Raw genomic sequence first — 57,671 nt, 5'->3', positions numbered from 1 at the left:
TTAATCCCACCGCGGTGGGTCATGCAGGTCAGGGCCTCAATGGCCGTTTGCAAAAGGGTATGACTGGGCTCGCCCTGCATATGGGCTATCAGGCCGAAACCGCAGTTATCCTTGAATTCATCTGGTTGGTACAGACCTGCTTTCATAGACACTTTCTCACCAGGCTGCCTCTTTTCGAGGCAAATTTCTTTTCAATTCAACCACTTGCGATCCGCGCCGAACGTACGCCGGCTTAGCGGGGGCAAAAGGGTGGTCATTGTACACAGCGACACAGAGGCTCACAAATTTGACGACGAACTGTCGCAAATTAATGTCGCATTTGTGAAAGGTTTAAAGCGATCTGCTGTGCTAGTCAAAACTTTTTTAATTTTGACTGCAACGACTCAAAGACTACTGTGACGCAGACACCACAAGGCACGCGACCTCTGAAGGCGGCGCGCACTCGTAGAAATTTTGAGGTGCTTGGAGAGGCGGCCTGGGTAAGGCCGCCGAATCTTCAGCGAGTTGTTGCCAGTTCCTGTTGGACGCTGGCGACAGTGCGAGGCCAAGGTTTACCAGCCTGAACCTTCGCTGGCAAGGCCTTGATGGCAGAAACAGCCGCATCACGATTGGCAAAGTTGCCGTAGGTGATCACGTAAAGAGGCTTGCCGTTGAGGACTTTCTTGAAATAACGGTACTCGCCGCCCTGCTCCTTGACGAAGCTTTGCGCGGCCGTCTCGGAGCTGGTGCCGAGGATCTGCACCACGTAGTTGCTCGTCGGCTGCCCGGCGTACCAGCTGCCACCGGCGGCTTTGGCCACGGTAACCGGCTTCTCGGCGGGTTTGGCGGCGGCAACTGGTTTGGCTGGCGCTGGAACAGGTTTGGCCGCTGGCGCTACCGGAGCAGGCTTGGCGGTGGCGATTTGTGTCGGGGCAGGCGCCGGTTTGGCGGCTGGCACTGGAGCCGGGGTGGGTGCCGGACCGGCCGGAACGCCCGCAGGAGGCGCTGAAGTGGTCACGGTCGGCGGCGTGTCGCTGGAGCCTTCCAGTGGCACACCGTCGTCGCCTTCGGTGATACCGCCAGCAGCTTCGGCCAGCGGGCCGCGCATGACCGGTTGCGAGTTGCCAACCAGCGGCAACGGCATCGGCTGCGTATTACCGGCAAATTCGACGTTCGGCGCGCCGCCATTGGCTGCGCCCTGGCCCAATGGCAGTTGTGCCTGTTCGTTGGCGGGTGCGCCGGTGGTTGGCGCCTTGTTGCGACCCGGCATCAGCCAGGCGGCGGCGACCGCGACCACAACGACGGCGGAAATCGCCAATACGTGTTTCTTCGGCATGTTGAACCCCATACTTGGACGCTTGACCGCAGAGCGGCTGGCAATCATGACTTCGATCAGTGCATCGCGAGCGACCTGGTTGATGTTGCCAGGCCAACCCTCGGAGCTTTCGTGAATATCAGAGATCTGATCCGCGGTGAAAAGTTCGACACCCCGGCCCGCACCTTCGAGCCGTTGGTCGAGATACTCGCGCGTCTCTTCTTCGGTGTAAGGCTGCAATTCGATGACGTGGAAGCGCTCTTCTTCGAGATGCAAAGCCTCAAGCTGAGCGATCAGCGACGACTCACCGAACAGGAACACATGCGGGCGACCTTCCGGCGCGCCGGCACCCAGCGCCATCAGCGCTTCGAGGGCGGATTCGTCGAGCTGCTCGGCATCATCCACCAGCAAATAGACTTCCTGGCCGGTCAGTGCCAACTGCACCACCTGATCCAGAATCGCGCCGACTTCGGCCTGAGCCACGTTCAGCGCCTGCGCCACCTGACGCAGTACGCCAGCGGCATCGCCGGCACCCCGCGCGGAAACCACAACGCTCTGTACCGATTGCTTGTTGGTGCTGGCGACCAGCGCCTGGCGCAGCAAAGTCTTGCCACTGCCCTGCGGGCCAGTGACCACCAGCAGCAACTGGCTGTAACGCGCCAGGTGATGCAGTTGGCCGAGCACCGGTTTGCGCTGGGCCGGAAAGAATTTGAAGCCCGGTACGCGCGGCGCGAAGGGGTCGTGGCTTAACTGGAAATGGCCGAGGAACGCCTCGTCGGCATGCAAACTAGTCATCGGAATCTTATTAACCTTTAAGCTGAGCCAGGGCGCGGTAATCCGCTCCCAGCGTGGCCTGTAGAACCTCTTTCGGATAATCGTCGGTCACTACCGCTTCGCCCATCCGGCGCAGCAGCACCAGGCGCAGACGACCGTCGATCACTTTTTTGTCGATTGCCATGTGTTCAAGAAAATCGGCTTCGCTCATTTCAGAAGGCGGAATCACCGGCAGGCCGGCCCGCTGAAACAGACGAATGCCGCGATCGCGCTCCTGTTCGCTGATCCAGCCCAGACGCGCTGACATCTCCAGCGCCATCACGGTGCCAGCCGCCACCGCCTCACCATGCAACCAGACACCATAGCCCATGTGGGTCTCGATGGCGTGGCCGAAAGTGTGGCCGAGATTGAGCGTGGCGCGTACGCCGGTTTCCTTCTCATCGGCGCCGACCACCGCAGCCTTGGCTGCGCAGGAGCGCTCGATGGCGTAAGTCAGGGCTGTTTGATCCAGCGCGCGCAAGGCGTCGACGTTGTCTTCGAGCCAGCCGAGGAACGGCTCGTCGCAGATCAGACCGTACTTGATGACCTCAGCCAGACCCGCCGACAGCTCGCGCGGTGGCAGGGTTTTCAGGGACGCCGTATCGATCAGCACGACATTCGGCTGATAGAACGCGCCGACCATGTTCTTGCCCAGCGGATGGTTGATCCCGGTTTTGCCGCCCACCGACGAATCGACCTGAGACAGCAACGTGGTGGGGATCTGGATGAAGTCGACGCCGCGTTGATAGCAGGCAGCGGCAAAACCGGCCATGTCGCCGATCACACCGCCGCCGAGGGCGATAACAGTAGTGCGGCGATCATGACGGGCGGTTAGCAGACCGTCGAAGATCAGTTGCAGGGTTTCCCAGTTCTTGAAGGCTTCGCCGTCCGGCAACACCACGGAAATAACCGAGAACTGCGCCAGGCTGCGCGTCAGACGTTCGAGATAGAGCGGCGCAACGGTCTCATTGGAGATGATTGCCACCTGGCGCCCGTGGATATGCGGAGCCAGCAACTCGGGCTGATCCAACAAACCTTCGCCAATATGAATCGGGTAGCTGCGCTCGCCTAGATCGACCTTGAGTGTCTGCATGTGTCCCCACAGTGAAGATGGAAGCAGGCGTCCTGCCCTGAGTTATTGGTTACTGCGGCCTATAGCGGGTATGACGCCGCCGGCACGCCATCCGCCACAACCTTGGCGGGCTGTGACAGGACGCCGAGGATAGCGCATTTCGGGCGATGCTTTAACGGGGAGGAAGCTGCGCCAGACGGTCGAGAATGTCGAGCACTACCATACGCGGCGGCCGTTCGTCGGTTTCCACCACCAGATCGGCAATTTCCCGATAGAGCGGATCACGGATGGCGAGCAAGTCACGCAGGGTTTTCGCCGGATCGGCGGTGCGCAGCAACGGTCGATTGCGATCGCGGGAAGTGCGGCCGACCTGCTGTTCGACGGACGCGTGCAGATACACCACGCGCCCGCCCTCATGCAGGGCCTTGCGATTGGCATCGCGCATGACCGCGCCACCGCCGGTCGCCAACACCACGCCGTCGAACTCGCACAGCTCGGCGATCATCGCCTGCTCACGGTCGCGAAAGCCCGGCTCGCCTTCCTTGTCGAAGATCCACGGGATATTGGCGCCCGTGCGCAGTTCAATTTCCTTGTCGGAATCTTTGAACGGCAGGCGCAGCTCTTTGGCCAGTAATCGGCCGATGGTGCTTTTGCCAGCACCCATCGGACCTACAAGAATCAAATTTCGCACAGAATCAACGACTCACAGCAATCGCCTGGTTATTCATGATACGCGGAGTGAGAAATACCAGCAGCTCGGATTTTTTCTCCGAAACCACATCACGCCGGAAAAGGCGGCCAAGATACGGCACATCGCCAAGAAATGGCACCTTATCTACGACCTTGCTCTGAGTATTTGAGAAAACACCGCCAATCACGATGGTTTCGCCATCATTGACCAGCACTTTGGCGTTGACCTCGTTCTTTTTGATCGGCGGTACATCCTGCACTTTGTTCAGGTAATCCGGTTCGTCCTTGGTGACCTTGACCTCCATGATGATGCGGTTATCCGGGGTGATCTGCGGGGTCACTTCCAGCGACAGCGAAGCCTCCTTGAACGACACCGACGTGGCGCCGCTGGAGCTGGCTTCCTGGTAAGGAATCTCGGTGCCTTTGAGGATCTTCGCGGTCTCTTTGTCGGAGGTGACCACTTTGGGCTGCGAAACGATTTCACCGTTGCCGGTCTTCTCCATGGCCGTCAGCTCCAGATCGAGCAAAACGTTGTCGGTAATGAACGCGATACCGATCCCGGAAGTATTGCCGACGGTCCCCATGTCGACGAACGGCGAGTTGGTACTGGTGCTGCCCGGCGTGCCGATGGTGGTCGATGAACCGTTGACCCCGGAAGCATTCCAGTTGCCCTTGTTCTGGATCGAGCCGCCCCAGCGCACCCCCAGACTCTTGTCGTAATCGACGTTGGCCTCGACGATGCGCGCCTCGATCATCACCTGACGCACTGGAATATCCAGTTGCGCCACGATCCGCCGCAGCTCGTCGAGACGATCCTGAGTCTGGTAGGCAATGATGTTGTTGGTCCGTTCGTCGACAGTGATTGATCCACGCTCGTCGATCTTGGCCTCGGCGCTGGTCACCGACTGGAACAACTTGGCGATGTCCGCAGCCTTGGCATAGTTCACCTGCAACAGCTCACGACGCAGCGGCGCCAGTTCGGCGATCTGCTTCTGCGACTCCAGCTCCTGACGTTCGCGCGCAGCAATTTCATCAGCCGGGGCCACCAGCAGCACATTACCGATTTTGCGTTTATCCAGGCCTTTGGTCTTCAGCACCAGATCCAGCGCCTGATCCCACGGCACGTTTTGCAAACGCAGGGTGATGCCGCCCTGCACCGTGTCGCTCGCCACCAGATTGAGGTTGGTGAAGTCGGCGATCAGTTGCAGCACCGAGCGCACGTCAATGTCCTGGAAATTCAGCGAGAGCTTTTCACCGACATAGGCCTGACGATCGGCGTTGCGTTTTTGCAGGTCGTCGACGGTCATCGGACGGATGCTGACGGTCAGTTTGTTATCGGTCTGGAACGTGGAATAGTCAAAGGTGCCGCTGGGCTCGACGGTAATGACCGTGCGATCACCGGTTACGCCGGCGTTGACGAATTGCACTGGCGTGGCGAAATCCTTCACGTCGAGACGCACCCGCAGCTTTTCCGGCAATTGCGTACGGGCGAAGCTGAGGATGATCTTGCCGTCATGCTCCTGGATATCCGGGGCGATGGTCGGGTCGGACAGGTCGATGACGACATTGCCCTCGCCCGCAGTACCGCGCTGAAAATCCACACCGCGAATGGCGCGGGGTTTCGCCACGAACGCCTTGGCGGGCGCAGCAGGAGTCGCCGCGCTTGATGCCGCCACTGCCGGTCGCGGCGCCCTGGCCGGCGCGCCCTGACCAACCACCACGAACAGATAGTTGCCCTCAACCCGTGTGTCGTAAGGCGCCAATTGCGTGAGACTGACAATCAGCCGCGTGCGGTCCTTGGCTTCAACCACCGTGGCCGTGCGCGCATTGCCACTGCCCAGATCGAGATTTTTGCTCGCCAACTGACTGGCCACACCGGGCAAGTCCAGCGCAATTCGCGCCGGTGATTCGGTGGTGTAACCCTTGGGCTGCGGCGGCGGGCCGTCGAACGACAGCTTCAGTTCTACGCGATCACCCGGCAACGCTGCCACATCCAGCGCCTTCAAATTGGCCGCCTGTACCATCGGTGACAACAGCGCTATCCATAGCGAAAAACCGAGGGTGGAGAAAATCCTGTTCATTATTCGACTTCCACTATGAATGCTCTTTCAAAGGAATGGTGCGCGGACGTTCCAGCCAGGCGCCTTCACCGTCGGGCACAATTTCGACCACATCGACCTGGGTCGCATTGATGGCAACGATGCGCCCATCGTTGCGCCCCAGGTAATCGCCGACCTTCAGGCGATGCACCCCGCCGGCGCCACGCAATAGCGCGAAGGAACCGGAAGCATTGGCAATCGTGCCGACCATCTCGAACTGCTCGATGTTGAAACCTTCGAGGTATTGCTTGACCCGACCAGGGTCGGGCTTGACGTTGCGCGAACCACGCCTCTGCCCGGCCAGATCGACGCGCACCTGACGCGAGAACGGACTGCGCAGGTTGGCAGCGCTGTAACTGAATGCTGGGTAAGACCGGAATGTGGGTGTTGGTTCAATCTTGCCTGCCGGACGCAAGCGCACTTCATTCATGTAGGCGTCGAGGTCGCTGAAGTCATTGCTGGCACCACAGCCGCTCAATGCCAGCAGTGCCATCAACCCGGCGTAACAACGTATTGGGGTCATTTTTGCAGCCCCTTGTCGTTGTAGCGGTAGGTCTTGGCGAGGATGCTCATGCGCAACTTCGACCCACCTTCTTTGCTGGCAGGGGCCAGTTCGAAGTCATGCAGGGTCACGATGCGAGGCAACCCGGCCACACCACTGACGAATGTGGCGAGGTCGTGATAGGCACCCGTGACGGTAATCTGGATCGGTAGCTCGATGTAAAACGGCTGGGTAACCTCCGGCAGCAGTTTGATTTCCTCGAACTCAAGACCACTGCCCAAACCCGTTCGCGTGATGTCTTCCAGCAAGCCCGGCACTTCGGTGTCACTGGGCAACTGACGCAGCAGCACGCCGAAGGAGTTTTCCATCTCCTTCATCTGCTGGGTGTACAGATCCAGGTTGGCGGATATGCGCGCTTTGCTGGCGAACTGCTCCTTCAGCGTGGCCTCTTCTTCGCGCTTGAGCTGCAGCTGGTTTTGCGTGTCACTGATGAAAAAGTTATAGCCAAACGCCAATACCAGCACCATCAACAGCGCTCCGGCGATGGCTTTGACCGCGCCCGGCCACGACCCGATGTTGCTGGTGTCCAGATCGTTGAAGTCGATGTTGCGCAGACTCTCCAGCCATTCGGAAGGCTTCATTGCTCGCCCTCCACAATCTTTGGCTGGGTCTGACGAACGGTCAGCTGAAAGACGTTGGTTTGCTCCACCTGATCGGCACTGGTCGCTTTGACTTCAGTGAGGCTCGCCGCATCAAACCAGTCGGACGCATCCAGATTGCGCATCAGCTCGGAGACGCGGTTGTTCGACTCCGCCGCACCGCTGATCGACAAGGTTTTACCGACCATCTTCACGTCAGTGAAATACACACCGTCGGGCAATGTGCGCGCCAGTTGATCGAAGATTCGTCCGCTGACCTGCCGGTTGCCCTGCAAGTCCTGAATGATGCGCATGCGCTCGACCAGCTGCTGGCGATGGGCCTTGAGTTCGCTGATCTGCTTGATGCGTTCGTCGACCACGGCAATCTGCTTGCCGATGTAGTCGTTGCGCGCCGCTTGCCGGGCGATGGCCGCGCTGATGATCTGATCGGCAATGAACACCGCGCCGATCGAACCGACCACCACGCCGGTCAGCGCCAGCAGGAAGCGTTTGCGCCGCTCTTCGCGGCGCTCCTCGCGCCAGGGTAAAAGGTTGATCCGCGCCATCAGTCGAAACTCCTGAGCGCGAGCCCGCAGGCGATCATCAAGGCCGGCGCGTCACTGGCCAGCGCCCCGGCGTTGACCTTGCTGCTCAGGGCCATATTGGCAAACGGATTGGCCACTTGGGTCGGAGTATCCAGGCGCTGTTCGATCAGCCGATCCAGCCCCGGCACCGACGCCGTGCCGCCAGCGAGCAGAATATGGTCGACCGCGTTGTACTGGCCGGAAGCGAAGAAAAACTGCAACGAACGCGATACCTGCTGCACCAGCGCCTCGCGAAACGGCTGCAACACCTCGCTGACGTAATCGTCGGGCAGACCGCCCTGCTTCTTTGCCAGCCCCGCCTGCTCGACGGTCAGGCCATAGCGACGCTGGATCTCCTCGGTCAGTTGCCGGCCGCCGAACAACTGCTCACGGGTGTAGATGATCTTGCCGTTGTGCAGGACGCTGAGGGTGGTCATGGTGGCGCCGATGTCGACCACAGCCACGGTCAAGCGCTCTTGAGAAGCCGCCAGCTGCGTGGCGAGCAAGCCGAACGAACGCTCCAGCGCGTACGCTTCGACGTCCACCACGCGCGCGGTCAGCCCGGCCAGCGCCAGTGCCGCTTCACGGACTTCGACGTTTTCCTTGCGACAGGCAGCCAGCAACACGTTGACCCGCTCGGGGTTGCGCGGCGACACGCCCTGAACCTCGAAGTCGATGGCGACTTCGTCCAGCGGATAGGGAATGTATTGGTCGGCTTCAATCTTGAGCTGGTTTTCCAGTTCGTCGTCGGAAAGCCCGGCGTCCATCTCGATGATCTTGGTAATCACCGCTGAACCGGCCACCGCCACCGCCACGCTTCTCAGCCCGGTGCGTGCCTTGCCCAGCACCCGGGTCAAGGCCTGGCCCACACCCTCGAGCTCGGCGATGTTTTTCTCGACCACGGCGTTCGGTGGCAGCGGCTCCACCGCATAAGCCTCGACCCGGTAGCGATCACCCTGACGACTAAGTTCCAGCAGCTTCACGGACGTGGAGCTGATGTCGATCCCCAGTAACGCATTGGTCTTTTTATTGAAGAGTCCCAGCACTACCAATTCCCTATGACTTTCCGTGAGTTACGGACTCTGTAATACACATTGCGTTCCTTCACCCCGTCTTGACAGAAGCGCAAATGACGCCCCCAGCAGAAAAGTGCTTATAATGCCCAGCGATTTTTTCCGCTTTTTACTGCCTGCGCGGACAGTTCTGTGTGTAGCCGGAACCCCGTCGCCAAATTCATTTTTTGCTCTGGATATCCAAAAGCCTTGATTCGTCTGCTGAAATTTTTCGGTTGGTCCATCGTCGCCGTTTTCTGCGGACTGCTTTTAGGTCTCAGCGGCGCTTATCTTTACCTTAGTCCGGGTTTGCCGTCTGTGGAGGCTCTGCGAAGCATTCAGTTGCAGATTCCCCTGCGGGTCTACAGCAGCGACGACAAGTTGATCGCAGAGTTTGGCGAAATGCGCCGTACTCCGATCCGTTTCGCCGACATTCCCCCCAATTTCATTAATGCGTTACTAAGTGCTGAAGACGACAACTTCGCCAACCACTACGGCGTCGATCCGAGCAGCCTGATGCGTGCCGCGACCCAACTGGTCAAGAGCGGTCACATTCAGTCCGGCGGCAGCACCATCACCATGCAGGTGGCGAAGAACTTCTTCCTCTCCAGCGAACGCAGCTTCTCGCGCAAAGCCACTGAAATTCTTCTGGCCTTGCAGATCGAACGGCAACTGACCAAGGACGAGATCCTTGAGCTGTACGTGAACAAGATCTATCTGGGCAACCGCGCCTACGGCATCGAGGCGGCGGCGCAGGTGTATTACGGCAAGTCGATCCGCGACGTCAGCCTGGCGCAGATGGCGATGATCGCCGGCCTGCCGAAAGCCCCTTCACGCTTCAATCCGCTGGCCAACCCGGCGCGCAGTAAAGAGCGTCGCGACTGGATCCTGGGGCGCATGTACAAGCTCGGCAAGATTACCGAGCCTGAGTACACAGCGGCGATCAACGAGCCTCTGAACGCCAGCTATCACGTGCCCACCCCGGAAGTGAACGCACCGTACATTGCCGAAATGGCCCGTGCCGAAATGGTCGGCCGCTATGGCAGCGACGCCTACACCGAGGGTTTTCGGGTCACCACCACGGTGCCGAGCAACCTGCAGGAAATGGCCAACACCGCGCTGCATGAAGGCTTGATGACCTACGATCAGCGTCACGGCTACCGTGGCCCCGAATCGCGCCTGCCGGGCAAGACCCGCGAAGCATGGGCCACCGAGCTGACCAAACAACGCACCATCAGCAGCCTTGAGCCGGCCATCGTCACTCAGGTCGACAAGAATGGCCTGCAAGTGCTGACCCGCACTGGCGAAGAACATGTCGCGTGGGACACCATGAAATGGGCGCGGCCGTTCCTTAATACCAACAGCATGGGCGCCAACCCGCGCCAACCGTCGGACGTTGCACAGATCGGTGATCTGGTTCGCGTGCAGCGCCAGAAAGACAATTCGCTGAAGTTCAGCCAGCTTCCCCAGGCGCAAGGCGCGCTGGTGTCGCTGGATCCACAGAACGGCGCGATCCGCTCGCTGGTCGGCGGTTTTGCTTTCGAGCAGAGCAATTACAACCGCGCCATGCAGGCCAAGCGTCAGCCGGGCTCGAGCTTCAAGCCGTTCGTCTACAGCGCTGCGCTGGACAACGGTTACACCGCCGCCACGCTGGTCAACGACGCCCCCATCGTGTTCGTCGACGAGTACCTGGACAAGGTCTGGCGCCCGAAGAACGACACCAACACCTTCCTCGGGCCGATCCGCTTGCGCGAAGCGCTGTACAAGTCGCGTAACCTGGTTTCGATCCGCCTGCTGCAAGCAATGGGCGTAGGCAAGACCATCGACTACATCACCCGCTTCGGCTTCAACAAGCAGGACCTGCCGCCGAACCTGTCGCTGGCGCTGGGTACCGCAACGCTGACGCCGATGGAGATCGCCACCGGTTGGGCCACGTTCGCCAACGGCGGCTACAAGATCACGCCGTTCATCATCGACAAGATCGAAAGCCGCAATGGCGACACGCTGTTCGTCGCCAATCCGCCGACCGTTCCGCAGGGCACCTCGGCCACTGATGGCCTCGCGGCGCCGGCCACTGAATCGTTTACCGTCAACGCCGCGCCGGTGCCGGGCGAAGCACCGGGCACCGCTGCCGCGCCGCAAACGCCGGCAGTCGCTGAGCGCATCGTCGACGCTCGCACGACATACATCCTCAACAGCATGCTGCAGGACGTCATCAAGCGCGGCACGGGGCGTCGTGCGCTAGCCTTGGGCCGCAGCGACATCGCCGGTAAAACCGGTACGACCAACGAATCGAAAGATGCGTGGTTCTCCGGCTACAACGCCGACTACGTGACCACGGTCTGGACCGGTTTCGATCAGCCGGAAAGCCTCGGTCGCCGCGAATTCGGCGGCACTGTGTCACTGCCGATCTGGATGAACTATATGGCGGCCGCCCTCAAGGACAAACCGCCCCACGTGCAGCCGGAGCCGGAAGGTCTGCTGAGCCTGCGGGTGGACCCGGCCAGTGGTCGCGCGGCGACGCCGAGCACGCCGGGTGCTTACTTCGAGCTGTTCAAGGCAGAAGACACGCCGCCATCGGTGAATGAGCTGGGGAATGGCTCAGTGCCGGGCAGTCCGCTGCCAGCGGATGAGCAGGCGCCGATCGATCTGTTCTGATCCCGGTGCACATTGAAAAGCCCCGCCTTCGTCAGAAGTGCGGGGCTTTTTTATACTTGCTGGCTGGACATTGGGGCGCTACAGAAATCCACCCCCTCACCCCAGCCCTCTCCCGGAGGTAGAGGGAGCCGACCGAAGTGTCTGGCTTCATACATCAACCTGAACGACCGAGTCGATTATGGATTCAACACAGTACTTCGAGGTCGGCGTAGCTTTCAAAAATCCCACGGTCGGTCCCCTCTACCTCTGGGAGAGGGCTGCTCCAGATATGGAACACAAAACCCCCAGCCACAAAAAAGCCCCGACTCATAACGAACCGGGGCTTTTGCTTGAAGCGCTACAACAGCTTAGCCGTTGAACACGTCATCCACGCTTTTCAGCGGGTAGTTCTTCGGATACGGCAGGGTTGCCACACCGGTCTCGATTGCGGCTTTGGCCACAGCGTCGGAGATCAAGGTGATCAGGCGCTTGTCCATTGGCTTCGGAATGATGTACTCACGACCGAATGCCAGCGGAGCACCACCGTAGGCATCGCACACGTCCTGAGGCACTGGCAGTTTGGCCAGTTCGCGCAGGGCGTTGGCGGCAGCCACTTTCATTTCTTCGTTGATGCGCTTGGCGCGAACGTCCAGGGCACCACGGAAGATGAACGGAAAGCCCAGAACGTTGTTGACCTGGTTCGGGTAGTCCGAACGGCCGGTCGCCATGATCACGTCGCTACGGGTGGCGTGAGCCAGTTCCGGGGAGATTTCCGGATCCGGGTTCGAGCACGCGAACACGATCGGGTTTGCCGCCATCGACAGCAGGCCTTCAGCGCTCAGCAGGTTCGGGCCGGACAAACCGACGAATACGTCAGCGCCTTGCAGCGCGTCAGCCAGGCTGCGCTTGTCAGTAGCGTGGGCGAACACGGCTTTGTACTGGTTCAGGTCATCACGGCCGGAGTGGATCACGCCGGTACGGTCAACCATGAAGATGTTTTCGATGCTTGCGCCCATGCTCACCAGCAACTTCATGCAGGAGATGGCGGCAGCGCCGGCGCCCAGGCAGACGATCTTCGCTTCCGGCAGGGTTTTGCCAGCAATTTCCAGGGCGTTGATCATGCCCGCAGCGGTCACGATCGCGGTGCCGTGCTGGTCATCGTGGAATACCGGGATGTCGCACTGCTCGATCAGAGCACGTTCGATCTCAAAGCACTCAGGGGCCTTGATGTCTTCCAGGTTGATGCCACCGAAGGTGATGGAGATACGCTTGACGGTGTCGATGAAGGCTTGCGGGCTTTCGGAGTCGACTTCGATGTCGAAAACGTCGATGCCGGCGAAGCGCTTGAACAGCACGCCTTTACCTTCCATGACGGGCTTGGAAGCCAATGGGCCGAGGTTACCCAGGCCGAGAATCGCGGTGCCATCGGAAATGACTGCAACCAGGTTGCCCTTGCCGGTGTACTTGTAGGCCAGTTCAGGATCGCGAGCGATCTCGCGCACTGGTTCAGCTACGCCGGGGCTGTAGGCCAGCGACAGGTCGCGGGCGGTAGCAGTGGCCTTGGTGAGCTCGACACTCAGCTTCCCTGGACGAGGATGAGCATGGTATTCGAGAGCGGCAGTTTTCAGATCAGACATTTTGGCATTCCGCTTTTTTACTGTTGGACAGACTGGTCAGCGAGGATACGCGCCTCGCAAAGTCCCCACAAGACTGAGCGGTCACCCCTGTCAAGCGCCCTGCCCTACGACTTTGGGTCAAGAGCCACGGCGCACAAGGGCTTGACTGTTCACAATCGACAGAAAAAATGTCTACAATTTTTATTCAGCGTGCGCTCTGCAGCATGGCAGGATCGGTCATTGGCAGCAGCCAACGCGGCTGACCCGGTTTCAACCCACCGCGCCGCGAACGATCGACCACCCAGCCACGCGCCTCGATTTGCTTGCCCTTCAACGCTTGCAAGCGGGTATTGTCGAATTGTCCGACCAGATTGGGTGCAACACGCAATACAAGCGAGTCCTGCAACTCGATCCAGATTCCACCGCGATTGCGCTGCACTTTGCTCACACGGCCACTGACCACGGCGAAACCCGAGCGCTGGATCTGCTCTGCTTTCAGTACAGGTGATTGCCGCCAGAGGCCTCGACCCGCCTGTCGCGCTTCGCGTTCAGCCGCTTGCTGACAGGCAACAAGATCGACATTCGGCGCCACCGCGACCTGGAAACCCAGGCCATCGGCGAGCATTTGCGCTTCGAGGTTGGCGCCGCTGGCACTGTAGAGGTGGGCCAGCGTACGGCCGTAATGGTCTTTTGACTCTTTGCCGGGAAGCACGCCGACGCGCCCGCCGCTGTCAGCCACCAGCGCTTCCAGGCGTTTACGCGCAGCAATGGCGAATGGCTCGTCGCTGCGACCCTGCTTGCCGAGTTCAGGCGTATTGAGGCCGATCATCCGTACGCTGCGGCCGTCGCTCAGGCGCAAGGTGTCGCCATCGACCACGCGCTGCACGGCGACTTGCGTCAGTCCGGAGGGTGTCGGGCAGTACGCAAGCGCGGTGGAAAGCCAAATCGCAGGCATAAAAAAGGCGCCCGCGAGGGACGCCTTTTTCAGCAGCGAGGAAAAGCCCACCGGGCTCTTCAACCTTACTCTGCAGCAGCAGGTTTCTTGCCGAAAGCACCGAAACGGTCTGCGAAGCGCTGAACGCGGCCGCCAGTGTCCAGAGTCTTTTGCTTACCGGTGTAGAACGGGTGGCATTCGTTGCACACGTCGATTGGCAGAGCTTTGCCGAAGGTCGAACGGGTTTCAAACTTGTTGCCACAGCTGCAGGTAACAGCGATGACTGGGTAATTCGGGTGGATATCAGCTTTCATGGTGTCTTCCTCAGCTAGCGTGCCGCCATCCAACACTATTGTTGAATACCGCACGTAATTAGGCCGCGGATTCTACCAGACCTTTGCAATCACGCAAGCTGTCCCGGGTGCCCTCCATCAGAAAAGCTGTTCAATGCTGACGGCGGCCGTTGACATCATGCTGCGTTACCGCTCGTCAGCATTGAACGCTTTCCTGATGGAGGACACAGAACCGACCGTCTGCTAGGCTCCCGACCCATTGCCCTGTCCCTGTGGGAGCGAGCCTGCTCGCGAAGACGATCTATCAGCCAGCATTTTCGTCGCCTGACACACCGCTTCCGCGAGCAGGCTCGCTCCCACAGGTTATGGAACCAGTCCTTTTAATCGTCTGCTGATCGAGATCCCCCCGCGTGCCCGACGCCATTCTGCGCCTCGCCCTGCCTTCGCCTTTGCGCCGCCTGTTCGACTATCGGGCGCCGGCCGGCGTACTGCGCGCGCAGTTGCAACCGGGCATGCGCCTGCGGGTGCCGTTTGGCCGACGCGAGATGATCGGGATTCTGGTGGAGGTGACCGACACCAGCGAAGTGCCGGTGGAGAAACTCAAGCCGGCACTGGCCCTGCTCGACGCCACCCCGCCACTGCCGCCAGCGCTGTTCAAGCTGTGCCTTTGGACATCCCAGTATTATCAGCACAGCCTCGGCGACACCTTGAGCTGGGCGCTGCCGGTGCTATTGCGTCAGGGTGAACTGGCCGAAGCCCGGCAGGAGCGCTTCTGGTCGGTAATGCCGGGCGCCAGCGTCGATGATCCGCGCATCGCCCGTGCGCCGCGTCAGCGTGAAGCGTTGACCACGCTGGCCCAACACCCTCACGGCGTCGCCCATCAGTTGCTGAGCAAACTGATGCTGAGCAAGGACAGCCTCGATCTGCTGCTGGCGAAAAATCTGGTGCAAGTCGAGATCCGCCGCCATGCACCCGGCGCACGCCATGAACATTGGCTGGCGCAACCGGAGCTGCCGCTCAACCCCGAGCAGCGCGCCGCGTATGAGGCGATTCGCGCAGGCTTCGACAGCTATCACGCGTTTCTGTTGGCCGGCGTCACGGGCAGCGGCAAGACCGAAGTCTATTTGCAACTCATCCGCGAAACCCTCGAGGCCGGCAAACAGGCGCTGGTGCTGATCCCGGAGATCAACCTCGGTCCGCAGACGCTGGCGCGCTTCGAACAACGTTTCAACGCGCGGATCGCCCTGATCCACTCGGCCGTCAATGATCGCGAGCGCCTCGAAGCCTGGCTCGCCGCCCGCGACGGCGAGGCCGACATTATTATCGGCACCCGCTCGGCGCTGTTCACCCCGATGAAGAATCCGGGGCTGATCATCATCGACGAAGAGCACGACGGCTCCTATAAGCAGCAGGAAGGCTTGCGCTACCACGCCCGTGATCTGGCGCTGGTGCGCGCGCGGCAGGAAAACATCCCGATTGTCCTCGGCTCCGCCACGCCTTCGCTGGAAAGCCTGCACAACGCCTACACCGGCCGTTATGGCCTGCTACGCCTGAACGAACGCGCCGGCGGTGCCAAGCAACCGCGCTTCCTGCGCCTGGATGTGAAAAGCCGCCCACTGGACAGCGGGATTTCCGGGCCGATGCAGCAAGCCATTGGCCAGACCCTGGCAAATGGGCAACAGGTGCTGGTATTCCTCAACCGTCGCGGTTTTGCACCAACGCTGCTTTGTCACGATTGCGGCTGGATGTCCGAATGTTCACGCTGCGATGCGCGGATGACGGTGCACCAGCGCCACGGCGAATTGCGCTGCCACCATTGCGGCTACGTCGAGCGCACGCCGCGCCAATGCCCGAAGTGCAACAAGGTCGATCTGCGCCCGGTCGGCGCCGGTACCGAGCGTGCAGAGGAACGCCTGGCGATTCTGTTTCCGGATTACCCGGTGCTGCGGGTCGACCGCGACAGCACGTCGCGCAAGGACGCGATGAATCAGCTGTTCGCGACGATCCAGAAGGGCCAGCCCTGCATTCTGGTCGGCACGCAGATGTTGGCCAAGGGGCACCATTTTCCGCGGGTGACGCTGGTGTCGATTCTCGATGCCGACGGTGGTTTGTTCTCCGGCGACTTCCGCGCCAGCGAGCGCATGGCGCAGCTGATCGTGCAGGTCGCTGGACGGGCCGGCCGGGCGGAAGAGCCTGGCAAGGTGATCATTCAGACCCACCTCGCCGACCATCCTTTATTGGTGCAACTGACCGAACAGGGCTATTTCGCCTTTGCCGAACAGGCCTTGAGCGAGCGCCGCGCCGCCGGCCTGCCGCCGTTCGCGCATTTGGCGCTGCTGCGTGCCGAAGCGCACAAGCCGGGGCAGGCCGAAGGTTTTCTCGATGAGGCGTGCAGCGAGGCGGAGCGTTTACTGGTCGAGCAGGGGCTGAACGGGATTGAACTGCTTGGGCCGGTGCCGGCGCCGATGGAGCGGCGTGCCGGGCGTTATCGCGCGCAGTTGCTGCTGCAGGCGACAGCACGGGCACCGCTGCATCGACTGCTGGCCAGTTGGTTGCTGGTCCTGGAGCAGATGCCGAGCGGGCGGGCGGTGCGTTGGTCTTTAGATGTCGATCCGGTCGATTTGTATTGACCTGAAGATCGCCTTCGCGAGCAGGCTCGCTCCTACAAGGGATTGATGCCAGACACATAATGTATGAACGCCGCAGATCCAATGTGGAGCGAGCCTGCTCGCGAAAGCGGTCTATTTGTCACCACATATCCATAAGCTGCCTGCTAAGGTTGGCAAGCCCGTCTTCGCAACGGATAATGCCCAGTTTTTCCACCCGCGCATCGATGCGCCGCCGCGCTTGCGGTCGAAAGAGAAGACCATGAAAGACACCATTCGCCAGCTGATCCAACAAGCCCTCACCCAACTCGTCAACGAAGGTGTGTTGCCTGAAGGCCTGACGCCGGCGATTCAGGTGGAGAACGCGCGTGACAAGACTCACGGCGACTTCGCCAGCAACATCGCGATGATGCTGGCCAAGCCTGCAGGCATGAAGCCGCGCGATCTGGCGGAAAAAATCATCGCTGCGCTGCCGGCCGACGAGAACGTTACCAAGGCCGAAATCGCCGGCCCGGGCTTCATCAACTTCTTCCAGAACACTCAGGCGCTGGCTTCGCGACTCGACGCTGCCCTGGCCGACGCCCATGTCGGCGTGCGCAAGGCAGGTCCTGCGCAGCGCACCGTGGTCGACCTGTCTGCGCCCAACCTGGCCAAAGAGATGCACGTCGGCCACTTGCGCTCGACCATCATTGGCGATGGCGTGGCGCGCGTACTTGAATTCCTCGGCGACGAAGTGATCCGTCAGAACCACGTTGGCGACTGGGGCACCCAGTTCGGCATGCTGATGGCCTATCTGCAAGAGAACCCGATCACCAGTGACGAGCTGTCGGACCTGGAAAACTTCTACCGCGCCGCCAAGCAGCGTTTCGACGAGTCCGCCGAATTCGCCGACCGCGCCCGTGGCCTGGTGGTCAAGTTGCAGGCCGGCGACGCCGAGTGCCTGGCGCTGTGGACCAAGTTCAAGGACATCTCGCTCTCGCACTGCCAGAAGATCTACGAACTGCTCAACGTCAAACTGACCATGGCCGACGTGATGGGCGAAAGCGCCTACAACGACGACCTGATCAATGTGGTCAACGACCTGAAAGCGGCCGGCATGCTGGTCGAGAGCAACGGCGCCCAGTGCGTGTTCCTCGACGAGTTCAAGAACGCCGACGGCGACCCGCTGCCGGTGATCATCGTCAAGGCTGACGGCGGCTACCTGTACGCCACTACTGACCTGGCAGCCGTGCGCTATCGCAGCGGCAAACTGAAAGCCGACCGCGCGCTGTACTTCGTCGATCAGCGTCAGGCGCTGCACTTCCAGCAAGTGTTTGCCGTGGCACGCAAGGCCGGTTTCGTGACCCATCCGATGGAAATGGAGCACATGGGCTTCGGCACCATGAACGGCGCCGATGGCCGTCCGTTCAAGACCCGTGACGGCGGCACCGTGAAGCTGATCGATCTGCTGACCGAAGCTCAGGACCGCGCCTACAACCTGGTGAAGGAGAAGAACCCGGAGCTTGCCGAAGACGAGCTGCGCAACATCGCCAAGGTCGTCGGCATCGGTGCGGTGAAATACGCCGACCTGTCCAAACACCGCACCAGCGACTACAGCTTCAACTTCGATTTGATGCTCAACTTCGAAGGCAACACCGCGCCGTATCTGCTGTACGCCTACACCCGTGTGGCCGGTGTATTCCGCAAACTGGGCAAGGATTTCAGCGAAGTCGACGGCCAGATCGTCCTCGAAGCGGCACATGAACATGAGCTCGCAGCCAAGCTGGCGCAGTTCGGCGAAGTGCTGAACAACGTGTCCGATAAAGGCACGCCGCACATTCTTTGCACCTACCTGTACGACGTCGCCGGCCTGTTCTCGAGCTTCTACGAGAACTGCCCGATCCTCACCGCCGAAACCCCGGCCCAGATGCAGAGCCGTCTGCGTCTGGCCGCGTTGACCGGTCGCACCCTCAAGCAAGGCCTGGAGCTGTTGGGTCTGGAAACTCTGGAGCGTATGTAAGTTGGCTGCCAAGAAAAAACCTGCACCCAAACGTGGCGCCAGCCGTTACCAGGCGCCTGCGAAGCAGCCGATCCCGGGTTGGCTGTGGATGGCCATCGGCCTGACGGTCGGTGCGTTCATCGTGTTCCTGATGAAGCTGGAGCCTGGCAAAGGCAGCGACACGGTCAAGCGCGAGAAGGTCGAGCAACAGCAGAAAGCGAAAATCGCCGAAGCCAACAAGACCCCGCCGAGCCCGACGCAACCGGTGAAGCCGAAGTACGACTTCTACACCCTGCTGCCGGAATCGGAAGTGATCGTGCCGGCGGACGCCGTACCGGAGAAAACCCTGCCGACGCCGCAAGTGCCGACAGCACCGGTCACCCCGGCGGAAGCCGCAAAAATCGATACTGCGCGGGCTCAGGCAGCACTGGCGGGCATTACCCCGCCGCCGGCACCTCCGGTGAAAGCCGCGCCAGTGACCAAATTCTTCCTCCAGGCCGGTTCGTTCCGCAAAGAGGCGGATGCGGACAAGGTTCGGGCGCAGATCATTTTGCTCGGCCAGGCGGTGGCGGTTGAGTCGGGTACGGTGAAAGATGAGACCTGGTATCGCGTACTGGTCGGCCCGTTCAGCAACCGTGAGCAGCTGACCACGGCGCAAAAACAACTGGCCGGCAGCGGCTTCAGCAACCTGTTGTTACAACAACGCCAGAGCCGCTGATTTCGCCAGTAGCACCGCGTCATCGTTCTTCGCGAGCAGGCTCGCTCCCACAGGGCCAGGATAAATCCTGTGGGAGCGAGCCTGTTCGCGAAGGCGCACCGACAAACACTAAAGCCTGCAACAGGCACACCACCGCTTGTCCCCTCTCCCGCCCCGCAGTTGAAATCCTCCGCGCCACCCCCATATGAATGGGCATAGGCATTTTCGCCCCGCTGCGTGGAGACTCTTCCCTTGACCACCATCGTTTCAGTCCGCCGCCACGGCAAAGTCGTCATGGGCGGCGACGGCCAGGTTTCTCTCGGCAACACCGTGATGAAAGGCAACGCAAAGAAAGTTCGTCGCCTGTACCACGGCCAGGTCATCGCGGGCTTTGCCGGTGCCACCGCCGACGCCTTCACCTTGTTTGAACGCTTCGAAGGCCAGCTCGAGAAACATCAGGGCCACCTGATCCGCGCCGCTGTCGAACTCGCCAAAGAATGGCGCACCGACCGTTCCCTCAGCCGCCTCGAAGCCATGCTCGCGGTCGCCAACAAGGATGCATCCCTGATCATCACCGGCAACGGTGACGTGGTCGAACCGGAAAACGGCCTGATCGCCATGGGCTCCGGTGGCGGTTACGCCCAGGCTGCGGCCAGCGCGCTGCTGAAAAAGACCGATCTGTCGGCTCGCGAAATCGTCGAAACCGCACTTGGTATCGCCGCCGACATCTGTGTATTTACCAACCACACTCAGACCATTGAGGAGCAGGATCTCGCTGAAGAAGCCTGACTCGGCCTTGCGCCACGGCTTTTTTCTGCTTGAGGACCGCCAAAAATTATGTCCATGACTCCCCGCGAAATCGTCCACGAACTCAACCGCCACATCATCGGCCAGGACGATGCCAAGCGCGCCGTCGCGATTGCCCTGCGCAACCGCTGGCGCCGCATGCAGCTGCCTGAAGAGCTGCGCGTTGAAGTGACCCCGAAGAACATCCTGATGATCGGCCCGACCGGTGTCGGTAAAACCGAGATCGCCCGTCGTCTGGCGAAACTGGCCAACGCGCCGTTCATCAAGGTCGAAGCGACCAAGTTCACCGAAGTCGGCTATGTCGGCCGTGACGTCGAGTCGATCATCCGTGATCTGGCCGATGCTGCGATCAAGATGCTGCGCGAACAGGAAATGTCCCGCGTTCGCCATCGCGCCGAGGACGCCGCCGAAGATCGCATCCTCGACGCACTGCTGCCGCCGGCCCGCATGGGCTTCAACAGCGATGAGTCGACGAGTCAGGATTCCAACACGCGTCAGCTGTTCCGCAAGCGTCTGCGCGAAGGTCAGCTGGACGACAAGGAAATCGAGATCGAAGTCGCCGAAGTGGCCGGCATCGAGATCGCCACGCCCCCGGGCATGGAAGAGATGACCAACCAGTTGCAAAGCCTGTTTGCCAACATGGGCAAGGGCAAGAAGAAGTCGCGCAAGCTCAAGGTCAAAGAAGCGTTGAAACTGGTGCGCGACGAAGAAGCCGGGCGTCTGGTCAACGAAGAAGAGTTGAAGGCCAAGGCCCTCGAAGCAGTCGAGCAGCACGGTATCGTGTTCATCGACGAGATCGACAAAGTGGCCAAGCGCGGTAATTCCGGCGGCGTCGACGTGTCCCGCGAGGGTGTGCAGCGCGACCTGCTGCCACTGATTGAAGGCTGCACCGTCAACACCAAACTGGGCATGGTCAAGACTGACCACATCCTGTTCATCGCGTCTGGCGCATTCCACCTGAGCAAGCCGAGCGATCTGGTACCGGAGCTGCAAGGCCGCCTGCCGATCCGCGTCGAACTCAAGGCCCTGAGCCCGGAAGACTTCGAACGCATCCTCAGCGAACCGCATGCCTCGCTCACCGAGCAATATTGCGCGCTGCTGAAAACCGAAGGCCTGAACATCGAGTTCCAGCCCGAAGGCATCAAGCGCATCGCCGAGATCGCCTGGCAGGTTAACGAGAAGACCGAGAACATCGGTGCTCGTCGTCTGCACACGCTGCTCGAGCGCCTGCTGGAAGAGGTGTCGTTCAGCGCCGGCGATCTGGCCAGCAGTCACGATGACAAGGTGATCCTGATCGACGCTGAATACGTCAACAGCCACCTCGGCGAATTGGCGCAGAACGAAGATCTGTCCCGCTACATTCTGTAGAGCTGCAAGCTACAAGCCGCGAGCGGCAAGCTGAGTTAAGCTTGCCGCTTGTAGCTCGCAGCTGAAGGCTTTTCCTATGATTCCTAGCGACATCAAACTTCACAAAGCCTCGAAAACCCTGACGCTCACCTACGCGTCCGGCGAGGAGTTCACCCTGCCCGCGGAATTTCTGCGTGTGCATTCCCCCTCCGCCGAGGTCCAGGGCCACGGCAAACCGATCCTGCAATTCGGCAAGCTCAACGTCGGTCTGAGCAAGCTGGAACCGGCCGGTCACTACGCACTGAAACTGACCTTCGATGACGGCCACGACAGTGGCTTGTTCACTTGGGAATATCTCTATGAGCTGGGGCGACGTCATGACGCACTCTGGGCCGATTATCTGGCCGAGCTCAAAGCCGCTGGTAAAACCCGTGATCCGGACGAGTCAATCGTCAAGCTGATGCTCTAGTCCGAGGGTCCTGCTCTTTAGAGGGCATTTTCTAACTTCATCTGTTTGAATGCTCCGCTGTGGCGTCGAGGATCGGCCCGCTTGCGAAAAAAATTAAACTCGGGTAACCAATGGAGCTGGCAAGTTCCCTGCAGTGCTCTACGACTGTAAAGCAGCTATGCAGAATTAACGGTCACCCGAGCAGTAGTACCTGGCAATCGCTGTGGAACTGCACAGCAGATAGCCGGGTACTCGTCTCAGGACAATGGAGCGTCGTAGATGAGTAACAAGAATAACGATGACCTGAAGTATCAAGCCTCGGAAAACACCTTGGGGCTTAATCCCGTCGTTGGGCTGCGCGGAAAGGATCTGCTGGCCTCTGCTCGTATGGTGCTCAAACAGGCCATCAAACAACCGATCCATAGCGTCAGGCACGTCACCCATTTCGGCCTCGAACTGAAAAACGTGCTGTTTGGTAAATCCGAACTGCAACCGGCAGGCGATGACCGTCGCTTCGCTGATCCTGCGTGGAGCCAGAACCCGCTCTACAAACGTTATCTGCAAACCTATCTGGCGTGGCGCAAGGAACTCCATGCCTGGATCGACGACAGCAGCCTGTCGCCCAAAGACATCGCGCGCGGCCACTTCGTCATCAACCTGATGACCGAGGCCATGGCCCCGACCAACACCGCAGCCAACCCTGCAGCGGTCAAACGCTTCTTCGAAACCGGTGGCAAAAGCCTGCTCGACGGCCTCTCCCATCTGGCCAAGGATCTGGTGCACAACGGCGGCATGCCGAGCCAGGTCAACATGGGCGCGTTCGAGGTCGGCAAAAGCCTGGGCGTGACTGAAGGCGCCGTGGTGTTTCGCAACGACGTGCTGGAGCTGATCCAGTACCGGCCGATCACCGAGCAAGTCCACGAGCGCCCACTGTTGGTGGTGCCGCCACAGATCAACAAGTTTTACGTATTCGACCTGAGCCCGGACAAGAGCCTGGCGCGCTTCTGCCTGCGCAACAACGTGCAGACTTTCATTGTCAGCTGGCGTAACCCGACCAAGGCGCAGCGCGAGTGGGGCCTGTCGACGTACATCGATGCGCTGAAAGAGGCGGTCGACGTGGTCACCGCGATCACCGGCAGCAAAGACATCAACATGCTCGGCGCCTGCTCCGGCGGCATCACCTGCACCGCCCTGCTCGGCCACTATGCGGCGCTCGGCCAGAACAAGGTCAATGCCCTGACCCTGCTGGTCAGCGTGCTCGACACCACGCTGGACAGCGACGTCGCCCTGTTCGTCGACGAACAGACCCTGGAGACCGCCAAGCGCCTCTCGTATCAGGCCGGGGTGCTTGAGGGCAAAGACATGGCCAAGGTCTTCGCGTGGATGCGCCCCAACGACCTGATCTGGAACTACTGGGTCAATAACTATCTGCTCGGCAACGAGCCGCCGGTGTTCGACATCCTGTTCTGGAACAACGACACCACACGGTTGCCGGCAGCGTTCCACGGCGACCTGATCGAGATGTTCAAAAACAATCCACTGATTCGTGCCAATGCACTGGAAGTGTGCGGCACACCGATCGACCTTAAGCAGGTCACCGCCGATATCTATTCGCTGGCCGGCACCAATGACCACATCACCCCGTGGAAGTCTTGCTACAAGTCGGCGCAATTGTTTGGTGGCAAAGTGGAGTTCGTGTTGTCGAGCAGCGGCCATATCCAAAGCATTCTGAACCCGCCGGGCAACCCGAAGTCCCGATACATGACCGGCGAAGAGATGGCCGCGAATGCCGAAGACTGGCAAGAGAACTCGACCAAGCACACGGATTCCTGGTGGCTGCATTGGCAGGCGTGGCAGGCCGAGCGGGCGGGCAACCTGAAAAAGGCCCCGACCAAACTGGGCAACAAGGCTTACCCGGCGGGCGAAGCATCGCCGGGCACTTACGTACATGAAAGATAGCGGCAAGCCACAGGCTACAAGCCGCAAGCTGAGCAAGTTCTGCTTGAAGCTTGCGGCTTGTAGCTGCTCCACTCTAACCCGAAGGGCCTGACGCATGCCGCAACCGTTCATATTCCGTACCGTCGAGCTGGATGGCCAGACCCTCCGCACGGCGGTACGCCCCGGCAAGCCTCACTTGACGCCCTTGCTGATTTTCAACGGCATCGGCGCCAACCTGGAGCTGGTGTTTCCATTTGTCGCGGCGCTGGACCCGGATCTGGAAGTGATCGCCTTCGACGTGCCCGGTGTCGGCGGCTCCTCGACGCCCAATCGGCCATACCGTTTTCCTGGCCTGGCCAAACTGACGTCGCGGATGCTCGATTACCTCGACTACGGTCAGGTCAATGTGATCGGCGTGTCGTGGGGCGGCGCGCTCGCGCAGCAATTCGCCTACGACTACCCCGAGCGCTGCAAGAAGCTGGTGCTCGCGGCGACCGCTGCAGGTGCCGTGATGGTGCCGGGCAAACCGAAGGTGCTGTGGATGATGGCCAGCCCCAGGCGCTACATCCAGCCGTCGCATGTGATCCGCATCGCGCCGATGATCTACGGCGGCTCGTTTCGCCGCGACCCAACGCTGGCTGCCAGCCATGCCGCGAAAGTGCGTTCGGCGGGCAAGCTCGGTTACTACTGGCAACTGTTCGCCGGCCTTGGCTGGACCAGCATTCACTGGCTGCACAAGATCAATCAACCAACGCTGGTGCTGGCCGGCGACGACGATCCACTGATCCCGTTGGTCAATATGCGCATGCTCGCCTGGCGAATTCCCAACGCCCAGTTGCACATCATCGATGACGGCCATCTGTTCCTGATTACCCGTGCCGAAGCTGTGGCACCGATCATCATGAAATTCCTCCAGGAGGAACGTCAGCGAGCGGTGATGCACCCGCACCCGTCACCGTTGGGCGGCTGATCGCTGCGGCAGGCTTTATGCAGGGCTTTACACAGAGTGCGCAGCAGGACGCCGCGCAGGCAGCAATCCATAACAGCGTCTATGGTGTTCTGGTTCGGTGAGTTTGTTTTTGGCCTGAAGACGAAGGAGTGTTGAGTCATGCGCGACAAACCAGCGACGGGCGTAGTGCCAAGCCCGGCCGTGTTCATCAACGCACAAAGTGCGATCACCGGTTTGCGCGGTCGGGATCTGATCTCGACGCTGCGCAGCGTCGCCGCCCATGGTCTGCGCAACCCGGTCCACAGCGCCAGGCACGCCCTGAAACTGGGTGGCCAACTCGGTCGCGTGCTGCTCGGCGAGACCCTGCATCCCACCAATCCGCATGACAGCCGTTTTGCCGATCCGGCGTGGAGCCTCAATCCGTTTTATCGACGCAGTCTGCAGGCGTATCTGGCCTGGCAGAAGCAGGTCAAGAGCTGGATCGACGACAGCAACATGAACCCGGAGGACCGCGCCCGCGCCCACTTCGCCTTCACCCTGCTCAACGACGCCGTGGCGCCGTCCAACACCCTGCTCAACCCGCTGGCGATCAAGGAGCTGTTCAACTCCGGCGGCAACAGTCTGGTGCGCGGCCTCAGTCATTTGTTCGATGATCTGCTGCACAACGATGGCCTGCCACGGCAGGTGACCCGTCAGGCTTTCGAAGTCGGTAAAACGGTTGCCACCACACCAGGCTCGGTGGTGTTTCGCAACGAGATGCTCGAGCTTATCCAGTACAAGCCGATGAGCGAAAAACAGTACGCCAAGCCACTGCTTGTGGTGCCGCCGCAAATCAACAAATACTACATTTTCGACCTCAGCCCGCAGAACAGCTTCGTGCAGTACGCCCTGAAGAACGGCCTGCAGACTTTCATGATCAGCTGGCGCAACCCGGATGTGCGCCACCGCGAGTGGGGCTTGTCGACTTATGTCGAGGCCGTGGAAGAAGCGATGAACGTGTGCCGGGCGATCACCGGCGCCCGCGAGGTCAACCTGATGGGTGCCTGCGCCGGCGGCCTGACCATCGCCGCACTGCAAGGTCATTTGCAGGCCAAGCGGCAATTGCGCCGTATCTCCAGCGCCACCTACCTGGTCAGCCTGCTCGACAGCCAGATCGAAACCCCGGCCACGCTGTTTGCCGATGAGCAGACCCTCGAAGCCGCCAAGCGTCGTTCCTATCAAAAAGGCGTGCTGGATGGTCGCGACATGGCCAAGGTATTCGCCTGGATGCGCCCGAATGATTTGATCTGGAGCTACTTCGTCAACAATTACCTGTTGGGCAAGGAGCCGCCAGCCTTCGACATTCTCTACTGGAACAACGACAACACCCGTCTGCCGGCAGCCTTGCACGGCGACCTGCTGGATTTCTTCAAGCACAACCCGCTGACCCACCCGGGCGGGCTGGAAGTGTGCGGCACGCCGATTGACCTGCAGAAAGTCACGGTCGACAGTTTCAGCGTCGCCGGCATGAACGACCACATCACGCCATGGGATGCGGTGTATCGCTCGACCCTGTTACTGGGTGGCGACCGGCGTTTCGTGCTGTCCAACAGCGGCCATGTGCAGAGCATTCTCAACCCGCCCAGCAACCCGAAAGCCGCGTATGTCGAGAACGGCAAGATGAGCAGTGATCCACGCGCCTGGTACTACGACGCCAAACACGTCGACGGCAGTTGGTGGCCGAAGTGGCTGGAATGGATTCAGCAGCGCTCGGGCGCCCAGCACGAAACCCAGATGACCCTCGGTAACCCGAACTATCCACCGATGGAGGCAGCACCCGGTACTTACGTGCGTGTGCGCTGACGCTTAACCGAACTTTTCTAAGAAGACTGGATGAAAACCCGCGACCGGATTCTCGAATGTGCTCTGCAATTGTTCAACGAAAAGGGCGAGCCGAACGTTTCCACCATGGAAGTTGCCAACGAAATGGGGATCAGCCCCGGCAACCTCTACTACCACTTTCACGGCAAGGAACCGCTGATACTCGGTCTGTTCGATCGCTTCCAGAATGAACTGGCACCGCTGCTGGATCCACCGCCGGACGTGGAGCTGGCGCCGGAGGATTACTGGCTGTTTTTGCATTTGATCGTCGAGCGGCTGGCGCAGTACCGGTTCCTGTTTCAGGACCTGTCGAACCTGGCGGGGCGATTGCCGAAACTGGCGAAGGGCATTCGTCATCTGCTCAATGCGTTGAAGCGCACGCTGGCGTCGTTGCTGGCGCGGTTGAAGGCTTCGGGGCAGTTGGTCAGTGATACCCAGGCGCTGGGGCAACTGGTGGAGCAGATCACCATGACGTTGCTGTTTTCGCTGGATTATCAGCGGATTCTGGATCGCGAAGGCGAGGTTCGCTTGGTCGTGTACCAGATCATGATGCTGGTGGCGCCGCATTTGCTGCCGCCGGTGAAGGTGGCGACTGAGCGGATGGCTCTGCAGTATCTGGAAGATCATGACTGACATCAAAAGCCCCTCACCCCAGCCCTCTCCCTCTGAGAGAGGGCCGGGATGAGGATAAGCTTTAAAAACGCACAAACAAAAACGCCCGACCTTCACAGGCCGGGCGTTTTGTTTTGCCCTGAAAATCAGGACTGACTGGTTGGCGTCGACGGGGTCGATGCAGCAGTCGGGGTTGCGGCCGGGGTCGGTGCAGCGGCGGAGTTCGACGCGCTGGCCGGGGTTGCCGGGGTCGCAGGCTTGGCTGCTGGAGCGGCCGGTTTTGGCGCAGCGGCTTTCGGCGCGGCCGGTTTTTTCACTGCCGGCTTCTTCGCTGCAGCCGGTTTGGCTGCGGGCTTGGCGGCAGCGGTTTTCGCGGCTGGCTTGGCGGCTGCTTTGGCTGCAGGTTTGGCAACCGACTTGGCAGCAGTCTTGGCAGCAGCAACCGGTTTGGCCGCGGCTTTTGCAGCAGGTTTGGCGGCCGCTGTTTTCGCTACGGATTTAACCGCAGCCTTGGCTTTCGCCACAGGTTTGGCAGCCGCTTTGGCCAATGGCTTGGCCGCGGTTTTGGCTGCTGGCTTGGCCGCTGCAGTTTTAGCTGCCGGTTTTGCCGCAGCGGGTTTCGCCGCCACAGGACGTGCCTTCTCGCCGGTGAGTTTTTCGATCTGCTTGGTCAAGGTTTCAACCTTGCTGTGCAGGGCCTTGACCTCATTGCGGCTCGGTACGCCCAGGCGCGAAATCGCGCTGTTCAGGCGCTTGTCGAAAGCCCCTTCGAGCTCGTCCCACTTGCCCAGCGCGCGATCTTTCACGCCGCTGATGCGCGACTTGGCAGAAGAAGCAGAATCCTTGGCGGCATCGACTTTTTTGCCGACTGCAGACTTGGTGAGCTTCTCGGCTTTCTCGCCGTCTTTGACCAATGTATCGAAGAGCTTGCTGCCGTCAGTGTCGATCTTCGAGTACACGCCTAAACCAGCCAGCCAGATTTTGCGGGAGTAGTCTTCGACTTTCCCAATCCACGAGCTGCCTTCTTTATCGGTGTTCTTTTTACCAGCCATCCCGTTCTCCTTAAGATTTACGCGCGACGCGTTCGAGCAATGCCGTCAGCTCATCGAGCTTAGCAGAGAGTGTCTCAACGTCATGTTTAGACGGAATGCCGATACGATTCAAGGCGCTTGCTACACGGGTGTCGAATGCCTTCTCGACCTTGTCGAGCTGAACTTCGACGCGACCTTTGAAAGAACTGACTTCATCCCGGGCTTCGTCGATTTCGGCATTGGCCGCTTCGAGTTTTTCGGTGACGACCTTTTTGCCTTTCTTTTCAACAGTTTGACCAGCCTTGATCAACTCTTGAAAGTACTCGCCGCCCTCTTGGCCAACCTTGGCGTAGGCACCCAGGCCTGCCAGCCAGATCTTGCGGGCATAGGATTTGACGTCGCTCAGAGCAGAAGTCGAAGCGTCGATTTTTTTCTTCAAAATTACTTTGGCCATGGTGCACCTCACGCGCAGAAGGTTTGAGGAACTGCCCGCGAAAGTGTCGGGCTCAGGCACAAAGTAGGTAGAAAAATTAGAAACGGCACCCTAACAACTGACATAAACAGCAGGGGCACCCCAAAACAAATGTGGGAGCGAACCTGCTCGCGAATACGACGTATCAGTCAATAGTTGAGTCGACTGACACACCGCTTTCGCGAGCAGGCTCGCTCCCACAGGAGATCTCGGTTTATCGAAAAATCGCGATCAGACCAGCGCTTTATCGAGGGCTTTCTCAATCTCGGCTTTGATCATGCCGCTCATGGCCGACATCATCAGGCCCAGTTCCACGTCGACGCGGATCGAGTCATCGCCAACATGCACCGCGCCTTTCACACCCGAGCGCTTGAGATTCAATACGTCGCCTGACCATTGCGGCTCCAGGCCGTATTGTTCATTAAGCTTTTTGGCCAGCTTGTCGGCCTTCTCGCGGGCGGCTTCCTTGCCCAGGCTGTGGGCACGCTCAACACTGATTTTGGCCATTGGGTGGCTCCTTCTTTTTGAATACAGCTATGAATGCTTGTCGGTAAATCTTGACCGCGTCTGCGGCAAATCGTCCCGAAGGTTGCTCATCTTACCTTTAGCCATTCCAAGACAAAGCATGCCCTGGGGATTAGAATGTCGCGCATTCTCTTTTGGTGACAGCGATATGACTGATCAGCGCAAAGGCAGCGATGCCGAACCCACCACTCACTTCGGCTTCAAAAACGTTCCGGAAAGCCAGAAAGCGGAAAAAGTCGCTGAGGTGTTCCACTCCGTAGCCGCCAAGTACGACTTGATGAACGACCTTCTGTCGGGCGGCATGCACCGTTTGTGGAAGCGTTTCGCGATTGAGCTGTCGGGCGTGCGCAGCGGTAATCGCGTGCTCGACATCGCCGGCGGCACCGGTGACCTGACCAAAAAGTTTTCGCACCTCGTTGGCCCGACCGGCCAGGTGGTATTGGCCGACATCAACGAATCCATGCTCAAGGTCGGCCGTGACCGCCTGCTGGACCTGGGTGTGGCGGGCAACGTCGAATTCGTCCAGGCCGACGCAGAAAAACTGCCTTTCCCGGACAATCATTTCGACTGCGTCACGATCGCTTTCGGCCTGCGCAACGTGACGCACAAGGAAGACGCCCTGCGTTCGATGCTGCGCGTGCTCAAGCCCGGCGGTCGTCTGCTGGTGCTGGAATTCTCCAAGCCGACCAACGCGCTGATGTCCAAAGCCTACGACGCTTACTCGTTCGCCTTCATGCCGCTGATGGGCAAGCTGATCACCAACGACTCGGAAAGCTATCGTTACCTGGCCGAATCGATCCGTATGCACCCGAATCAGGAAACCCTGAAGTCGATGATGGTTGATGCCGGTTTCGACCGTGTGACCTATCACAACATGACCGCAGGCATCGTCGCCCTGCACCGCGGCATCAAGCCCTGATGCTGCTCACCGGGCTGCTCGCCAGCGTTGAACTCGGCCTGAACCGGGTGCTGCGTCTCGACAGCACGGCGCTGCCGCGGCTGGCGCATTTGACCGGCAAGGTGATTGCCGTCGATTGCCGCAGTCCGGCGCTGCAGCTGTTCATTTTGCCCAGCGACGAAGGCCTGATGCTGGCCTCGCACTGGGAAACCGGCGTCGATTGCACCCTGCGTGCGCCGGCGTCCAGCCTGCTGAAGCTGGCCCTGAGCAAAGACAAGACCGCGGTGCTGCATGCCCCGGAAGTCGAACTCGATGGCGACAGCGGCGTGCTGCTGGAGCTGGCCGGCGTGTTGCAGGATCTTGAGCTGGACTGGGAGTACGAACTCTCGCGCTGGCTCGGGCCGGTTGCCACGCAACTGGTTGGCGGTCATCTGCGCAGCCGCGCACGCTGGTATCAACAAGGATTTGCCAGCCTCAACCAGAACCTCGCCGAATACCTCGCCGAAGAATCGCGCACCCTCGTCGGGCAGCGCGAAGCCGAAGCGCGGTTCAGCGAACTGGACCGGATCAAACTTGATCTGGAACGTCTCGAGGCGCGTTTCGAGCGCCTTTCCCGATCCCTCGACCCAAGCGATAACGCATGAAGCTGCTCGCCGTCCGCCGTCTGCTGCGCATCCAGTCCGTCGTGATCCGCTACCGCCTCGATGACCTGCTGTTCGATCTGCCGCTGCCCTGGTTTCTCCTGGCGCTGCGTTATGTGCTGCCGTGGCGCTGGTTCCCGCGCAAGACGCTGGAGCTGAGCAGAGGCGCGCGATTGCGTCTGGCGTTGCAGGATCTGGGGCCGATTTTCATCAAGTTCGGGCAGATTCTCTCGACCCGCCGCGACCTCTTGCCCGAAGACATCGCCGATGAGCTGATGCTGCTGCAGGATCGCGTGCCGCCGTTCGACTCGCAGCTGTCGATCAAGCTGATCGAAGAGCAGCTCGGCAAGAAGATCAGCGAAGTGTTCAGCCGTTTCGACGTCCAGCCGCTGGCTTCGGCTTCGGTGGCACAGGTGCATGCCGCGCAGCTGAAAACCGGCGAAGAAGTGGTGGTCAAGGTGATCCGCCCGGGTCTGAAGCCAATCATCGCGCAGGATCTCGCATGGCTGTTCATCCTCGCCCGCGCGGCTGAAAAACTGTCAGCCGACGCGCGTCTGTTGCACCCGGTGGACGTGGTGCAGGACTACGAAAAAACCATCTACGACGAACTCGACCTGCTGCGCGAGGCGGCCAACGCCAGCCAGTTGAAGCGCAACTTCGAAGGTTCGCCGCTGCTCTACGTGCCGCAAGTCTACTGGGACTGGTGCCGGCCGAAAGTGCTGGTGATGGAGCGCATCTACGGCATTCAGGTGACCGATCTGGCGACCCTCGCCGATCAGCGCACCGACATGAAAATGCTCGCCGAACGCGGCGTGGAGATCTTCTTCACCCAGGTGTTCCGCGACAGTTTCTTCCACGCCGACATGCACCCGGGCAACATCTTCGTCAGCACCGTTAACCCGTGGAGCCCGCAGTACATCGCGATCGACTGCGGCATCGTCGGCAGCCTGACCCCGGAAGACCAGGATTATCTGGCACGCAACCTGTTCGCGTTCTTCAAGCGCGACTACCGCCGCGTGGCGCAGTTGCACATCGATTCGGGCTGGGTGCCGGCAGAAACCAAGCTCAACGAATTCGAAGCGGCGATCCGTACCGTGTGTGAACCGATCTTCGAAAAACCGTTAAAAGATATTTCATTCGGCCAGGTGCTGATGCGCCTGTTCCAGACGGCGCGGCGCTTCAACATGGAAGTGCAGCCGCAGTTGGTTTTGCTGCAAAAGACCTTGCTGAACATCGAAGGCCTCGGCCGTCAGCTCTATCCCGATCTGGACCTGTGGAACACCGCGCAGCCGTTCCTTGAGCGCTGGATGCGCGAGCGCGTCAGCCCGAAAACCTTGCTCGGCAACGTCCAGAGCCAGTTCGAACAACTGCCGCACCTGGCCAACATGGCCCGCGATCTGCTCGAGCGCATGTCCCAGCCACACGCCTACGACCCACCGCCGCCGTGGCACAAACGCAAGGACGACTGGTTCCTGCGACTGCTCGGTTGTGCCCATCTGGCGGGCGGTGCGATTCTCGCCGCCGGTGGCCCGATGCTCGAATTGGCGCATTGGCCAGCGGGCATCATGGTGGCTGTCGGTTTGTATCTGGTCGTTCGCCGATAGCACGAATCAGCTGCAAGTTATAAGCTGCGAGCTGCAAGCCTGACGATACTGAAACACCGCAATCTGCTTTTACTTGCAGCTTGAAGCTCAAAGCTTTTACCTGCGTTTCGGGAATTGAAGATGAAAAACTGGCTGGACGAGATCAAATGGGACGCTGATGGCCTGGTGCCGGCGATTGCCCAGGATCACAAGACCGGACGCGTGCTGATGATGGCGTGGATGAACCGCGAAGCGCTCGAGCTGACCGCCGCGGAAAGCCGTGCAATCTACTGGTCACGTTCCCGTGGCAAGCTGTGGCGCAAGGGCGAAGAGTCCGGCCATGTACAGACCTTGCATGAAATGCGTCTGGACTGTGACGCCGACGTGATCATCCTGATGGTCGAACAGATCGGCGACATCGCTTGCCATACCGGCCGTCAAAGCTGCTTTTACCGCGTCTTCGAAAACGGTGACTGGAAAACGGTCGACCCGGTGCTGAAAGACCCGCACGCTATCTATTCCGCAGGACACAAACATGAGTGACACTCTGACGCGCCTCGCTCAGGTACTCGAAGAGCGCAAAGGCGCAGCGGCCGACAGCTCGTATGTGGCCAGCCTGTATCACAAGGGCCTGAACAAGATTCTGGAGAAAGTCGGCGAAGAGTCGGTCGAAACCATTATTGCCGCCAAGGACGCCGCCATCAGCGGCGACTGCAGCGATGTGATCTACGAGACGGCTGACCTGTGGTTCCACAGCATGGTCATGCTCGCCCAACTGGGGCAGCATCCGCAGGCTGTACTGGATGAACTGGATCGCCGCTTCGGCCTGTCCGGACACGTCGAGAAAGCCTCGCGTCCGTCCGCCTGAACAATTTTTAGAGAGGAACAGCAACATGGGCATTTTTGACTGGAAACACTGGATCGTCATTCTGGTTGTCGTGGTACTGGTCTTCGGCACCAAGAAACTGAAAAACCTCGGCACCGACGTCGGTGAGTCGATCAAGGGCTTTCGCAAAGCCATGAACGACGACGAGAAGCCAAACGTCGATCCGACCGTGACGCCTGCGCAACCGGTACCACCGGTGCAGCCGCAAGCCACCGCTCAGGCCAACCCGCCGCACACCATCGATGTGCAGGCGCAGAAAGTCGAAGAGCCGATCCGCAAAGACGTGTGAGCACTGACTAATGTTTGGTATCAGCTTCTCTGAACTGCTGCTCGTCGGCCTCGTTGCCCTGCTGGTGCTGGGCCCCGAGCGTCTGCCGGGTGCTGCGCGTACCGCGGGCCTGTGGGTCGGCCGACTGAAGCGCAGCTTCAACGCGATCAAACAGGAAGTTGAACGTGAAATCGGTGCCGACGAGATTCGTCGGCAACTGCACAACGAACATATTCTGTCGCTGGAGCAGGAGGCGCGGAAAATCTTCCAGCCGGTTCAGCAAGAACCGACGCCGGTTGAGCACGTGGGCCAACAGACGATTCATGCGCCAACCGCGCCCACTGCACCTGTACCCGCTCCGACACCGGCAACTGCCACCGCTGTAGCGCCGACAGAAACCGTGCCCGCTACTGCAGAAACTTCGGTTGAACATGTATCTCCAACCGCCGCGCCGATCACACCTGCGCCTCACGACCCCACTCTGCCGCCGCGAGCCCCATGAGCGATCTCCCCGAAAACGACCAGCACATGCCGCTGGTATCGCACCTCACCGAGTTGCGCACCCGCCTGCTGCGTTGTGTGGCGGCGATCTTCATCATCTTCGCCGGGCTGTTCGCGTTCACCCAGCAGATCTACACGTTCGTGTCGACGCCGCTGCGCCAGTACCTGCCGGTCGGCGCGACGATGATCGCCACCGACGTGTCGTCGCCATTCCTGACGCCACTGAAGCTGACGATGATGGTCTCGCTGTTCCTGGCGATCCCGGTGATCCTGCATCAGATCTGGGGGTTTATTGCGCCAGGCCTGTACAAGCATGAGAAGCGCATCGCGGTGCCGTTGCTGGTGTCGAGCATCATGCTGTTCTACACCGGCATGGCGTTCGCCTATTACTTCGTGTTCCCGCTGATCTTCAAGTTCTTCGCTGCAGCCACCCCGGCCGGCGTGGAAATGATGACCGACATCGCGAGCTATCTCGATTTCGTCATGACGCTGTTCTTCGCCTTCGGCGTGGCGTTCGAAATCCCCGTGGCCGTGGTGCTGCTGGTGTGGATCGGTGTAGTCGACGTCGCCTACCTGAGGAAGATCCGCCCGTACGTGATCATCGGCTGCTTTGTGGTCGGCATGATCCTGACGCCGCCGGACATCTTCTCGCAGACCCTGCTGGCCGTGCCGATGTGGATGCTGTTTGAGATCGGCATCCTGTTCGGTGGCCTGATCAGCAAACGCGAACGACCGGACGAGCATCCGGCCGACGATCACAACGACCAGCCGCCAGCGACCCAGGCATGAACCTGTTGTTGCTCGAGGAGGCCGACTTCATTGCGGCCGACCGTGTAGTGCTGCGTGATCGACGCCTGACACACATGCAGGAAGTCCATCGCTCGGAAGTCGGTGACAGCCTGCGGGTCGGGCGCATCAATGGGCTGATGGGTTCGGCTGAGCTGTTGCGGCTGGAGGCGGGTGAAGCGGAGCTGCGCGTCACCCTCGATCAGCCGCCGCCGGCCAAGCTGCCGCTGACTTTGGTGCTGGCCCTGCCGCGCCCGAAGATGTTGCGACGCGTGTTTCAGACCGTGGCGACCATGGGCGTGTCGAAGGTGATTCTGGTCAACAGCTACCGCGTCGAGAAAAGCTTCTGGCAGACGCCGTTTCTTGAACCTGCAGCGATTCGCGAGCAATTGATCCTGGGCCTTGAACAAGCGCGCGACACCGTACTGCCAGAGGTCGTCATCGAGAAACGCTTCAAGCCTTTTGTCGAAGATCGACTGCCGACGATCACCGAAGGTACCCTCGGCCTGGTTGGCCATCCCGGCAACTATCCGCCGTGCCCTCGCGCCTTGAGCGAACCGGTGACCCTGGCCATTGGCCCGGAAGGTGGCTGGATTCCCTACGAAATCGATTTACTGGCCAAATCCGGCCTGCAACCGGTGCAGCTCGGCGATCGTATCCTGCGCGTCGAAACCGCCGTGACCGCCCTCCTCGCCCGCCTCTTCTAACCGCAACACCGATCCCCTGTAGGAGCTGCCGCAGGCTGCGATCTTTTGATGTTGTTTTAGAAGCAAGATCAAAAGATCGCAGCCTTCGGCAGCTCCTACATTTGCACCGTGCGGGGCCGTCGGATAAGTGGTGTTACAGATTGCCATCACTTGGCCGATACCCTCCCCATAAGTCCAATTAGTGGGTCGGGGAGTCGTCGCATGTACCGTTGGTTAGCCGAGAGTCTTGGAAACGTCAGCGTCAAGCGCAAACTGGGAATCGGCTTCGGCCTGGTGCTGTTGCTGACGTTATTGATCACCTTTACCGGCTGGACCGGCATGAGCGGCATCATCAGCCGCGGCGACAAGCTCGGGTTCATCTCCAGCCTTAACGAGCTGACCAAGGACCTTCGACTGGCACAGCTGGACTATGAAGCGCGCCGTGGCGAACAAGGCCCGGGCACGGTCAACGAACTGCTGAGCAAACTCGACAGCGGTCTGCAAACCGCTCGCAGCCTGATCGAACAACCGTCCGATGCCGCCATGGTCGATCAGCAACTGGCCGCCGTCGCTGAATACAAACGTGCCTTCGCCGACATGACCCAAGCCACCGTCCACCGCGAAGACGCCCGCAGCAAGCTGGGCGCCAACGCCGACAACGCTGTAGCCAAAGTCTCCGAAGTCGAAAAATCAATGCTGCTGGGTGACAGTGTTGCCCAGTTCAACAACGTGATCGAGCTGAGCAAACTGCTCCAGCAGGCGCGTTATCAAGTGCGCGGCTACACCTACAGCGGCAAGGCCGAGGCGGAGCAACCGGCCTTGGACGCCATCGACAACGCCCTGAAAAAGCTTGAAAGTCTGCCTTCGCAACTGCCGGAACAGCACATTGCCAACCTGCAACAGGCCACCGACTCGATCAAGGCCTATCGCGCGGCGGTCGCCCAGTTCCGCGATTCGCAGGTCACCAGCGCCACGTCACAGGCGCGCGTGTCTGCTCAGGACGACATTCTGATCGACCTCAGCAAGAAGCTGACGGCTTCGCAAACTGTCGTGCGCGACACCGATGCCGCCCACGCCAAGAACATGCTGCTGATCGCCACCCTGCTGGCCTTGGCCTTCGGCTTGCTGGCCGCTTGGGCGATCACCCGGCAGATCATCATTCCGCTGAACCAGACCCTGAAAGTCGCGGAACGTGTAGCTGCCGGCGATCTGACCCACAATCTGGTCTCGCTGCGCCGCGACGAACTCGGCCAGCTGCAACGCTCCATGCAGAGCATGACCCAGGGCCTGCGTGAGCTGATCGGCGGGATCAGCGAGGGCGTGACCCAGATCGCCAGCGCCGCTGAAGAACTGTCGGCGGTGACCGAGCAGACCAGCGCCGGGGTCAACAATCAGAAGATCGAGACCGATCAGGTCGCCACGGCCATGAACGAAATGACCGCCACCGTGCAGGAAGTCGCGCGTAACGCCGAAGAGGCCTCAGAAGCCGCCGTCGCCGCCGACCAACAGGCCCGCGAAGGCGACAAGGTGGTTGGCGAAGCAATCGCCCAGATCGAACGTCTGGCCGTTGAAGTCGGCAACTCCACCACAGCCATGGGCGAGCTCAAGCGCGAAAGCGACAAAATCGGCAGCGTGCTCGACGTGATCAAATCCGTGGCCCAGCAAACCAACCTGCTGGCACTTAACGCCGCGATTGAAGCGGCGCGTGCCGGTGAAGCCGGACGTGGTTTCGCGGTGGTAGCCGATGAAGTGCGCAGCCTCGCGCAGCGCACTCAGAAGTCCACCGAAGAGATCGAAGAGCTGATCGTCGGCCTGCAAAACGGCACCCAGCAAGTGGCGACGATCATGGACAACAGCCGCACCCTCACCGACAGCAGCGTCGAGCTGACCCGCCGGGCCGGTGGTTCACTGGAAAGCATCACGCGCACGGTGTCGGCGATTCAGGCGATGAACCAGCAGATTGCTGCGGCGGCTGAACAGCAGAGCGCGGTGGCGGAAGAGATCAACCGTAGCGTGCTGAATGTGCGGGACGTGTCGGATCAAACGTCGGCGGCGAGTGAGGAAACCGCCGCCTCCAGCGTTGAGCTGGCGCGATTGGGGACGCACTTGCAGACGCTGGTGGGTCGTTTCAAGGTTTGAGGTGATTCAGTTGCCTCGGTTCGCTGAGGACCGAGGTGATGCTATCGCTGGCAAGCCAGCTCCCACAGGTTTGTAGTCGATCACAAGGTGTGTGTTCAGCCGATTCACTGTGGAAGCTGGCTTGCCAGCGATGGCGTCCGAGAGGACGCCGAAGTTACAGGACCTGGCGTAGAAAAGCCTGAGCTCGCGGATCCTTCGGCGCATCAAAGAACTCCGCTGGCGAGGCATCCTCCAGCAACTTGCCGTGATCGAAGAACAGCACCCGACCCGCCACTTCCCGGGCGAAACCCATTTCGTGGGTGACGCACACCATGGTCATGCCTTCCACGGCCAGGTTCTTCATCACATCCAGCACTTCGCCGACCATTTCCGGGTCGAGGGCCGATGTCGGCTCATCGAACAACATCACCTTCGGTTCCATCGCCAACGCCCGGGCAATCGCCACGCGTTGCTGCTGACCGCCGGACAGACGTGACGGAAACTCGTTGGCCTTTTGCGCGATGCCGACCTTTTCCAGCAATGCCATAGCCTTGGCTTCGCGCTCTTTCTTGCCGCGCTTGCGCACGACTTTCTGTGCCAGACAGAGGTTTTCCAGCACGGTCATGTGCGGGAACAGATTGAAATGCTGGAACACCATGCCGACTTCGCGGCGGTAGGCGTTGACGTCGGTTTTCGGATCGGCCAGTTGCAGACCGTCGATGCTCACCGAGCCGGAATCGAACTCTTCCAGGCCATTGAGACAACGCAGGAAGGTCGACTTGCCGGAACCGGACGGGCCGATCACTACCAGCACTTCGCCTTTGGCGACCGAGGTGCTGACGTTATCCACCGCGCGCACCACTTGCCCACGGGTGTCGAAGACTTTTACCAGATCGCGGACTTCAATCACTTTGCGCGAGCCTCCGCTCAAGCCGACTGGCGATTTTCGACAGCGGCAGGTTGATCAACAGGTACAGACCGGCAACACAGAACAGAATCTCGAACGGCGAAAACGACGTGGTGATGACTTCACGGCCGCTTTTGAGCAGCTCGGTGATGGCGATCACCGACACCAGCGAGGTGTCCTTGACCAGACTGATGAACTGCCCGGCCAGCGGCGGCAGCACTCGTTTGAACGCTTGCGGCAGCACGACGTGGCGCATCGACTGACCGGAACTCAGGCCGAGCGAACGCGCGGCTTCATTCTGGCCCCGGGCAATCGACTGCACGCCGGAACGGATGATCTCGGCCACGTACGCGCCTGTGAACAGCGACAACGCGGCGATCCCGGCAAATTCCCGGGACAGGTTCATCACCGTGCCGATGAAGAAGTAGAAAATGAAAATCTGTACCAGCAGCGGTGTTCCGCGCACCAGTTCGACGTAGATGCTCGACAGGTCGCGCAGGGTCGGGTTGCTCGACAAGCGGCACAGCCCGGTAACCAGACCGATCAGCAAACCGAGAACGCCGGAGACCACCGACAGCCAAAGCGTCGTCCACAGCCCCCATAACAGCGGCCCTGCCGCCCAATGCCGAGTAACACCCACGACGTCGCCTTCAGCCACATCGTCGCCTTGAGCGAATTGCAGGCTGTTCTCGTCGACGGTCAGGTGCTGTTCGTCGCCTGCATCGTTGCGCAGGGTGACTTCAGCGCTGGTGCCTTTGCGCACCAGTTCAGTGACGGTGGAAATGTCAGTGGCGCGCTGGGTTTCTTCCGCCTGATAGGCGAAGTACTGCGGCACACGGTTCCAGCGCCATTCGTAGGACATCAGCGACGTGGCGTAATACAACGCGCCCGCCAGACCGATCAGCACCAGCACGGTCAAGACGTGCCAGGGCCATTGGGCTTTTTTATGTTTCATTGGATTTGCAGGTTCCGAATTCTGTGTCGCTTGAGAGTCCGCCATCGCGGGCAAGCCCGCTCCCACAATGAGCCAGGGTGAGCACAAATTTTGTGTTCAACGCGAACCCTGTGGGAGCGGGCTTGCCCGCGATTGGAGAGACGCGGTCTATCTGACCGGGCTTATTCCATGTCCTTGAGCCACTCGGTGCTCTTGAACCACTTGTCATGGATGCGATCGTAGGTGCCGTCTTCGTGGATCTGGTGCAGGAAGTTGTTGATGAAGTTGAGGCTGTCGTAGTCGCCCTTCTTCAGGCCGAAGGCCAGCGGCTCGTAGGTGAACGGCTTGTCGAGGAACACCAGTTTGCCTGCACCGACCTTGGTCACCGCCACGACGTTGTACGGCGCGTCGTAGATGAAGGCGTCGGCCTTGCCGTTGACCACATCGAGCACAGCTTCCTGCTCGTTGTCGTAGCCGTGGTACTTGGCTTTGGAGATCAGCTTCTTGGCGACCATCTCACCGGTGGTGCCGAGCTTGGAGGTGATGCGGTAGTCGGCAGTGTTCAGGTCTTTATAGGACTTGATGGTGCCTTCCAGCTCCTTGCGGATCAGCAAGGTCTGGCCAACCACGATGAACGGTTCGCTGAAGTTCAGGCGCAGGTTGCGTTCCTGAGTCAGGGTCATGCCGCTGCCGATCATGTCGAACTTGTCGGTCATCAACGCCGGGATGATGCCGTCGTAACCGGTGGAGACCAGCTCCAGTTTGACGCCCATGGCCTTGGTCATGGCTTTGAGGATATCGACTTCGAAGCCGATGATTTCACCGCGCTTGTTGGTCATCTCGAACGGCATGTAGGTCGGATCCATGCCGACTTTCAAGGTGCCGCGCTTGACCGCGTCATCGATTGCGCCCGCGTGTGCCGCATTGACTGCAACCAGTGCCGTGACGCCGACCAGCAGCATCGACAGATACTTCTTCATCTTCAAGTCCCCAAAACCATTGCGTTTGCGGCGCGAAAACCAACAGTGACGGGCAAAAAAGCCCGGGCGCGCCAATTCGGGGACGGATGCTAACGCACTCGTTCTTTTGCACAAGGGTTAATGGGTGATTTGTTTGACAATCAAGGGCTACGCTCACCCCGGGAGAGAGTTAGGGTAAGGGGCTTTTCAGCAGTCAAAAAAAACCCCGCTACATTAGCGGGGTTTCTTCATCAAGCCGGCTGAGCCTGCAATGCCACCGGTCGCAGCGGCAGCAACGGCGCATGCGGATCGGCTTTCACCGAGGCCCGCCATGCGTCCAGCCACTCGGCGTGACCTTCGGCCCAGACCTGCTCGTGCAGGCGAGCCAAGGCCACCGGATCGCTCAACAGTTGCAGGCGATCATGGTTGTTCAGCCCGGCAGGACCGACCTTGATCGCGTGACGCACACGCTCCTGACGCAGCCATTCAATCGGCTCGGCCTGACCGTGACGGGAGGTCGCCAGCGAGCACGCCAAAGCGTTCTGCTGCGGATCGACCACCGCGCGGACGAAGCCGTCGTTCAGTGCGTGCCAGCGATTTTCGTGGGTGTACTGATCGGTGGCCAGCAGCGCCTGTGGCGGATTGTATTCCTCAGGGATGAGGAACAGGCTCTCGTCACGGGATTTGAGGCCCAGACCGACACGGCTGGAAATCACCGACACCGGAATCGACAGCATCAACGAACCCACGATCGGCACCAGCCACCAGAGGAAGCTCGGGTTCAGCCAGATCACCAGCAAGGCCCAGAAGAAGCCCAACAGGGTCTGCGGACCGTGGCGTTTGACCGCCTCGCTCCATGGAGTGGAGTCGTCGTCACGCTGCGGCGAGTTCCAGGTCGCGGCCCAGCCGAGGAACGCGGCCAGGACGAAACGGGTGTGGAAAATCATCCGCACCGGCGCCAGCAGCATGGAGAACAACATCTCCAGCAGCATCGACAGCGTCACCTTGAACTTGCCACCGAACTCTTTCGCGCCCTTGGCCCAGATCAGGATGATGCTCAACAGTTTCGGCAGGAACAGCAGCACGATGGTTGTCGAGAACAGCGCGATCGCCTTCTCCGGGTGCCATTGTGGCCACAGTGGATAGAGCTGACGCGGTTCAAGGAAATACTGCGGCTCCATCAAGGTGTTCACCGCCAGTAGCGCAGTCGACAACACCAGGAAGAAGAACCACAACGGCGCCGACAGGTACGACATCACGCCCGTCAGGAATACCGCACGGTGTACCGGGTGCATGCCTTTTACCAGGAACAGACGGAAGTTCATCAGGTTGCCGTGGCACCAGCGACGGTCACGCTTGAGTTCGTCGAGCAGGTTGGGCGGTAACTCTTCGTAACTGCCCGGCAGGTCGTAGGCAATCCACACGCCCCAACCGGCACGACGCATCAGCGCAGCTTCAACAAAGTCGTGAGACAGGATCGCACCGGAGAACGCCCCTTTACCGGGCAACGGCGCCAGGGCGCAGTGGTCGATAAACGGCTTCATGCGGATGATCGCGTTGTGACCCCAGTAGTGGGATTCACCCAACTGCCAGAAGTGCAGACCGGCAGTAAACAGCGGGCCGTACACGCGGGTCGCGAACTGCTGCATGCGCGCATACAGAGTGTCCATCCCCGACGCACGCGGCGCGGTCTGGATGATCCCGGCGTCCGGCGTGGCTTCCATCAAGCGCACCAGACTGGTCAGGCACTCGCCGCTCATGACCGAGTCGGCGTCGAGGACGACCATGTACTTATAGTCACCGCCCCAACGACGGCAGAAGTCGTCAAGGTTGCCGCTCTTGCGTTTCACGCGACGACGACGGCGGCGGTAGAAGATCTTGCCGAAGCCCTTGGCTTCGCGGCAGACGTCCAGCCAGGCCTGCTGCTCGGCTACGCAGATGTCGGAGTCGTTACTGTCGCTGAGCACGAAGAAATCGAAACGATCCAGATCACCGGTAGCGGCGACCGATTCGAACGTTGCACGCAGACCGGCGAATACACGCGGCACGTCTTCGTTGCAGATCGGCATCACCAGTGCGGTACGCGCTTCTTTGGCAATCGGCTCGTTGCCAGCACTTTTACCGGAGATGCGGTATTTATCGTGACCGGTGAGCAACTCGAGGAAGCCCATCAGCGCGGTCCAGAAACCGGCCGAAACCCAGCAGAACAGAATCCCGAACAGAATCAGGATGCTGGTTTGCAGCGCATACGGCAGCACTTGCGTGGCGGTTTGCAGCAGTGGCTGATGCAGGACTTCTTCCAGATCAACGAACGACCAGCCCTGGTACGGCATGATGCCTTTCATGTACCAGCCGGCGACGATGGTCTGACCGAGCATCAGCACCAGCAAGATGTAGCGACGGATCGAACCGACTGTGCGCCAGCGCGCCGCCGGCAGGACGTTCTCGTCCTTGGGCGGTTGCGGCGGGTTGGTGCGGCCAGTCATGCGGCGCCAGCCGCGCACCAGAATATTGGTGCGCCACGGCTCCGGCACGACTTTGGTCCGACGGATCGGTGGCGTTGCCTTGAGGCTGACCCGACCGCTGGCGTCGAGCACCAGCATTTCCGCTTCTTCAAGCTCTTCAGCGGTGCTCAGTGTCAGGCGCTTGCCCACCGAAGCCTGGGCGGCTTCGGCAGGGGCGTCGAACGTCGAGGACGACAGGCGTTCATGCAACTCGCTGAACGACTGGCAGCCCGCGAGTTCCGCGCGCTGCTCGTCGGTCATCGGCAGATGCGCCAGGTACTCGGACAGAGTCTCTGGCTGTACTTGAGAGTTACTCATCGGCAGGCAACTGATAGCTCCAGGTCTCGGTCAGGACTTCTTCAGTCGGTGCCGATTCCGGTGTGGCTGTGGCCGCGTCCGCAGCGACTGGCTGCTTGGCGTCTTTGTTGGCCTTGTCCTTGGCATCTGCGGCTGGCTTGGCGTCAGCCAGTTTGGCCTCGGCTGCCTTGGCTTCCTTGTCGAGTTTCTCTTGTTGCTTGGCGGCAACCTTGTCGGCCTTGGCAACGGACGAGTTGGACGCCGGTACCGAAGACTTGGCCAGATCCGCCGTAACGATTGGCTGCACCAGAGCGGCACGCATCTCGGTCGCCTTGCTCGCGTCCTTGATCTTCATGCGCAGGGTCAAACGCCAGCCCTTGGTTTCAGGGTTGTAGCGCACGTTGTTCTCGACCAGTTCGGCATTGTCGCCAACGCTGACCTGGCTGCGAACGTCCGCATCCGGGGCCAGAGCCGCCAGCGATGGACCTTCGAAGTCGACCAGATAGGCAACGCTGCCATCCGGCTGACGGATCAGGTTCGATTGCTTGACGTCACCGGTGGAACGCAGAGTCTGCGCAACCCAGGCGCTGTCCGGCGCATGAATCGACGCTTCGTCCATGGTCCAGTGCATGCGATAGGCGAAGTCGAGTGGCTGACCTGGCTCCGGCAGTTTTTCCGGGCTCCAGAACGCAACGATGTTGTCGTTGGTTTCGTCGGCGGTTGGAATCTCGACCAGATCGACGGTGCCTTTGCCCCAGTCGCCCTTCGGCTCGATCCAGGCGCTTGGGCGCTTGTCGTAGCGGTCGTCGAGGTCTTCGTAATGGCTGAAGTCACGGCCACGTTGCAGCAAGCCAAAACCACGCAGGTTTTCGACGCTGAAGTTGCTCACGGCCAGGTGTTTCGGGTTGTTCAGCGGACGCCAGATCCACTCGCCGTTGCCGGCATGGATCGACAGACCGCTGGAGTCGTGCAGTTCACGACGGTAGTTGAGTACTTTCGACGGCTGGTTGGCGCCGAACAGGAACATGCTGGTCAGCGGTGCGATGCCCAGTTTGCCAACCTTGTCACGCAGGAACATCTGCGCTTTGACGTCGACAATGGTGTCGCTGCCAGGGCGCAGGATCAGACGGTAGGCACCGGTAGCGCGCGGCGAATCAAGCAGGGCGAAGATCACCAGATGCTTGTCGCCCGGTTTCGGCTGCTGAATCCAGAACTCGCGAAAACGCGGGAATTCTTCACCCGACGGCAACGCGGTATCGATCGCCAGGCCGCGGGCCGACAGACCATAGGTGTGACCCTTGCCGACGACGCGGAAGTAGCTCGCGCCGAGCATGGTCATGATTTCGTCTTGCTTGTCGGCCTTGTTGATCGGGTACAGCACACGGAAACCTGCATAACCCAGTTGCTCGGTGGCTTTTGGATCAAACTTCAGGTCGCCGAAATCGAAGCGAGTCGGATCGTATTTGATCTCATCGACGCTGTTGGCAGTAATTTCGTTGATTTTCACCGGTGTATCGAAGTGCATACCCTGGTGATAGAAGGAGAGCTTGAACGGCGTCTTCTTATCAGCCCACTCAGCCTTTTCGGTGAGGAAGCGGATTTTCTGATAGTCCGCGAACTTCATATCGCGGAATTCATTCGGCAGGTTGCTGCGCGGGGCTTCGAACTTCTGCCCGGCCAGCTCTTTGGCCTTGGCCGACACATCGTCAAGATTGAACGCCCAAAGCTGACCGGCGCTGAGCAGGCACAGGAGCGCCGAACCCGCTACCAGGGCACTTCGCATGCGTTTGGCAGACATTTTTGCTGCATTACAGGGACTAACAATCACGAGCAACCCTCGCCGAAAACAGATCAAAAAACCAACGGCCAGCTATCTATATGCCAGGTTGGCGAGCATTGTTCCGACTCCGCTGGGGCAAAATGATTCCCCAATCGGATCCAGACAAGTCTCTACCTAAGTGAAAATGGACCAACGAACGCTGATCACCGTAGCGCGCGATTATCTAGTAGCCCGCATGACAACGCATCAGGGGTAACAAAGTATTTATCGCCAAAACGCCCTAAAAACGTCGAAATCTCCTAAAAAGGCGTTTCAAGTGTTGTCAGGTTTGTAACAAAAAGGTAACAGGGCCGTCGTTGACCAAATGCACCTGCATATCCGCGCCGAATCTACCTGATGCCACAGTGCCATGCACCTGTTTCGCTTTGCCTAATAGATAGTCGAATAATTCCTCGCCCAACGCCGGAGGCGCCGCGGTCGAGAAGCCCGGGCGCAACCCGCTTTTGGTATCGGCAGCCAGGGTGAACTGAGAGACCAGCAGCAACCCACCGCCGATATCGGCGAGAGACAAATTCATCTTGCCCTCGTCGTCGCTGAATACCCGATAGTTAAGCAGCTTATGCAGAAGTTTGTCGGCGCTGGCACGCGTGTCGTCGGGTTCTACCGCTACCAGCACCAGCAAACCCTGATCGACCGCGCCAACCACTTCGCCCGCCACTTCCACGCGCGCACCCCGCACGCGCTGTAAAAGCCCCTTCATGCTTCTTCGGGCGGCAGATCGAGCAGACGACGCGCCATATTGCCCGCCGCGCGCACCAGTGCATCAGTAATACCCGGTTCGGATGCTGCGTGGCCGGCGTCGCGGATCACCTGCAATTCGCTGTTTGGCCAGGCTTGGTGCAATTCCCAGGCGTTGTCGAGCGGGCAGATCACGTCGTAGCGACCGTGGATGATCACGCCCGGCAGATGAGCAATCTTGCCCATGTCACGAATCAACTGGTTCGGTTCAAGGAAAGCATTATTGGTGAAGTAGTGGCATTCGATCCGCGCAATCGACAGCGCACGCTGCGGCTCGGAGAAGCGATCGACTACCAGTGGATTCGGCCGCAGCGTCGCGGTGCGCCCTTCCCAGGTCGACCAGGCCTTGGCTGCATGCATCTGGGCGATCTGGTCGTTACCGGTCAGGCGTTTGTGGAAGGCACTGAGCAAGTCATCGCGCTCGTCCAGTGGGATAGGCGCGATGTAGTCCTGCCAGTAATCGGGGAACAGGCGGCTGGCGCCGGCCTGATAGAACCACTCGATTTCCTGCGGACGGCAAAGAAAGATCCCACGCAGGATCAGACCGTGAACACGCTCCGGATGGGTTTGCGCGTAGGCCAGCGCCAGGGTCGAACCCCACGAACCGCCGAACAGCACCCATTTGTCGATGCCCAGGTGCTTGCGGATGCGCTCAAGATCGGCGACCAGATCCCAGGTGGTGTTGTTTTCGAGGCTGGCGTGCGGGGTCGAGCGTCCGCAGCCACGCTGGTCGAAGGTGACAATGCGGTAAAGATTCGGATCAAAATAGCGACGGCTCTGGGCGTCGCAACCGGCGCCCGGGCCACCATGGATGAACACGACCGGCAAGCCTTCCGGTGAGCCGCTTTCGTCGACGTACAGCGTATGGGTGTCATCGACAGCCAGATCGTGCCGGGCGTGAGGTTTGATCTGCGGAAACAAAGTCTGCATTGCGCGCTCCGTAAGGGGTCGAGGTCATCCCTGGGGGGACTTCTATTATTCTGCCGTTTGGCATCATAAACCCGATTTACGTCAATGAGCATGCCTGTGCGCTGTCGCCGTCTGTCAGCCATAAACCAAAGCGGTTTTGAGCCGCACATAAAACCTGTGGGAGCGAGCCTGCTCGCGAAAGTGGTGGGTCATGCAACATAGATGTTGCCTGACCGGACGCCTTCGCGAGCAGGCTCGCTCCCACAGAGAATTTGTGGGGTTACGTGCGGTAGCGGGATTCGCCCCACTTCAGCAAGCCCTGCAGCAATTCCTTGAGCACCACCTGCGTCGGCTCGGCCAGATCGGCGCGGTAGCGGAACGGTTCGAATTCTTCCATATAGGTGCACTGCCCCAGTTCCAGTTGCACCGCGTGAATATTCTCGGCCGGGTTGCCGTAATGACGGGTGATGTGGCCGCCCTTGAAGCGCCCGTTCAGCACATGGCTGTAGTCGCTGTGGCGCGCGCAGATCGCCTCCAGTTCAGTCGCCAGCTGCGGATCGCAACTGGCGCCGTTGAAGGTGCCAAGGTTGAAGTCCGGCAGCTTGCCGTCGAACAGGTGCGGGATGATCGAGCGAATCGAGTGCGCATCAAACAGCAGCGCATAGCCGAACTCGGCCTTCAGCCGTGCCAGCTCTTGCTGCAAAGTGCGGTGATACGGCGTCCAGATTTGCTCCAGATACGTCGCGCGCTCTTCTTTCGACGGCTCCAGCCCTTCCTTGAACAACGGGATGCCATCAAACAGCGTTGCCGGATACAGGCCGGTGGTCGCCCCGGCATACAACGGTTTGTCGTCGGACGGCCGGTTCAGGTCGATGACGAAGCGCGAGTACTCGGCCGCCAGAGTACTGGCGCCCAGCGCTTCGGCAAAGTCGTACAGTTGCGGAATATGCCAGTCAGTGTCCGGCAGACTTTTCGCGTCGCCGATCAGGCCGGCCTCGACCACCGGGGTCAGACGTAACCCGGCATGGGGCATGCTGATCAGCAGCGGCACGCGACCTTGTTTGAAATTCAGAACCTTATCCACAACCGCTCTCCTACAGACTTGATTCAACGCCGTGACGCACGACGCGTTTGTCCAGATCGCCACCGAGCCAATACGCCAGATCCGCCGGGCGATCGATCTGCCAGGCGACGAAATCCGCGACCTTGCCAACTTCCAGCGAACCATGTGTGTCGGCCATGCCCAGCGCTTGCGCAGCATGAATAGTCGCGCCAGCCAAAGCCTCTTCCGGGGTCATGCGGAAACAGGTGCAGGCCATGTTCAACATCAAACGCAGCGACAACGCAGGCGAGGTGCCCGGATTGAGGTCGCTGGCGATGGCGATTTTCACCTTGTGTTTGCGCAAGGCGTCCATCGGCGGCAACTGGGTTTCGCGCAGGAAGTAGAACGCGCCCGGCAGCAACACCGCGACGGTGTCGGACGCGGCCATGGCGATGGCATCGGCTTCGTCCATGAACTCCAGGTGATCGGCGGACAACGCCTTATAACGCGCGGCGAGGCTGGAGCCGTGCAGCGACGACAATTGCTCGGCGTGCAACTTCACCGGCAGGCCGAGTGTTTGCGCGGCGATGAAAACGCGCTCGACCTGCTCCGGCGAGAACGCCAGGTATTCGCAGAACGCGTCCACCGCATCGACCAGACCTTCGGCGGCCAGCGCAGGCAGCATGTCGGTGCAGATGTGATCGATGTAATCGTCGGCGCGATCCTTGTACTCCGGCGGCAACGCGTGAGCGGCCAGGCAAGTGCTGCGCACGCTGATCGGCAGCTCTTTTGCCAGACGACGGATGACCCGCAGGATCTTGCGTTCGTTGGCCAGATCGAGACCATAGCCGGACTTCATCTCTACCGTGGTCACGCCGTCGCGCATCAGGCTTTTCAGGCGTTTGGCGGCGCTGGCGAACAGTTCATCTTCAGTAGCTTCGCGAGTCGCGCGCACGGTGCTGGCGATGCCGCCGCCGGCCGCGGCGATTTCCGCGTAGCTGACGCCTTGCAGACGTTTCTCGAATTCGTCGCTGCGATTGCCACCGAACACCGTGTGGGTGTGGCAGTCGATCAGGCCGGGGGTGACCCACGCGCCGTGCAGGTCGCAGACCGCCGGGTATTCGCCGGACGGCAATTGATTGCGCGGGCCGATCCACTCGATGAGCGCACCGGACGTCACGATGGCGGCATCCTCAATGATCGAGTAGACGCCCTGCGCCATGGTTGCGACGTGGCAGTGTTGCCAGAGGGTTTTCATCCCTTAGTCTCCACAGTATTCAAAATCGATTTCGCGAGCAGGCTCGCTCCCACAGGGGGACGCATTCCGACTGTGGGAGCGAGCCTGCTCGCGAAGAGGTCATCAAAGGCTAGGCAGCAATTTCGCCGGAACCAGCTCGTTCAAACACCGCGAAGCCAGCAGCTCAGTCGCCGCATTGATGTCCGGTGCAAAGAACCGGTCCTTCTCATAAAACGGCACTTCCTTGCGCAGAATGGCCCGAGCCTGCTCCAGCTTCGCCGAGGTCTTCAGGCCATTGCGCAGATCCAGCCCCTGCACCGCCGCCAACCATTCCACGGCGAGAATCCCGCGGGTGTTCTCGGCCATTTCCCACAGACGCTTGCCGGCCGCTGGAGCCATTGAAACGTGGTCTTCCTGGTTGGCTGAAGTTGGCAGGCTGTCCACCGAATGCGGGTGGGACAACGCCTTGTTCTCACTGGCCAGCGCGGCAGCCGTCACCTGAGCAATCATGAAACCGGAGTTCACGCCCCCATTGGCCACGAGAAACGGCGGCAGTTGCGACATGTGCTTGTCCATCATCAGCGAGATGCGGCGTTCGCTCAGCGAGCCGATTTCAGCGATCGCCAGCGCCATGTTGTCAGCGGCCATGGCCACTGGTTCGGCGTGGAAGTTACCGCCGGAAATCACATCGCCTTCAGCGGCAAACACCAGCGGATTATCGGAGACGGCGTTGGCTTCAACCGCCAGCACTTCAGCAGCCTGGCGGAACTGGGTCAGGCAGGCGCCCATGACTTGCGGCTGGCAGCGCAGGGAGTACGGATCCTGGACCTTGTCGCAGTTCTGGTGCGAGTCGGAAACTTCGCTGCGCTCACCCAGCAAATCGCGGTAAGCAGCGGCCGCATCGATCTGGCCTTTCTGCCCGCGCGCCGCGTGGATGCGCGCATCGAACGGCGAGCGCGAACCGAGCACCGCTTCGACCGTCAGACCGCCCAGCGCGATGGCGCCCGCAAACAAATCCTCACCTTCAAACAGACCACGCAACGCAAAAGCAGTAGAAACCTGAGTGCCGTTGAGCAGCGCCAGACCTTCCTTCGCCGCCAGCGTCAGCGGCGTCAGGCCGGCGACTTTCAGCGCTTCGGTCGCTTCCATCCACTCGCCCTTGTAACGCGCCTTGCCTTCGCCAAGCAGCACCAGCGACATGTGCGCCAATGGAGCCAGATCGCCGGAAGCACCGACCGAACCTTTCAACGGAATGTGCGGATAGACCTCGGCATTGATCAGTGCAATGAGCGCATCGATCACAACGCGACGGATGCCAGAAAAACCACGGCTGAGGCTGTTGACCTTGAGCACCATCACCAGCCGCACCAGCGCATCGCTGATCGGCGCGCCGACGCCGGCAGCGTGGGACAACACCAGCGAGCGCTGGAGGTTTTCCAGATCTTCGCTGGCGATGCGGGTCGAGGCCAGCAGGCCGAAACCGGTGTTGATGCCGTAGGCGGTACGATTTTCGGCGAGGATCTGCTCGACGCAGGCGACGCTGGCTTCAATCTGTTGCGAGGCGCTGTCGTCGAGGGTCAGCTTGACCGGGTTCTGATACACGTCACGCAGTTGGGCCAGGCTCAGTTGGCCGGGAATCAGGTTCAGCGCAGTCATTTTGTGCTCCTTTTGAGAGTTTATTGTTAACTCGCCAGACGCTCCGGAGATGTCCGTTGTCCGTCGCGTCTGCCCTTTTGGGGAGCCGCGCCTTGGTACGCTGGCGTAGATAGATTTTCAGTGCAGATTCGGTAAAACGCGGTGCAGCAAGTTCGAGTCTTTCAAAACACTCGCGGCGGCGGCGATATCCGGCGCCAGCCAACGATCCTGATCATAAGCCGGGACCTTTTCGCGCAGCAGTCGCCACGCAACATCGGTGCCCGCGCCGAAACGTTGTTCCTTGAGGAATTCAAACGCCTGTGCCGCCAGCAGATATTCGATGGCGAGGATCTGCGTGCAGTTTTCCAGGGCGCGATGCAGTTTGAGCGCGGCGTTGGTGCCCATGCTCAAGTGGTCTTCCTGCAAACCTGAAGTGATGTAGTTGTCGAGCACCGCCGGTTGCGCCAATTGGCGGTTTTCCGCACACAGCGACGCGGCGACGTATTGCACGATCATCATCCCGGAGTTAACCCCCGGATTGGCCACCAGAAATGCCGGCAGACCGCTGACGTGCGGATTCACCAAGCGATCAAGACGACGCTCGGCAATCGAGCCGATTTCCGCCATGGCAATCGCCAGCAAATCTGCCGCCATTGCCACCGACTGACCGTGCGGGTTGGCTTGCGACATGACGCGGAATTCGTCGGGTGTGCCCAGCAGCAGCGGGTTATCGGTGCAGCCATTGAGTTCGCTTTCGATCTGTTTGATCGCATGCTCCAGTTGATCGCGCGCGGCGCCGTGCACCTGCGGAATCGAACGGATGCTCAGCGCGTCCTGCGTGCGAATGCCTTTGCTCGATGCGATCACTTCACTGCCGTCGAGCAATGCACGCAGATTGACGCCAACCTGCTGCATCCCCGGATGCGGTTTCAGCGCGATGATCTCGGCATCGAACGCGGCGATTTGCCCGCGCTGCGCTTCGAAACTCATGGCGCCGATCACGTCGGCCCATTGCAGCAGGCGCGTGGCGTCGGCGATGGCCAGGCAGCTGAGGCCGGTCATGCACGGCGTGCCGTTGACCAGACACAAACCGTCCTTCGCACCGAGCTGCACCGGTTGCAGGCCCTCTTCGGCCAGCGCTTGTTGAGCAGAGGTGATTTGCCCGCGATAGCTGACGCTGCCGACGCCTAGCAGCGCAATGCCGATGTGCGCCATGTGGGTCAGATAACCCACCGAGCCTTGCGACGGCACCTGCGGCGTGATGCCGCGATTGAGCAACGCCAGCAGCGCTTCGACCACCCGGCGATGGATGCCGGACTTGCCGTGGCTGTAGTTGTGGATCGCGGCACAGATGATCGCGCGGGTTTGTTCGTCAGCGAGTACCGGACCGACGCCGCAGGCATGGCTGAGCAAAGTATTGCGTGACAAATGGCTGAGCTGTTCGTCTTTCAGCGAGACATTGGAGAGCCCGCCCAGGCCGGTGTTGACGCCATAAGCACGCTCGCCGCTGGCAACAATGCGCTGGACGATGCCTTGCGCGTTTTCAATGCGCGCCCACGTGTCGCTCGACAGCTCGAGCGGCGCGCCGTGACGGGCGACGGCGACTACGTCTTGCCAGCGCAGTTGGGCGCCGGTGATCACGACTTTTTCAGCCTGGGACATCTTTAACCTCAACCGTAATATTGATGCAGCTTCACTGGCCCTATCGCTGGCAAGCCAGCTCCCACAGGATCTCCAGTGTTCACACAATCTCTGTAGGAACTGGGCCTGCCAGCCCCCACAGAGCCCCCTGTGTTCACACAATCTTTGTAAGACCTGGGTCTGCCAGCCCCCACAGAGCCCCCAGTGTTCACACAATCTTTGTAAGACCTGGGCCTGCCAGCCCCCACAGAGCCCCCGGTGTTCACACAATCTTTGTAAGACCTGGGTCTGCCAGCCCCCACAGAGCCCCCAGTGTTCACACAATCTTTGTAAGACCTGGGTCTGCCAGCCCCTACAGAGTCCTCAGGGTTCACACATTCCCTGTGGGAGCTGGCTTGCCAGCGATGAGGCCAGTCATTGCACTGCAAAACCCAGATCAGACCACCGCAGCCCGCCGCTGCACGAACCGGTCAACATATTCATCCGCCGGAGAATGCAGGATCTCACGCGGCGTACCGACCTGAATCAGCTTGCCGTCCTTGAGGATCGCAATGCGATTGCCGATACGCACCGCCTCGTCGAGGTCGTGGGTGATGAAGACGATGGTCTTGTGCAGGGTCTTTTGCAGCTCCAGCAACTGGTCCTGCATCTCGGCGCGGATCAGCGGATCCAGCGCGCTGAACGCTTCGTCCATCAGGATGATGTCGGTATCCGCCGCCAAGGCGCGGGCCAGGCCCACACGCTGACGCATGCCACCGGAGAGCTGGTGCGGGTATTTGTTTTCGTAGCCTTTGAGGCCCACGGTGTTGATCCAGTGCTGCGCCCGCTCGGCGCACAGTTGCTTGCTCTCGCCGCGCACTTTCAGGCCGTAGGCGACGTTGTCGAGCACGCTCTTGTGCGGCAGCAGGCCGAAGCTCTGGAAGACCATGCTGATCTTGTGCCGGCGAAATTCGCGCAGGGCTTGCATGTCGTATTGCAGGATGTCCACGCCGTCCACCAGGATCGCGCCACTGGTCGGATCGATCAGGCGATTGAAGTGGCGCACCAGCGTCGATTTGCCGGAGCCGGACAGGCCCATGATCACGAAAATCTCGCCAGTGCCGATGCTCAGCGACAGGTCGTTGACTCCGACCACGCAGCCGGTTTCGTTCAGCACCTGATCCTTGGTCTTGCCTTGGCCAACCATGGCCAAGGCGTCCTTGGCGCGATTGCCGAAAATCTTGAAGACGTTTTTGACTTCGATCTTGCTCACGGTTGCGTTGCTCATTTGCTCACCTCATGCCGTGGCCGACCGTACGCCTGAGTAATGCGGTCGATGACCACTGCGAGAATCACGATCGCCAGACCGGCCTCAAGCCCGCGTCCGACGTTGAGGGTCTGAATCCCCACCAGCACGTCTTCACCCAGGCCACGGGCGCCGATCATCGAGGCGATCACCACCATCGACAGGGCCATCATGGTGGTCTGGTTGATACCGGCCATGATGCTTGGCAGGGCCAGCGGCAGCTGTACGCCGAACAGTTGCTGCCAGCGGTTGGCGCCGAACGCATTGATCGCTTCCATGACTTCGCCGTCGACCTGGCGAATGCCCAGATCGGTCAGGCGAATCAGCGGTGGCGCGGCGTAGATCACGGTGGCGAAAATCGCCGGGACCTTGCCCAGACCGAACAGCATCAGCACCGGGATCAGGTACACGAAACTCGGCATGGTCTGCATGATGTCGAGCAGCGGCATCAGTACCGAACGCAGGCGATTGCTGCGCGCCGAGAGAATCCCCAGCGGAATGCCGATCAGCACCGAAATGATCGTCGCCACCATCATCAGCGCCAGCGTCTGCATGAGTTTGTCCCACAGGCCGACAGCGCCTACGAGAAACAACAGACCGACGATCACCGCCGTGGTCACGACTTTGCGCGTTGCATGCCAGGCGACGACACCGACGATCGCCAGCATCAGCCACCAAGGCGCTGCACGCAGCAGGCCTTCGAGATTGACGATGGCCCACAGCAGGGTGTCCGAGATCTGGCGGAACACATCACCATAGTTGGTGACCAGCGAATCGACCCAACCGTTGACCCAGTCGGCGATGGAAAAGGTAAAGCTTTCGGGAAACATAAGCGGCTCTCAATCAGAAATCTCAATCAAGCGATGACGGCATATCTCCCGGCCAGCCTCACGGTTGGCCGGGAGGTATCGACCTACAGCGCCGCGTCGATTTTCTTGGCGGCGTCTTCACTGACCCACGCGTGCCAGACTTCAGGATGTTCCTTGAGGAAGATTTTCGCCAGTTTTGGCGACTCGATACGTTCCTTCGCCATGCGTCCCAGATTCTGGTTCAGCAGATCGATCGGCAGGTTGACCTTTTCCAGCACGGCCACCAGCTCTGGAGCCTGCTCGTGGAAGGTCCTGGACAGGCCGACCTTGATCGTCACGGCCTTGTCGACGCCCGGTTTTTCTTCCAGTTTGACCAGATCGACCTGGCCCATCAGCGGGGTCGGCGACCAGTAGTAGAAGAGAATCGGCTCGCCACGTTTGTAGCTCGACAGCACCGCCGCATCCAGCGCCGGGCCAGTGCCTGGGCGGAAGTTGGTGTAGCTGTTTTCCAGGCCGTAGCTTTTCAGCATTTCGCTGTTGTCCAGCTCGCAGGTCCAGCCGGCCGGGCAGTTGTAAAAGCGGCCCTTGGCAGGTTCTTCAGCGTCTTTGAACACGGCGGAATACTTGGCCAGGTCAGCGATGTTTTTCAGGTCTGGTGCTTTCGGTTCAAGCTTGCGCTTGGCGTCGCCTTCGATCACATAACGCGGCACGTACCAGCCTTCGATAGCGCCCACAACAGGTGCGCCGACACCGACGACCTTGCCGGCCTTCTCGGCCTTGTTCCAGACTTCGCTGCGGCCGACCCACTCTTCGGCGAACACTTGGATGTCGTTGCTGCTTAGGGCGTTTTCCATGGTGATGGAGTTGCCCGGCAGACTGTCGGTCTTGCAGTCGTAGCCTTTCTCCAGCACCACTTGCATGACGTCGGTCAGCAGCATGCCGCTTTCCCAGTTCAGGCCGGCGAACTTCACCGGTTTGCCTGACTCGCACCAACCGGCCGCTTGGGTGGCACCGGCACTGGCGAGCAGGCCCATGGAAAGCAGAGTGGTCAGCAGGGTCTTGTTCGATTTCATTGTCGTGACGCTCCTAATCATGAATTGGGCTTACGGCAGTCAAGAGGCATCCAGCCCTGTCCACGTCCAATCAGGCCTGCGCCGCAACACGGCTGGCCCCGCTTTTTTCAGGTTGTGCATCGCTGTCCCGCTCGGTCGGCAGAATCAGATGATCAGGTACGGCGCTGTGCCATTTTTTCGCACAGACGTAATACACGGCGGCGGGCACCACCAGCCCGATGATCCAGGAGATATCCACATCACCCAGCGCCGCCACCAAGGGACCTGTGTAGAACTTGGTGGAAATAAACGGCAGCTGCACCAGCACGCCGAACACATAAACGCTGATACCGAGGATGTTCCAGCGGCCATAGCGACCATTTGGATCGGCCAGCGCCGGCACGTCATAGCGCTCACGGGTGATGCAGTAGTAGTCCACCAGGTTGATCGCGCTCCATGGCGTGAAGAAGGCGAGCAGGAACAGGATGAAAGACTTGAACGCCCCCAGAAACGAATGCTGACCAAGCAATGCGATCAGGGTTGCCGCACCGACGATGAACAGCACGAACACAAGACGCTGCAGGCGGGACACCTTCAGGTGACCACGGAAACCGCTGATGATGGTCGCGATGCACATGAAGCTGCCGTAGGAGTTCAGCGTGGAAATGGTCACTTTGCCGAAGGCGATGCTGAAGTACAGCAGCGCAGCGGTGGCACCGGTACCGCCCAGACCTACGATGTAAGCCACTTCATGACCGGCGAATTGGCCGTTCGCCGAAGCCGCAGCGAATACGCCGAGGATCATCGCCACTTGGGCGCCAATCACCGACCCGGCACCCGCGGCGAAAAAGGTTTTCACCGAGGAAGTGCTGCTCGGCAGGTAGCGCGAATAGTCAGCCACGTATGGGCCGAAAGCGATCTGCCAGGAAGCGGCGAGCGACACCGCCAGCAGGAAACTGCTCCAGCTGAAGTGGCGGATTTGCAGGAGTGCGCCGACGTCGGTCTGATTCATCAGACGCCAGAACAGGAAAACAAAAGCGATCACGCCGATGACGCTGGCGACACGACCAATCCAGTGGATCACTCGATAACCGAGCACCGTGACCAAGACGATGACACTGGCGAAAATCAGGATGCCGGCGCTGTCGCTGACACCAAACAACTGGCCCAGCGCCTGACCGGAAAGCACGGTTCCGGTGGCGGTAAAACCCAGGTACATCAAACACACCAGCACGATCGGGATGGCCGCGCCATACACACCGAACTGCACGCGGCTGGAGATCATTTGCGGCAAGCCCAGTTTGGGTCCTTGCGCAGCATGCAGTGCCATGACGCCACCGCCGAGCAGTTGACCGATCAGCAGACCGATCAACGACCAGAACACATCACCGCCCAGCACCACGGCCAGGGCCCCGGTGACAATCGCGGTGATCTGCAGATTGGCACCCATCCACAGGGTGAACTGGCTGAACAGACGACCGTGTCTTTCCACTTCCGGGATGTAGTCGATCGAACGCCTTTCGATCAACGGTTTGTTGCCTGCACGATCGGTGTCAACAGCCATGATTCAACCTCTGTGGATTGTTAGATTCCCTGTAGGAGCTGCCGCAGGCTGCGATCTTTTGATCTTGAAAAACCAACCTCAAAAGATCGCAGCCTGCGGCAGCTCCTACAGGGTTTTGCGTTTATTTACCGGTAATCATCGGCAGGTTCAGGCCCTGCTCCTTCGCGCAATCGATGGCGATCTGGTAACCGGCGTCGGCGTGACGCATGACACCGGTGGCCGGGTCGTTATGCAGTACGCGGGCGATTCGCTCGGCCGCTTCGTCGGTGCCGTCGCAGACAATCACCATGCCCGAGTGCTGCGAGAAACCCATGCCGACGCCGCCGCCGTGGTGCAGGGAAACCCAGGTCGCGCCGCTCGCGGTGTTGAGCAGAGCGTTGAGCAATGGCCAGTCGGACACAGCGTCGGAACCGTCCTGCATCGATTCGGTTTCGCGGTTCGGGCTGGCGACCGAACC

Annotated in this window: 51 protein-coding genes and 2 pseudogenes (2 of these 53 running past the window's edge); 22 read left to right on the top strand and 31 right to left on the bottom strand. The window is 60.2% G+C overall.

Annotation, left to right across the window (positions count from 1 at the left end):
* The 9 genes from gltB to AB4P97_RS26145 form a co-directional block, all read right to left on the bottom strand.
* On the bottom strand, positions 1–146 hold the 5' portion of the coding sequence (gltB, locus tag AB4P97_RS26185) for a glutamate synthase large subunit (RefSeq protein WP_047299402.1). The gene continues 4,300 nt to the left of window position 1, outside the view; the window shows 146 of its 4,446 coding nt (coding positions 1–146); the start codon lies at positions 144–146; the stop codon falls past the left edge of the window.
* A gap of 350 nt (positions 147–496) precedes the next feature.
* Entirely contained in the window at positions 497–2,089 is a 1,593-nt protein-coding gene (locus tag AB4P97_RS26180) for an AAA family ATPase (RefSeq protein ID WP_395601800.1), read from the bottom strand.
* 10 nt (positions 2,090–2,099) lie between these two features.
* On the bottom strand, positions 2,100–3,200 hold the full coding sequence (gene aroB / locus AB4P97_RS26175; protein WP_150687609.1) for a 3-dehydroquinate synthase: 1,101 nt from the start codon (positions 3,198–3,200) through the stop codon (positions 2,100–2,102).
* A 151-nt stretch (positions 3,201–3,351) separates the two neighbouring features.
* Positions 3,352–3,870: a shikimate kinase AroK gene (aroK, locus tag AB4P97_RS26170; RefSeq protein WP_042557267.1), complete on the bottom strand. Its 519-nt coding sequence runs from the start codon at positions 3,868–3,870 to the stop codon at positions 3,352–3,354.
* 4 nt (positions 3,871–3,874) lie between these two features.
* Positions 3,875–5,950, bottom strand: a complete 2,076-nt coding sequence (pilQ, locus tag AB4P97_RS26165) for a type IV pilus secretin PilQ (protein WP_395601799.1) — start codon at positions 5,948–5,950, stop codon at positions 3,875–3,877.
* 13 nt (positions 5,951–5,963) lie between these two features.
* A complete protein-coding gene (locus AB4P97_RS26160; protein ID WP_047299398.1) occupies positions 5,964–6,491 on the bottom strand; it encodes a pilus assembly protein PilP in 528 nt (175 codons plus the stop codon).
* Positions 6,488–7,111 (bottom strand): type 4a pilus biogenesis protein PilO, encoded by a 624-nt coding sequence (pilO, locus tag AB4P97_RS26155; RefSeq protein ID WP_042557264.1) that lies wholly within the window; start codon positions 7,109–7,111, stop codon positions 6,488–6,490. The genes AB4P97_RS26160 and pilO overlap by 4 nt, the downstream gene beginning before the upstream one ends.
* Positions 7,108–7,674 (bottom strand): PilN domain-containing protein, encoded by a 567-nt coding sequence (locus AB4P97_RS26150; protein WP_042557263.1) that lies wholly within the window; start codon positions 7,672–7,674, stop codon positions 7,108–7,110. The genes pilO and AB4P97_RS26150 overlap by 4 nt, the downstream gene beginning before the upstream one ends.
* Positions 7,674–8,738: a pilus assembly protein PilM gene (locus AB4P97_RS26145; RefSeq protein ID WP_115145994.1), complete on the bottom strand. Its 1,065-nt coding sequence runs from the start codon at positions 8,736–8,738 to the stop codon at positions 7,674–7,676. The genes AB4P97_RS26150 and AB4P97_RS26145 overlap by 1 nt, the downstream gene beginning before the upstream one ends.
* Before the next feature lie 216 nt (positions 8,739–8,954).
* On the opposite strand from AB4P97_RS26145, the gene AB4P97_RS26140 reads away from it, so the two are divergent.
* A complete protein-coding gene (locus tag AB4P97_RS26140; protein WP_261736244.1) occupies positions 8,955–11,402 on the top strand; it encodes a penicillin-binding protein 1A in 2,448 nt (815 codons plus the stop codon).
* 347 nt (positions 11,403–11,749) lie between these two features.
* Here AB4P97_RS26140 and AB4P97_RS26135 read toward each other — a convergent pair whose 3' ends face one another.
* The 3 genes from AB4P97_RS26135 to rpmE all read right to left on the bottom strand — a co-directional run bounded on the left by AB4P97_RS26135 (position 11,750) and on the right by rpmE (position 14,245).
* Complete coding sequence (locus AB4P97_RS26135) at positions 11,750–13,018, bottom strand: malic enzyme-like NAD(P)-binding protein (RefSeq protein ID WP_042557260.1); 1,269 nt, start codon at positions 13,016–13,018, stop codon at positions 11,750–11,752.
* 184 nt (positions 13,019–13,202) lie between these two features.
* Complete coding sequence (locus AB4P97_RS26130; protein WP_395601798.1) at positions 13,203–13,952, bottom strand: thermonuclease family protein; 750 nt, start codon at positions 13,950–13,952, stop codon at positions 13,203–13,205.
* A gap of 65 nt (positions 13,953–14,017) precedes the next feature.
* Positions 14,018–14,245 (bottom strand): 50S ribosomal protein L31, encoded by a 228-nt coding sequence (gene rpmE / locus AB4P97_RS26125; RefSeq protein WP_016984589.1) that lies wholly within the window; start codon positions 14,243–14,245, stop codon positions 14,018–14,020.
* A gap of 389 nt (positions 14,246–14,634) precedes the next feature.
* Between rpmE and AB4P97_RS26120 the strand changes: the two genes are divergently transcribed.
* The 10 genes from AB4P97_RS26120 to AB4P97_RS26075 all read left to right on the top strand — a co-directional run bounded on the left by AB4P97_RS26120 (position 14,635) and on the right by AB4P97_RS26075 (position 27,487).
* Complete coding sequence (locus tag AB4P97_RS26120; RefSeq protein WP_047299391.1) at positions 14,635–16,854, top strand: primosomal protein N'; 2,220 nt, start codon at positions 14,635–14,637, stop codon at positions 16,852–16,854.
* Positions 16,855–17,092: 238 nt separating this feature from the next.
* The gene (gene argS / locus AB4P97_RS26115) at positions 17,093–18,829 is read left to right on the top strand and encodes an arginine--tRNA ligase (RefSeq protein ID WP_042557258.1); all 1,737 of its coding nucleotides are present in this window, start codon (positions 17,093–17,095) and stop codon (positions 18,827–18,829) included.
* A 1-nt stretch (position 18,830) separates the two neighbouring features.
* The gene (locus tag AB4P97_RS26110) at positions 18,831–19,526 is read left to right on the top strand and encodes an SPOR domain-containing protein (protein WP_047299390.1); all 696 of its coding nucleotides are present in this window, start codon (positions 18,831–18,833) and stop codon (positions 19,524–19,526) included.
* A gap of 231 nt (positions 19,527–19,757) precedes the next feature.
* On the top strand, positions 19,758–20,294 hold the full coding sequence (hslV, locus tag AB4P97_RS26105; RefSeq protein WP_003220875.1) for an ATP-dependent protease subunit HslV: 537 nt from the start codon (positions 19,758–19,760) through the stop codon (positions 20,292–20,294).
* 48 nt (positions 20,295–20,342) lie between these two features.
* Positions 20,343–21,680 carry an ATP-dependent protease ATPase subunit HslU gene (hslU, locus tag AB4P97_RS26100; protein WP_042557256.1) on the top strand — a complete coding sequence of 446 codons (1,338 nt, stop codon included), beginning with the start codon at positions 20,343–20,345 and terminating at the stop codon, positions 21,678–21,680.
* A gap of 76 nt (positions 21,681–21,756) precedes the next feature.
* Positions 21,757–22,128: a gamma-butyrobetaine hydroxylase-like domain-containing protein gene (locus tag AB4P97_RS26095; protein WP_042557255.1), complete on the top strand. Its 372-nt coding sequence runs from the start codon at positions 21,757–21,759 to the stop codon at positions 22,126–22,128.
* Positions 22,129–22,386: 258 nt separating this feature from the next.
* Positions 22,387–24,066: a class II poly(R)-hydroxyalkanoic acid synthase gene (gene phaC, locus AB4P97_RS26090; protein WP_042557254.1), complete on the top strand. Its 1,680-nt coding sequence runs from the start codon at positions 22,387–22,389 to the stop codon at positions 24,064–24,066.
* A 94-nt stretch (positions 24,067–24,160) separates the two neighbouring features.
* A complete protein-coding gene (gene phaZ, locus AB4P97_RS26085; RefSeq protein ID WP_042557253.1) occupies positions 24,161–25,015 on the top strand; it encodes a poly(3-hydroxyalkanoate) depolymerase in 855 nt (284 codons plus the stop codon).
* A 138-nt stretch (positions 25,016–25,153) separates the two neighbouring features.
* Positions 25,154–26,836, top strand: coding sequence for a class II poly(R)-hydroxyalkanoic acid synthase (gene phaC, locus AB4P97_RS26080; RefSeq protein WP_042557252.1), 1,683 nt, complete (start codon positions 25,154–25,156; stop codon positions 26,834–26,836).
* A gap of 30 nt (positions 26,837–26,866) precedes the next feature.
* On the top strand, positions 26,867–27,487 hold the full coding sequence (locus AB4P97_RS26075) for a TetR/AcrR family transcriptional regulator (RefSeq protein ID WP_042557251.1): 621 nt from the start codon (positions 26,867–26,869) through the stop codon (positions 27,485–27,487).
* 125 nt (positions 27,488–27,612) lie between these two features.
* On the opposite strand, the gene AB4P97_RS26070 is transcribed toward AB4P97_RS26075, so the two are convergent.
* From AB4P97_RS26070 to AB4P97_RS26060, 3 genes are all read right to left on the bottom strand, one after another.
* The gene (locus AB4P97_RS26070; RefSeq protein ID WP_115145999.1) at positions 27,613–28,518 is read right to left on the bottom strand and encodes a phasin family protein; all 906 of its coding nucleotides are present in this window, start codon (positions 28,516–28,518) and stop codon (positions 27,613–27,615) included.
* Between the two features lie 10 nt (positions 28,519–28,528).
* Positions 28,529–28,951: a phasin family protein gene (locus AB4P97_RS26065; RefSeq protein ID WP_047299389.1), complete on the bottom strand. Its 423-nt coding sequence runs from the start codon at positions 28,949–28,951 to the stop codon at positions 28,529–28,531.
* 249 nt (positions 28,952–29,200) lie between these two features.
* Positions 29,201–29,476 (bottom strand): polyhydroxyalkanoic acid system family protein, encoded by a 276-nt coding sequence (locus AB4P97_RS26060; protein ID WP_042557248.1) that lies wholly within the window; start codon positions 29,474–29,476, stop codon positions 29,201–29,203.
* A gap of 166 nt (positions 29,477–29,642) precedes the next feature.
* Here AB4P97_RS26060 and ubiE point away from each other — a divergent pair, with 166 nt between their 5' ends.
* The 11 genes and pseudogenes from ubiE to AB4P97_RS26005 all read left to right on the top strand — a co-directional run bounded on the left by ubiE (position 29,643) and on the right by AB4P97_RS26005 (position 37,882).
* A complete protein-coding gene (gene ubiE, locus AB4P97_RS26055) occupies positions 29,643–30,413 on the top strand; it encodes a bifunctional demethylmenaquinone methyltransferase/2-methoxy-6-polyprenyl-1,4-benzoquinol methylase UbiE (RefSeq protein ID WP_008080626.1) in 771 nt (256 codons plus the stop codon).
* A complete protein-coding gene (locus AB4P97_RS26050; RefSeq protein WP_042557247.1) occupies positions 30,413–31,036 on the top strand; it encodes an SCP2 domain-containing protein in 624 nt (207 codons plus the stop codon). The genes ubiE and AB4P97_RS26050 overlap by 1 nt, the downstream gene beginning before the upstream one ends.
* Positions 31,033–32,637 carry a ubiquinone biosynthesis regulatory protein kinase UbiB gene (gene ubiB / locus AB4P97_RS26045; protein ID WP_042557246.1) on the top strand — a complete coding sequence of 535 codons (1,605 nt, stop codon included), beginning with the start codon at positions 31,033–31,035 and terminating at the stop codon, positions 32,635–32,637. Before AB4P97_RS26050 ends, ubiB begins: the two co-directional genes overlap by 4 nt.
* Positions 32,638–32,757: 120 nt before the next feature.
* Entirely contained in the window at positions 32,758–33,159 is a 402-nt protein-coding gene (gene hisI, locus AB4P97_RS26040; RefSeq protein ID WP_150775677.1) for a phosphoribosyl-AMP cyclohydrolase, read from the top strand.
* Positions 33,152–33,484 carry a phosphoribosyl-ATP diphosphatase gene (locus AB4P97_RS26035; protein ID WP_003220849.1) on the top strand — a complete coding sequence of 111 codons (333 nt, stop codon included), beginning with the start codon at positions 33,152–33,154 and terminating at the stop codon, positions 33,482–33,484. The genes hisI and AB4P97_RS26035 overlap by 8 nt, the downstream gene beginning before the upstream one ends.
* A gap of 25 nt (positions 33,485–33,509) precedes the next feature.
* On the top strand, positions 33,510–33,791 hold the full coding sequence (locus tag AB4P97_RS26030) for a twin-arginine translocase TatA/TatE family subunit (protein WP_042557245.1): 282 nt from the start codon (positions 33,510–33,512) through the stop codon (positions 33,789–33,791).
* Between the two features lie 10 nt (positions 33,792–33,801).
* Positions 33,802–34,272 carry a Sec-independent protein translocase protein TatB gene (gene tatB / locus AB4P97_RS26025; protein WP_042557244.1) on the top strand — a complete coding sequence of 157 codons (471 nt, stop codon included), beginning with the start codon at positions 33,802–33,804 and terminating at the stop codon, positions 34,270–34,272.
* Complete coding sequence (gene tatC, locus AB4P97_RS26020) at positions 34,269–35,060, top strand: twin-arginine translocase subunit TatC (protein WP_042557243.1); 792 nt, start codon at positions 34,269–34,271, stop codon at positions 35,058–35,060. The genes tatB and tatC overlap by 4 nt, the downstream gene beginning before the upstream one ends.
* Complete coding sequence (locus tag AB4P97_RS26015) at positions 35,057–35,764, top strand: 16S rRNA (uracil(1498)-N(3))-methyltransferase (RefSeq protein WP_042557242.1); 708 nt, start codon at positions 35,057–35,059, stop codon at positions 35,762–35,764. Before tatC ends, AB4P97_RS26015 begins: the two co-directional genes overlap by 4 nt.
* A gap of 201 nt (positions 35,765–35,965) precedes the next feature.
* Positions 35,966–36,979 (top strand): annotated as a pseudogene (locus tag AB4P97_RS26010) (methyl-accepting chemotaxis protein); the annotation flags it as partial.
* Between the two features lie 30 nt (positions 36,980–37,009).
* Positions 37,010–37,882, top strand: a complete 873-nt coding sequence (locus AB4P97_RS26005; protein ID WP_390896385.1) for a methyl-accepting chemotaxis protein — start codon at positions 37,010–37,012, stop codon at positions 37,880–37,882.
* Positions 37,883–38,036: 154 nt separating this feature from the next.
* On the opposite strand, the gene AB4P97_RS26000 is transcribed toward AB4P97_RS26005, so the two are convergent.
* The 16 genes and pseudogenes from AB4P97_RS26000 to hutU form a co-directional block, all read right to left on the bottom strand.
* A complete protein-coding gene (locus tag AB4P97_RS26000; protein ID WP_395601797.1) occupies positions 38,037–38,771 on the bottom strand; it encodes an amino acid ABC transporter ATP-binding protein in 735 nt (244 codons plus the stop codon).
* Positions 38,764–39,723, bottom strand: a complete 960-nt coding sequence (locus AB4P97_RS25995) for an amino acid ABC transporter permease (protein WP_395601796.1) — start codon at positions 39,721–39,723, stop codon at positions 38,764–38,766. Before AB4P97_RS25995 ends, AB4P97_RS26000 begins: the two co-directional genes overlap by 8 nt.
* 161 nt (positions 39,724–39,884) lie before the next feature.
* Entirely contained in the window at positions 39,885–40,682 is a 798-nt protein-coding gene (locus tag AB4P97_RS25990; RefSeq protein WP_042561939.1) for a transporter substrate-binding domain-containing protein, read from the bottom strand.
* A gap of 213 nt (positions 40,683–40,895) precedes the next feature.
* Positions 40,896–43,483, bottom strand: a pseudogene (mdoH, locus tag AB4P97_RS25985) (glucans biosynthesis glucosyltransferase MdoH).
* Positions 43,476–45,260: a glucan biosynthesis protein G gene (locus tag AB4P97_RS25980; protein ID WP_234451716.1), complete on the bottom strand. Its 1,785-nt coding sequence runs from the start codon at positions 45,258–45,260 to the stop codon at positions 43,476–43,478. Before AB4P97_RS25980 ends, mdoH begins: the two are co-directional and overlap by 8 nt.
* Positions 45,261–45,564: 304 nt before the next feature.
* Complete coding sequence (dtd, locus tag AB4P97_RS25975; protein WP_042557236.1) at positions 45,565–46,002, bottom strand: D-aminoacyl-tRNA deacylase; 438 nt, start codon at positions 46,000–46,002, stop codon at positions 45,565–45,567.
* On the bottom strand, positions 45,999–46,970 hold the full coding sequence (gene pip, locus AB4P97_RS25970) for a prolyl aminopeptidase (protein WP_008080611.1): 972 nt from the start codon (positions 46,968–46,970) through the stop codon (positions 45,999–46,001). Before pip ends, dtd begins: the two co-directional genes overlap by 4 nt.
* A gap of 259 nt (positions 46,971–47,229) precedes the next feature.
* Positions 47,230–48,033 (bottom strand): N-formylglutamate deformylase, encoded by an 804-nt coding sequence (hutG, locus tag AB4P97_RS25965; protein WP_395601795.1) that lies wholly within the window; start codon positions 48,031–48,033, stop codon positions 47,230–47,232.
* 10 nt (positions 48,034–48,043) lie between these two features.
* Complete coding sequence (hutI, locus tag AB4P97_RS25960; RefSeq protein WP_395601794.1) at positions 48,044–49,249, bottom strand: imidazolonepropionase; 1,206 nt, start codon at positions 49,247–49,249, stop codon at positions 48,044–48,046.
* Positions 49,250–49,351: 102 nt separating this feature from the next.
* Entirely contained in the window at positions 49,352–50,884 is a 1,533-nt protein-coding gene (gene hutH / locus AB4P97_RS25955) for a histidine ammonia-lyase (RefSeq protein ID WP_042557232.1), read from the bottom strand.
* A gap of 117 nt (positions 50,885–51,001) precedes the next feature.
* Positions 51,002–52,525: a histidine ammonia-lyase gene (gene hutH, locus AB4P97_RS25950; protein ID WP_395601793.1), complete on the bottom strand. Its 1,524-nt coding sequence runs from the start codon at positions 52,523–52,525 to the stop codon at positions 51,002–51,004.
* Positions 52,526–52,940: 415 nt separating this feature from the next.
* Positions 52,941–53,771, bottom strand: coding sequence for a glycine betaine/L-proline ABC transporter ATP-binding protein (locus AB4P97_RS25945; RefSeq protein ID WP_042561938.1), 831 nt, complete (start codon positions 53,769–53,771; stop codon positions 52,941–52,943).
* A complete protein-coding gene (locus AB4P97_RS25940; RefSeq protein ID WP_042557230.1) occupies positions 53,768–54,619 on the bottom strand; it encodes a proline/glycine betaine ABC transporter permease in 852 nt (283 codons plus the stop codon). Before AB4P97_RS25940 ends, AB4P97_RS25945 begins: the two co-directional genes overlap by 4 nt.
* An 83-nt stretch (positions 54,620–54,702) precedes the next feature.
* Positions 54,703–55,671, bottom strand: a complete 969-nt coding sequence (locus AB4P97_RS25935; RefSeq protein ID WP_395601792.1) for an ABC transporter substrate-binding protein — start codon at positions 55,669–55,671, stop codon at positions 54,703–54,705.
* Between the two features lie 70 nt (positions 55,672–55,741).
* Positions 55,742–57,214, bottom strand: coding sequence for a cytosine permease (locus AB4P97_RS25930; protein ID WP_047299376.1), 1,473 nt, complete (start codon positions 57,212–57,214; stop codon positions 55,742–55,744).
* 121 nt (positions 57,215–57,335) lie between these two features.
* A protein-coding gene (gene hutU, locus AB4P97_RS25925; RefSeq protein WP_395601791.1) for a urocanate hydratase crosses the window boundary here: on the bottom strand, positions 57,336–57,671 show its 3' portion. 1,362 nt of this gene lie beyond the right edge of the window; the window shows 336 of its 1,698 coding nt (coding positions 1,363–1,698); its start codon lies beyond the right edge, outside the window; the stop codon is at positions 57,336–57,338.

The organism is Pseudomonas sp. A1230, assembly GCF_044218825.1.
In the GTDB taxonomy this organism is placed as follows: Bacteria; Pseudomonadota; Gammaproteobacteria; order Pseudomonadales; family Pseudomonadaceae; genus Aquipseudomonas; species Aquipseudomonas iridis.
This window is presented reverse-complemented; position numbering and strand designations above follow the sequence as displayed.

Bases quoted from the DNA above. Each gene is read 5' to 3' on its own strand.
- AB4P97_RS26035 (WP_003220849.1), top strand. From the start codon at position 33,152: ATGAGTGACACTCTGACGCGCCTCGCTCAGGTACTCGAAGAGCGCAAA.
- rpmE (WP_016984589.1), bottom strand. From the start codon at position 14,245: ATGAAAGCTGATATCCACCCGAATTACCCAGTCATCGCTGTTACCTGC.
- phaC (WP_042557254.1), top strand. From the start codon at position 22,387: ATGAGTAACAAGAATAACGATGACCTGAAGTATCAAGCCTCGGAAAAC.
- AB4P97_RS26015 (WP_042557242.1), top strand. From the start codon at position 35,057: ATGAACCTGTTGTTGCTCGAGGAGGCCGACTTCATTGCGGCCGACCGT.
- AB4P97_RS25940 (WP_042557230.1), bottom strand. From the start codon at position 54,619: ATGTTTCCCGAAAGCTTTACCTTTTCCATCGCCGACTGGGTCAACGGT.
- hutI (WP_395601794.1), bottom strand. From the start codon at position 49,249: ATGAAAACCCTCTGGCAACACTGCCACGTCGCAACCATGGCGCAGGGC.
- AB4P97_RS26135 (WP_042557260.1), bottom strand. From the start codon at position 13,018: ATGTCTGATCTGAAAACTGCCGCTCTCGAATACCATGCTCATCCTCGT.
- AB4P97_RS26070 (WP_115145999.1), bottom strand. From the start codon at position 28,518: ATGGCTGGTAAAAAGAACACCGATAAAGAAGGCAGCTCGTGGATTGGG.
- AB4P97_RS25930 (WP_047299376.1), bottom strand. From the start codon at position 57,214: ATGGCTGTTGACACCGATCGTGCAGGCAACAAACCGTTGATCGAAAGG.
- phaZ (WP_042557253.1), top strand. From the start codon at position 24,161: ATGCCGCAACCGTTCATATTCCGTACCGTCGAGCTGGATGGCCAGACC.
- AB4P97_RS26050 (WP_042557247.1), top strand. From the start codon at position 30,413: ATGCTGCTCACCGGGCTGCTCGCCAGCGTTGAACTCGGCCTGAACCGG.
- pilQ (WP_395601799.1), bottom strand. From the start codon at position 5,950: ATGAACAGGATTTTCTCCACCCTCGGTTTTTCGCTATGGATAGCGCTG.
- hutH (WP_395601793.1), bottom strand. From the start codon at position 52,525: ATGTCCCAGGCTGAAAAAGTCGTGATCACCGGCGCCCAACTGCGCTGG.
- AB4P97_RS26065 (WP_047299389.1), bottom strand. From the start codon at position 28,951: ATGGCCAAAGTAATTTTGAAGAAAAAAATCGACGCTTCGACTTCTGCT.
- AB4P97_RS26130 (WP_395601798.1), bottom strand. From the start codon at position 13,952: ATGCCTGCGATTTGGCTTTCCACCGCGCTTGCGTACTGCCCGACACCC.
- pilO (WP_042557264.1), bottom strand. From the start codon at position 7,111: ATGAAGCCTTCCGAATGGCTGGAGAGTCTGCGCAACATCGACTTCAAC.
- AB4P97_RS25945 (WP_042561938.1), bottom strand. From the start codon at position 53,771: ATGAGCAACGCAACCGTGAGCAAGATCGAAGTCAAAAACGTCTTCAAG.
- tatC (WP_042557243.1), top strand. From the start codon at position 34,269: ATGAGCGATCTCCCCGAAAACGACCAGCACATGCCGCTGGTATCGCAC.
- aroB (WP_150687609.1), bottom strand. From the start codon at position 3,200: ATGCAGACACTCAAGGTCGATCTAGGCGAGCGCAGCTACCCGATTCAT.
- phaC (WP_042557252.1), top strand. From the start codon at position 25,154: ATGCGCGACAAACCAGCGACGGGCGTAGTGCCAAGCCCGGCCGTGTTC.
- AB4P97_RS26060 (WP_042557248.1), bottom strand. From the start codon at position 29,476: ATGGCCAAAATCAGTGTTGAGCGTGCCCACAGCCTGGGCAAGGAAGCC.
- AB4P97_RS25990 (WP_042561939.1), bottom strand. From the start codon at position 40,682: ATGAAGAAGTATCTGTCGATGCTGCTGGTCGGCGTCACGGCACTGGTT.
- AB4P97_RS25980 (WP_234451716.1), bottom strand. From the start codon at position 45,260: ATGTCTGCCAAACGCATGCGAAGTGCCCTGGTAGCGGGTTCGGCGCTC.
- hslU (WP_042557256.1), top strand. From the start codon at position 20,343: ATGTCCATGACTCCCCGCGAAATCGTCCACGAACTCAACCGCCACATC.
- AB4P97_RS26160 (WP_047299398.1), bottom strand. From the start codon at position 6,491: ATGACCCCAATACGTTGTTACGCCGGGTTGATGGCACTGCTGGCATTG.
- ubiB (WP_042557246.1), top strand. From the start codon at position 31,033: ATGAAGCTGCTCGCCGTCCGCCGTCTGCTGCGCATCCAGTCCGTCGTG.
- ubiE (WP_008080626.1), top strand. From the start codon at position 29,643: ATGACTGATCAGCGCAAAGGCAGCGATGCCGAACCCACCACTCACTTC.
- AB4P97_RS25935 (WP_395601792.1), bottom strand. From the start codon at position 55,671: ATGAAATCGAACAAGACCCTGCTGACCACTCTGCTTTCCATGGGCCTG.
- AB4P97_RS25995 (WP_395601796.1), bottom strand. From the start codon at position 39,723: ATGAAACATAAAAAAGCCCAATGGCCCTGGCACGTCTTGACCGTGCTG.
- AB4P97_RS26180 (WP_395601800.1), bottom strand. From the start codon at position 2,089: ATGACTAGTTTGCATGCCGACGAGGCGTTCCTCGGCCATTTCCAGTTA.
- pip (WP_008080611.1), bottom strand. From the start codon at position 46,970: ATGCAGACTTTGTTTCCGCAGATCAAACCTCACGCCCGGCACGATCTG.
- AB4P97_RS26075 (WP_042557251.1), top strand. From the start codon at position 26,867: ATGAAAACCCGCGACCGGATTCTCGAATGTGCTCTGCAATTGTTCAAC.
- dtd (WP_042557236.1), bottom strand. From the start codon at position 46,002: ATGAAGGGGCTTTTACAGCGCGTGCGGGGTGCGCGCGTGGAAGTGGCG.
- AB4P97_RS26005 (WP_390896385.1), top strand. From the start codon at position 37,010: ATGCAGAGCATGACCCAGGGCCTGCGTGAGCTGATCGGCGGGATCAGC.
- AB4P97_RS26030 (WP_042557245.1), top strand. From the start codon at position 33,510: ATGGGCATTTTTGACTGGAAACACTGGATCGTCATTCTGGTTGTCGTG.
- hutH (WP_042557232.1), bottom strand. From the start codon at position 50,884: ATGACTGCGCTGAACCTGATTCCCGGCCAACTGAGCCTGGCCCAACTG.
- argS (WP_042557258.1), top strand. From the start codon at position 17,093: ATGAAAGACACCATTCGCCAGCTGATCCAACAAGCCCTCACCCAACTC.
- AB4P97_RS26150 (WP_042557263.1), bottom strand. From the start codon at position 7,674: ATGGCGCGGATCAACCTTTTACCCTGGCGCGAGGAGCGCCGCGAAGAG.
- hisI (WP_150775677.1), top strand. From the start codon at position 32,758: ATGAAAAACTGGCTGGACGAGATCAAATGGGACGCTGATGGCCTGGTG.
- tatB (WP_042557244.1), top strand. From the start codon at position 33,802: ATGTTTGGTATCAGCTTCTCTGAACTGCTGCTCGTCGGCCTCGTTGCC.
- AB4P97_RS26095 (WP_042557255.1), top strand. From the start codon at position 21,757: ATGATTCCTAGCGACATCAAACTTCACAAAGCCTCGAAAACCCTGACG.